Origin of the sequence: Aureimonas flava (assembly GCF_003583935.1) — a bacterium.
Taxonomy (GTDB): domain Bacteria; phylum Pseudomonadota; class Alphaproteobacteria; order Rhizobiales; family Rhizobiaceae; genus Aureimonas; species Aureimonas flava.
Genome location: NZ_QYRN01000001.1, coordinates 54,658 through 110,673 on the forward strand (window position 1 = coordinate 54,658; position 56,016 = coordinate 110,673).

The 56,016-nt window shown below is 69.6% G+C and carries 55 protein-coding genes and 1 tRNA gene (2 of these 56 cut by a window edge); 33 read left to right on the forward strand and 23 right to left on the reverse strand.

The features are described from left to right. Positions 1-243 carry the 5' portion of an ABC transporter ATP-binding protein gene (locus D3218_RS00300; protein WP_119537911.1) on the reverse strand. It extends 801 nt beyond the left edge of the window, so only the first 243 of its 1,044 coding nucleotides appear in the window; it begins with the start codon at positions 241-243; the stop codon falls past the left edge of the window. Between the two features lie 39 nt (positions 244-282). Continuing rightward, positions 283-1,506 (reverse strand): ABC transporter substrate-binding protein, encoded by a 1,224-nt coding sequence (locus D3218_RS00305; protein ID WP_245414857.1) that lies wholly within the window; start codon positions 1,504-1,506, stop codon positions 283-285. Positions 1,507-1,523: 17 nt separating this feature from the next. Here D3218_RS00305 and D3218_RS00310 point away from each other — a divergent pair, with 17 nt between their 5' ends. From D3218_RS00310 to D3218_RS00410, 21 genes are all read left to right on the forward strand, one after another. Beyond that, positions 1,524-2,600 carry a substrate-binding domain-containing protein gene (locus D3218_RS00310; RefSeq protein ID WP_245414858.1) on the forward strand — a complete coding sequence of 359 codons (1,077 nt, stop codon included), beginning with the start codon at positions 1,524-1,526 and terminating at the stop codon, positions 2,598-2,600. 369 nt (positions 2,601-2,969) lie between these two features. Further along, positions 2,970-3,245, forward strand: a complete 276-nt coding sequence (locus D3218_RS19990) for a hypothetical protein (protein WP_245414860.1) — start codon at positions 2,970-2,972, stop codon at positions 3,243-3,245. Next, on the forward strand, positions 3,238-3,636 hold the full coding sequence (locus tag D3218_RS00320; protein WP_136625026.1) for a hypothetical protein: 399 nt from the start codon (positions 3,238-3,240) through the stop codon (positions 3,634-3,636). The genes D3218_RS19990 and D3218_RS00320 overlap by 8 nt, the downstream gene beginning before the upstream one ends. Then, a complete protein-coding gene (locus tag D3218_RS00325) occupies positions 3,636-3,863 on the forward strand; it encodes a hypothetical protein (RefSeq protein WP_119537914.1) in 228 nt (75 codons plus the stop codon). The genes D3218_RS00320 and D3218_RS00325 overlap by 1 nt, the downstream gene beginning before the upstream one ends. A gap of 1 nt (position 3,864) precedes the next feature. Next, positions 3,865-5,430, forward strand: a complete 1,566-nt coding sequence (locus tag D3218_RS00330; RefSeq protein ID WP_119537915.1) for a portal protein — start codon at positions 3,865-3,867, stop codon at positions 5,428-5,430. Further along, complete coding sequence (locus D3218_RS00335) at positions 5,427-5,795, forward strand: hypothetical protein (RefSeq protein ID WP_119537916.1); 369 nt, start codon at positions 5,427-5,429, stop codon at positions 5,793-5,795. Before D3218_RS00330 ends, D3218_RS00335 begins: the two co-directional genes overlap by 4 nt. Then, positions 5,792-6,685, forward strand: coding sequence for a hypothetical protein (locus D3218_RS00340; protein ID WP_119537917.1), 894 nt, complete (start codon positions 5,792-5,794; stop codon positions 6,683-6,685). The genes D3218_RS00335 and D3218_RS00340 overlap by 4 nt, the downstream gene beginning before the upstream one ends. A 139-nt stretch (positions 6,686-6,824) precedes the next feature. Continuing rightward, complete coding sequence (locus D3218_RS00345; RefSeq protein ID WP_119537918.1) at positions 6,825-7,784, forward strand: phage capsid protein; 960 nt, start codon at positions 6,825-6,827, stop codon at positions 7,782-7,784. 63 nt (positions 7,785-7,847) lie between these two features. Beyond that, a complete protein-coding gene (locus tag D3218_RS00350) occupies positions 7,848-8,108 on the forward strand; it encodes a hypothetical protein (protein WP_119537919.1) in 261 nt (86 codons plus the stop codon). Positions 8,109-8,117: 9 nt separating this feature from the next. After that, on the forward strand, positions 8,118-8,741 hold the full coding sequence (locus D3218_RS00355; protein WP_119537920.1) for a phage connector family protein: 624 nt from the start codon (positions 8,118-8,120) through the stop codon (positions 8,739-8,741). Further along, the gene (locus D3218_RS00360; protein WP_136625027.1) at positions 8,741-10,792 is read left to right on the forward strand and encodes a phage tail protein; all 2,052 of its coding nucleotides are present in this window, start codon (positions 8,741-8,743) and stop codon (positions 10,790-10,792) included. The genes D3218_RS00355 and D3218_RS00360 overlap by 1 nt, the downstream gene beginning before the upstream one ends. Continuing rightward, a complete protein-coding gene (locus D3218_RS00365; protein WP_119537922.1) occupies positions 10,792-11,337 on the forward strand; it encodes a hypothetical protein in 546 nt (181 codons plus the stop codon). The genes D3218_RS00360 and D3218_RS00365 overlap by 1 nt, the downstream gene beginning before the upstream one ends. Positions 11,338-11,340: 3 nt before the next feature. Continuing rightward, positions 11,341-14,349 carry a phage tail tip lysozyme gene (locus D3218_RS00370; RefSeq protein ID WP_119537923.1) on the forward strand — a complete coding sequence of 1,003 codons (3,009 nt, stop codon included), beginning with the start codon at positions 11,341-11,343 and terminating at the stop codon, positions 14,347-14,349. Further along, entirely contained in the window at positions 14,346-17,639 is a 3,294-nt protein-coding gene (locus tag D3218_RS20205; protein ID WP_119537924.1) for a putative barnase/colicin E5 family endoribonuclease, read from the forward strand. Before D3218_RS00370 ends, D3218_RS20205 begins: the two co-directional genes overlap by 4 nt. Positions 17,640-17,642: 3 nt before the next feature. After that, positions 17,643-20,228, forward strand: a complete 2,586-nt coding sequence (locus tag D3218_RS00380; protein ID WP_119537925.1) for a hypothetical protein — start codon at positions 17,643-17,645, stop codon at positions 20,226-20,228. Between the two features lie 50 nt (positions 20,229-20,278). After that, positions 20,279-22,042 carry a hypothetical protein gene (locus D3218_RS00385; RefSeq protein ID WP_119537926.1) on the forward strand — a complete coding sequence of 588 codons (1,764 nt, stop codon included), beginning with the start codon at positions 20,279-20,281 and terminating at the stop codon, positions 22,040-22,042. 9 nt (positions 22,043-22,051) lie between these two features. Beyond that, positions 22,052-22,414: a hypothetical protein gene (locus D3218_RS00390; protein ID WP_119537927.1), complete on the forward strand. Its 363-nt coding sequence runs from the start codon at positions 22,052-22,054 to the stop codon at positions 22,412-22,414. 26 nt (positions 22,415-22,440) lie between these two features. Continuing rightward, entirely contained in the window at positions 22,441-23,304 is an 864-nt protein-coding gene (locus D3218_RS00395; RefSeq protein WP_119537928.1) for a glycoside hydrolase family 108 protein, read from the forward strand. Next, positions 23,304-23,573, forward strand: a complete 270-nt coding sequence (locus tag D3218_RS00400; RefSeq protein WP_119537929.1) for a hypothetical protein — start codon at positions 23,304-23,306, stop codon at positions 23,571-23,573. The genes D3218_RS00395 and D3218_RS00400 overlap by 1 nt, the downstream gene beginning before the upstream one ends. Positions 23,574-23,686: 113 nt before the next feature. Further along, complete coding sequence (locus D3218_RS00405; protein WP_119537930.1) at positions 23,687-24,052, forward strand: hypothetical protein; 366 nt, start codon at positions 23,687-23,689, stop codon at positions 24,050-24,052. A gap of 9 nt (positions 24,053-24,061) precedes the next feature. Continuing rightward, the gene (locus D3218_RS00410; protein ID WP_119537931.1) at positions 24,062-26,371 is read left to right on the forward strand and encodes a polysaccharide deacetylase family protein; all 2,310 of its coding nucleotides are present in this window, start codon (positions 24,062-24,064) and stop codon (positions 26,369-26,371) included. A 124-nt stretch (positions 26,372-26,495) separates the two neighbouring features. Here D3218_RS00410 and D3218_RS00415 read toward each other — a convergent pair. Both D3218_RS00415 and D3218_RS00420 read right to left on the reverse strand, forming a co-directional pair. Continuing rightward, positions 26,496-26,571 (reverse strand) — tRNA-Thr (locus tag D3218_RS00415). A gap of 92 nt (positions 26,572-26,663) precedes the next feature. Further along, on the reverse strand, positions 26,664-27,617 hold the full coding sequence (locus tag D3218_RS00420; RefSeq protein WP_119537932.1) for an NAD(P)H-dependent flavin oxidoreductase: 954 nt from the start codon (positions 27,615-27,617) through the stop codon (positions 26,664-26,666). A 188-nt stretch (positions 27,618-27,805) separates the two neighbouring features. On the opposite strand from D3218_RS00420, the gene D3218_RS00425 reads away from it, so the two are divergent. Beyond that, on the forward strand, positions 27,806-28,618 hold the full coding sequence (locus D3218_RS00425) for an exonuclease domain-containing protein (RefSeq protein WP_119537933.1): 813 nt from the start codon (positions 27,806-27,808) through the stop codon (positions 28,616-28,618). Between the two features lie 6 nt (positions 28,619-28,624). On the opposite strand, the gene D3218_RS00430 is transcribed toward D3218_RS00425, so the two are convergent. From D3218_RS00430 to D3218_RS00440, 3 genes are read right to left on the reverse strand one after another with little or no spacing between them, the layout of a single operon-like run. Continuing rightward, on the reverse strand, positions 28,625-29,284 hold the full coding sequence (locus D3218_RS00430) for a TadE/TadG family type IV pilus assembly protein (protein WP_168990368.1): 660 nt from the start codon (positions 29,282-29,284) through the stop codon (positions 28,625-28,627). Beyond that, entirely contained in the window at positions 29,284-29,814 is a 531-nt protein-coding gene (locus tag D3218_RS00435; RefSeq protein WP_119537935.1) for a TadE/TadG family type IV pilus assembly protein, read from the reverse strand. The genes D3218_RS00430 and D3218_RS00435 overlap by 1 nt, the downstream gene beginning before the upstream one ends. Positions 29,815-29,818: 4 nt before the next feature. Continuing rightward, on the reverse strand, positions 29,819-31,135 hold the full coding sequence (locus D3218_RS00440) for a TadE/TadG family type IV pilus assembly protein (RefSeq protein ID WP_119537936.1): 1,317 nt from the start codon (positions 31,133-31,135) through the stop codon (positions 29,819-29,821). Between the two features lie 99 nt (positions 31,136-31,234). Here D3218_RS00440 and D3218_RS00445 point away from each other — a divergent pair, with 99 nt between their 5' ends. Further along, positions 31,235-32,902: a cisplatin damage response ATP-dependent DNA ligase gene (locus D3218_RS00445; protein WP_119537937.1), complete on the forward strand. Its 1,668-nt coding sequence runs from the start codon at positions 31,235-31,237 to the stop codon at positions 32,900-32,902. Between the two features lie 93 nt (positions 32,903-32,995). After that, positions 32,996-33,265: a DUF6460 domain-containing protein gene (locus D3218_RS00450; protein WP_119537938.1), complete on the forward strand. Its 270-nt coding sequence runs from the start codon at positions 32,996-32,998 to the stop codon at positions 33,263-33,265. 3 nt (positions 33,266-33,268) lie between these two features. Here D3218_RS00450 and D3218_RS00455 read toward each other — a convergent pair whose 3' ends face one another. From D3218_RS00455 to D3218_RS00470, 4 genes are read right to left on the reverse strand one after another with little or no spacing between them, the layout of a single operon-like run. Continuing rightward, complete coding sequence (locus D3218_RS00455; protein ID WP_119537939.1) at positions 33,269-34,168, reverse strand: histone deacetylase family protein; 900 nt, start codon at positions 34,166-34,168, stop codon at positions 33,269-33,271. Between the two features lie 13 nt (positions 34,169-34,181). Beyond that, entirely contained in the window at positions 34,182-35,300 is a 1,119-nt protein-coding gene (locus D3218_RS00460; protein ID WP_119537940.1) for a quinone-dependent dihydroorotate dehydrogenase, read from the reverse strand. After that, positions 35,297-35,650: a DUF952 domain-containing protein gene (locus tag D3218_RS00465; RefSeq protein WP_119538441.1), complete on the reverse strand. Its 354-nt coding sequence runs from the start codon at positions 35,648-35,650 to the stop codon at positions 35,297-35,299. The genes D3218_RS00460 and D3218_RS00465 overlap by 4 nt, the downstream gene beginning before the upstream one ends. A 31-nt stretch (positions 35,651-35,681) precedes the next feature. Then, positions 35,682-36,695 carry an alpha/beta hydrolase gene (locus D3218_RS00470; RefSeq protein WP_119537941.1) on the reverse strand — a complete coding sequence of 338 codons (1,014 nt, stop codon included), beginning with the start codon at positions 36,693-36,695 and terminating at the stop codon, positions 35,682-35,684. Between the two features lie 38 nt (positions 36,696-36,733). Between D3218_RS00470 and D3218_RS00475 the strand changes: the two genes are divergently transcribed. The 4 genes from D3218_RS00475 (at position 36,734) to D3218_RS00490 (ending at position 40,119) form a co-directional block, all read left to right on the forward strand. Then, the gene (locus D3218_RS00475) at positions 36,734-37,201 is read left to right on the forward strand and encodes a secondary thiamine-phosphate synthase enzyme YjbQ (RefSeq protein WP_119537942.1); all 468 of its coding nucleotides are present in this window, start codon (positions 36,734-36,736) and stop codon (positions 37,199-37,201) included. Between the two features lie 87 nt (positions 37,202-37,288). After that, positions 37,289-37,747, forward strand: a complete 459-nt coding sequence (gene mscL / locus D3218_RS00480; protein WP_119537943.1) for a large conductance mechanosensitive channel protein MscL — start codon at positions 37,289-37,291, stop codon at positions 37,745-37,747. A gap of 108 nt (positions 37,748-37,855) precedes the next feature. Beyond that, positions 37,856-39,025, forward strand: coding sequence for a pyridoxal phosphate-dependent aminotransferase (locus D3218_RS00485; RefSeq protein WP_119537944.1), 1,170 nt, complete (start codon positions 37,856-37,858; stop codon positions 39,023-39,025). Further along, positions 39,022-40,119 carry an AbrB family transcriptional regulator gene (locus D3218_RS00490; RefSeq protein ID WP_119537945.1) on the forward strand — a complete coding sequence of 366 codons (1,098 nt, stop codon included), beginning with the start codon at positions 39,022-39,024 and terminating at the stop codon, positions 40,117-40,119. Before D3218_RS00485 ends, D3218_RS00490 begins: the two co-directional genes overlap by 4 nt. A 31-nt stretch (positions 40,120-40,150) precedes the next feature. Here D3218_RS00490 and hemA read toward each other — a convergent pair whose 3' ends face one another. The 3 genes from hemA to D3218_RS00500 form a co-directional block, all read right to left on the reverse strand. Next, positions 40,151-41,428 carry a 5-aminolevulinate synthase gene (hemA, locus tag D3218_RS00495; RefSeq protein WP_119538442.1) on the reverse strand — a complete coding sequence of 426 codons (1,278 nt, stop codon included), beginning with the start codon at positions 41,426-41,428 and terminating at the stop codon, positions 40,151-40,153. Between the two features lie 81 nt (positions 41,429-41,509). After that, positions 41,510-41,680 carry a hypothetical protein gene (locus tag D3218_RS19600; RefSeq protein ID WP_168990369.1) on the reverse strand — a complete coding sequence of 57 codons (171 nt, stop codon included), beginning with the start codon at positions 41,678-41,680 and terminating at the stop codon, positions 41,510-41,512. A gap of 9 nt (positions 41,681-41,689) precedes the next feature. Then, complete coding sequence (locus D3218_RS00500; protein WP_168990370.1) at positions 41,690-42,622, reverse strand: NAD-dependent epimerase/dehydratase family protein; 933 nt, start codon at positions 42,620-42,622, stop codon at positions 41,690-41,692. A gap of 51 nt (positions 42,623-42,673) precedes the next feature. Here D3218_RS00500 and D3218_RS00505 point away from each other — a divergent pair, with 51 nt between their 5' ends. Then, complete coding sequence (locus tag D3218_RS00505; protein ID WP_119537947.1) at positions 42,674-43,228, forward strand: sugar transferase; 555 nt, start codon at positions 42,674-42,676, stop codon at positions 43,226-43,228. Continuing rightward, entirely contained in the window at positions 43,215-43,916 is a 702-nt protein-coding gene (locus D3218_RS00510) for an endonuclease/exonuclease/phosphatase family protein (RefSeq protein ID WP_119537948.1), read from the forward strand. The genes D3218_RS00505 and D3218_RS00510 overlap by 14 nt, the downstream gene beginning before the upstream one ends. Here the strand turns inward: D3218_RS00510 and D3218_RS00515 are convergent. The 3 genes from D3218_RS00515 to D3218_RS00525 are packed head-to-tail and all read right to left on the reverse strand — an operon-like array spanning position 43,913 to position 47,195. Continuing rightward, positions 43,913-44,734 (reverse strand): ABC transporter permease, encoded by an 822-nt coding sequence (locus D3218_RS00515; RefSeq protein ID WP_119537949.1) that lies wholly within the window; start codon positions 44,732-44,734, stop codon positions 43,913-43,915. The two genes, D3218_RS00510 and D3218_RS00515, sit on opposite strands and share 4 nt — an antisense overlap. Next, on the reverse strand, positions 44,731-45,678 hold the full coding sequence (locus D3218_RS00520) for an ABC transporter permease (protein WP_119537950.1): 948 nt from the start codon (positions 45,676-45,678) through the stop codon (positions 44,731-44,733). The genes D3218_RS00515 and D3218_RS00520 overlap by 4 nt, the downstream gene beginning before the upstream one ends. 14 nt (positions 45,679-45,692) lie before the next feature. Further along, positions 45,693-47,195, reverse strand: a complete 1,503-nt coding sequence (locus D3218_RS00525; protein WP_119538443.1) for an ABC transporter substrate-binding protein — start codon at positions 47,193-47,195, stop codon at positions 45,693-45,695. A 187-nt stretch (positions 47,196-47,382) separates the two neighbouring features. On the opposite strand from D3218_RS00525, the gene D3218_RS00530 reads away from it, so the two are divergent. Beyond that, positions 47,383-48,519: a siderophore-interacting protein gene (locus tag D3218_RS00530; protein ID WP_119537951.1), complete on the forward strand. Its 1,137-nt coding sequence runs from the start codon at positions 47,383-47,385 to the stop codon at positions 48,517-48,519. 27 nt (positions 48,520-48,546) lie between these two features. On the opposite strand, the gene D3218_RS00535 is transcribed toward D3218_RS00530, so the two are convergent. From D3218_RS00535 to D3218_RS00560, 6 genes are all read right to left on the reverse strand, one after another. Beyond that, positions 48,547-49,581, reverse strand: coding sequence for an L-idonate 5-dehydrogenase (locus D3218_RS00535; RefSeq protein WP_119537952.1), 1,035 nt, complete (start codon positions 49,579-49,581; stop codon positions 48,547-48,549). Next, entirely contained in the window at positions 49,578-50,984 is a 1,407-nt protein-coding gene (locus tag D3218_RS00540; RefSeq protein WP_119537953.1) for a TRAP transporter large permease, read from the reverse strand. The genes D3218_RS00535 and D3218_RS00540 overlap by 4 nt, the downstream gene beginning before the upstream one ends. Positions 50,985-50,988: 4 nt before the next feature. Next, entirely contained in the window at positions 50,989-51,561 is a 573-nt protein-coding gene (locus D3218_RS00545) for a TRAP transporter small permease (protein WP_119537954.1), read from the reverse strand. A 103-nt stretch (positions 51,562-51,664) separates the two neighbouring features. Beyond that, positions 51,665-52,636: a sialic acid TRAP transporter substrate-binding protein SiaP gene (locus tag D3218_RS00550; RefSeq protein WP_119537955.1), complete on the reverse strand. Its 972-nt coding sequence runs from the start codon at positions 52,634-52,636 to the stop codon at positions 51,665-51,667. Then, entirely contained in the window at positions 52,633-53,421 is a 789-nt protein-coding gene (locus D3218_RS00555; RefSeq protein WP_119537956.1) for a FadR/GntR family transcriptional regulator, read from the reverse strand. The genes D3218_RS00550 and D3218_RS00555 overlap by 4 nt, the downstream gene beginning before the upstream one ends. Positions 53,422-53,502: 81 nt before the next feature. After that, positions 53,503-54,555: an Ldh family oxidoreductase gene (locus tag D3218_RS00560; protein WP_119537957.1), complete on the reverse strand. Its 1,053-nt coding sequence runs from the start codon at positions 54,553-54,555 to the stop codon at positions 53,503-53,505. Between the two features lie 171 nt (positions 54,556-54,726). Here D3218_RS00560 and D3218_RS00565 point away from each other — a divergent pair, with 171 nt between their 5' ends. Both D3218_RS00565 and D3218_RS00570 read left to right on the forward strand, forming a co-directional pair. Then, positions 54,727-55,752: a hydroxyacid dehydrogenase gene (locus D3218_RS00565; RefSeq protein ID WP_119537958.1), complete on the forward strand. Its 1,026-nt coding sequence runs from the start codon at positions 54,727-54,729 to the stop codon at positions 55,750-55,752. Between the two features lie 10 nt (positions 55,753-55,762). Next, positions 55,763-56,016, forward strand: partial view of an RbsD/FucU family protein gene (locus D3218_RS00570; protein WP_119537959.1) — the 5' portion only. 193 nt of this gene lie beyond the right edge of the window; the window shows 254 of its 447 coding nt (coding positions 1-254); its start codon is at positions 55,763-55,765; its stop codon lies beyond the right edge, outside the window.

Sequence of the window (56,016 nt, forward strand, 5' to 3'; positions counted from 1 at the left end):
GAAGCCGATGTCGCGCCGGTTCGGCGGCAGATGGGCGATCTCGCGCTCACCCACCCGTATGCTGCCGGCATCGGGGCGCACGAAACCCGCGATCGCCATCAGCAGCGTCGTCTTTCCCGATCCCGACGGACCGAGAAGGGTCAGGAACTCTCCCGCGCGGATCGCGAGCGACACGTCGTCCAGCGCCACGTTGCGGCCGTAGCTCTTGCGAATGCCCTGAATGGCGATCGGCTGAGAGGTCATTCCTGCAATCCTTCCCGCTCCGTCGAGCACACGCAGCCTTCAGCGGCTCATCATCTCATCGAAGGCGACCTGCGCCTCCTGTCCGTTTTCGGCCCACCAGTCGGCTCGGGCGAAAAGAGCGTTCTCGACGTTGCCGGGCGCCGTTGCGAGCTTGGCCAGTGTTTCGGCCGGGATCGCACCGCCTTCGAAGGCCGTCTTGTTCACCGGTCCGTAGGAGATCAAAGTCGCCATGGCCGCTTCACGGGGGCCCGTCGTCATGGCCGCGATCAGCTTCATCGCCTCGGCCGCGTGCGGGGCGCCCTTGGGTACGCCGAAGCAGTCGGTTCCCACGATGTTCTGGTTGAACGTGTAAGCGGCGGCCCCACCATCGGCGGCGGCATTGGCGGCGCGGCCGTTCCAGGTCACGACCATGTCCACCTCTCCGTCCTTCAGGATCTGCGTGGACTGCGCGCCGGAGGTCCACCAGATGGCGACGTTTGGCTTCAGTTCTTCGATGCGTTTGATCGCGCGCTCCAACCCTTCGGGCGTCGAGAGCACCTGGTAGACGTCCGCCGGCGCGACGCCCTCGGACAGGAGAGCGATCTCGATCTGATCCTGCGCGTTCGCGCGCAACGCCCGACGCCCCGGAAAGGCCTCGACGTTCCAGAAGTCGGCCCAAGTCTTCGGCGCCTTGTCGCCGTAGGTCTTGGTATTCCAAGCCAGGACCGTGCCGTAGGAGGAGAACGGCACGCAGTACTCGGAACGAGCGCCCTCCGGGATCTCGTCCTGTTTGACGACGCTTGCATCGAGGGGCTCGAGCAGGCCCAGTGCGGCGGCCTGTGCGCCTTCGTTCGACCCGAGATGGATCACGTCCGCCGTCACGGAACCGGAGGCCACCTGCATGCGAAGCGCGGCAAGACTGTCGCTTTGGCTTTCCGCGCGGACTTCGAACCCGAGTTCCTTGGCGGCCGGCTCCCACATTGCCTGGCGCATCGCATCGCCATATTCCCCGCCGGCCGTCACCACCGTCAGCGTCTCGGCCGTTGCGGGAAAGCTGGCCACCAGAAGAACCGCGACCGCTGGGACAGCCGTATGAAGCCACTTCGACATGAGGAAATCCTTCAGAAAAGGGATCACGATCTGAAATCGTAACGTTACGATTACCCACTTTGGTGGGTTCGTCAATCGGCCTTCATCGTCGTATGCATCCTTTGTCGGTAACCCGCCTTCCACAACGGATCGAAAACTCGCGATGTGTGCAAACGCGAGTCGGTGCTGAATCATGGTATGGAACGATCCGGGTGCAGGCTTCGGGTCGCGCGGCCCACTTCCCCTTCCGCATCCGGTTGAACTCCATGCCCCCATCGAAACGGCCCAACCTGAAGGCGCTCGCCGATAGTGTCGGCCTGTCCGTCACCACGGTTTCTCGCGCGCTCAAGGATGGACCGGAGGTGCAACCGAGCACCATCGCTCGGGTGAAGAAAGCCGCCGAGGCGCTTGGCTACATCCCCAATCTCCAGGGCCGCGCCTTGCGCACCGGCCGAAGCGGGATGATAACGGCGATGCTCCCTCTGGAAGCCCATTCGCCCCTTGCCGACCTCGCCAAGATGCCGCTGATCGAAGGGATGACGCGAGCCGCGCACGGCAGAGGCTACACGCTTTCCATCCAATCGACGGGGCCGGACGAGGATCCGCTGGAAAGCTTGCGTCGCCTGGTCCAGTCCGGCTCAAGCGATGGCGTCGTCATCACCCGAATGCTGCCGCGCGATCCGCGCATTGCATTCCTGAAGAAAGCAAACATGCCTTTCGTGACGTTCGGCCGGTCCGACATGAGCGAACCGCATGCCTTCGTCGATATCGACAATGAAGCCCTCGTTTCTCAGGCCGTCGCCCTCCTTGCCTCGCGTGGACGGCGGCGGCTAGGGCTGCAACTTCTCTCCCGCCAGGACCAAGCTAGCTCCCGACGGCGCAGTGCCTTCATTTCGGCTCTCGAAGAGGCGGGCCTTCCTTACGATCCGGCGCTCGTCAGTGTCGAACATTTCACGGCATCCGACAGCGAGCGATTCGTTTCCGAAAGGCTGGACGCAGACGACCCATTGGACGGGTGGATCAGCGCCCACGAGTTGGGGGCACTCGGTGCGCTGAACGCCATCCGCAAGCGAGGGCTGACGCTGGAGCGGAACCTCGACATCGTATCGCGGGACAGCACAGGCCTGTGCGACTATCTCGACGCCCGTATGCATGTCCAACACATTGATATGGTTCGCGTCGGCGAAGAGCTCGTCTGCGCGCTTCTAGAGAGAATCCTGCAACCGAACGCGACGTTGGCGAGCGTTCTGATTACGGCGCGACTGGCGATGGCGGGACTGAACACCTAAGCCCTGGGACAGCGGTCGCCCGACAGTCCCGAGGCCGGACGAGATGCAAGGAAGCCAGTCAGCTTCCGACGCAAATCCTCGAGCATCAACGGCACGGGGGAAGGTGCCCGATTGGGGTCCCGGATCGTTTCGTGCATTCCTCCGAACCAAAGGGGGAGGAGGGTGCAGGCTCCGAAGTGGAGGCCCGGAAATTTGCGAGCCATTCGTTCGCTAGGGCGCTGGGTCCGGTCGAACGACCGCCATGATCTCGGTGAGGCCCGCCCATACGCCGAGATGTCGGTCGCCACGAGCGAGGAACACCTCCATCCCGGCTTCGCGGCACAGGACTGCGCCCGCGGCGGCATCCCACATCGTCGTCGTCGGTTGCATATGCCCGTCGAGCCGCCCCAGGGCCGCGAGACGACGATCGGCGGCTTCGAGGCGCACTACAAGCTCACGAAACAGGCGAGCGCCGGCGCGACCGACAAGCTGGCGGTGGCGAAGAACAAGTATTCCCACATCCACGACGGCTGGCAGTACCTCGCCCTCGGCCATCGCGGCCGGGCCGGCGCGATCACGGACGCCGCGCAGATGGGCCGGGCGTCCAAGGTGGTGCCGATTTCCTCGCGCCGAGCCCGCGCGGACTTCAACGTGTTCGATGTCTGACGCTCTGCGGGTCGAGACCCCGGCCAATCTCGTGGATGTGATGCGACTGGCGGGGGCGCACCGCCGGCTGCGGCGGCTGGCGACCTATCAGGCGCGACGCTCCGAAACCGTCGCCGTGTATCGCGGCGACCGCCTACTTTCCGTCGCGACGCTGTTTCCGGAAGGGCCGCACGTGCGCGAGCTCTGCCTCCTGTTCGCGCCCGAGGCGGCCGGTGCCATGCTCTCGCTGGTCAGGATCGCGCAGTTAATGATCCGACCCGTCGTGGATCATGGCATCGTCATCGTCGCGCGCATCAAGCCCAGCAATCGGGCCGGCCAGCGAATGGCCCGCCTGGCCGGCTTCCTGGAGACGGACGCGGAAGGCGGTCGGCTTTGGATCTGGAGGGGTTGATGGGTTCCATCTTCAGCGGCAACAAGGATGCGAAACGGGCGGCCGAACAGGCGCGCGCCGACGCGGAGCGTTCGCGCCAGATCCAGCAGGTCGCGAACGACCAGCAACTGGCCCAGCTGACGGCGGCCGACACCGATACGGGGGCCAGCCGCCGGCCTTCGCGTGGCCGGCGGCTCTTCGTCAGCGACGCCAATTCCGGCGGTCTCGCGACCAAGCTCGGCGGCTGACATGGAGTATGCCGACCTGGCGCGACGGCGCGAACAGATCTGGGCGCTGCGGGCGCCCTGGAACGACATCTATCGGCAAGCCTACGAATTCGCGATCCCGCACCGCCGGCCGGGCGGGCAGGGCGCGGCCAAGAACGTCGTGGACCGGATCTTCGACATGACGGCCACGACGTCCGTCATGTACTTCGCCGGTAGCCTCCAGCGCGATCTGTTCCCGGCGGGGCAGCCGCCCTTCACGCTTCAATCCGGCCCGCTCGCCAAGCTCAAGCTCGGGGCCGGAGCGGCCCGCCTCGATCGCGAGCTCGAGCGCATCGCCATGTCGATGCACCCATTCTTCCTGACGGGCGAATGGGACATGGCGGTGCACGAGTGCTGCATCGATCTCGGCGTGGGAACCGGCGCCATCCTGCCGGTCGCCGGCACCGCCGACCAGCCGGTGATCTTCGTGGCGATACCGTTCGACGAGATCGCCGTAGGAACCGATGGCTACGGCCGCGTCAACTTCGTGTCCTGGCGGCAGAGGATGGAGCGGCAGGCGATCCGGGACGCCTTCCCGCGCGGCCGATTCCCCGACGACTTTGGCAATCGCGAGAAGGCCTACCAGCCGGAAACGCTGTTCCAGGACTTCGTGAAGCGGCCGGACGGGCGCGGCTGGGACTTCCTGGTGTCGCTCGGCGAGACGCGATCGGGCGAGTTCGTCACCCGTTCCTGGTCGCGGACGCAGCCGATCGCCGTGCCCCGCTATTACCGCGTGCCCGGCGAGCCCTACGGCCGCGGCCCCGTCCTCCTGGCGCTCCCCTCGATCAAGACGCTCAACAAGGCGCAGGAACTGGCGCTCAAGGCGGCCGCGATCCAGATGCTCGGGATCTGGGCCTACCGGTCCGGCGGGACCTTCAACCCGGATACGGTGCGTGTGGGGCCCGGCGAGTTCTGGCCGATGCAGTCCACCGGCGGCGTGCTGGGGCCGGACGTGTCGCGCATCGACCCGGCGACGGGGCGCCTCGATGTCGCGCGCATGGTGATCGGCAACCTTCAGGCCGACATCAAGCAAACCCTCTTCGACGTCAGGATCCCGGAATACGAGGGCACGCCGCGCTCGGCCTCCGAGATTGCCGGCCGGCTCCGGCAGAAGGCCGAGACGCATATCGGCGCCTTCGGACGCCTGACCAACGAGATCATGCCGGTGATCGCGCCGCGGGTCGCCGAGATCCTCTACGACGCCGGCTTCATGGCGACGCCGATCCTGATCGACCAGTTCCTGATCGCCACGAGCGTGCAGTCTCCCATGGCGGCGGCGCTCAACGGCGAGCGGCTTGGGAACCTCGCCACCTATGTCGAGATGGCGCAGGCGATGGCGGGGCCGGAGATGGTCCCGATGTACGCGCATATCGACAAGGTGATGGCGCGGATCGGGGAGGGGCTGCACGTCGACAAGGACGTGATCCCCGACGAGGACGAACGAAACCAGATCGCGGCGGACATGCAGCAGCAGCGCCTCCAGGCGATGGCCGCTCAGGCCATGCAGGATGCGGCGCCGCGTGTCATCGAAGGGGCAATGACCGCATGACCCAAGCGGCCATCGGGCGGCGCGAGGCGCAGCCGCTCCACCAACTCTCCGGCGCCGACGGATGGGAAGGCCTCGAGGCGATGTTCGCCCCGCAGCCCGGCCGTCCCGTCAAGAACCAACCGGCCGACGAGGTCGCCCTCCTGCTCGCCGGGCTCGCACGCGAGCCGCGCGGTCGCCAGCTGATCGAATGGCTGATGGACATCACGTTCCGCCAGCCCTTCCGCGCGACGGGCAAGACCCTCGAGGAGACGGCGCTCCTCGCCGCGACGCGGCAGGGGATCGAGGGCGTCGGCGAAGTGATCCTCCATGCGCTCGCGCATGGCGAAGACGTGCTCCAGAAGCGAGAACAGGGACAGGACGCATGAGAAATCTACTCTTCCGCATCCTTCGCGCGCCTGACGGCGAGGGCGGTGGCGGCGAGGGCGGTGGCGGCGCGGGCGCCGGCGGCGGCGCGGGTGACGGCGGCGCGGCGACCGTCGCGGGCGGCGAGGGCGGCGCAGCTGCGGGCGGTGCGGACACGATCGCCGGCGGCGCGGGTGATCCGGTCCAGCTCTACCGGCCCGACGGCCTCGCCGAGCAGTATCGCGGAGAGAGCGATACGCAGACGATCGACAAGCTCATGGCAGCCGTCGCCGAGCGTTCGGCCGACGTGCCGGAGGACATCGCCGCGTATCGCGACCACGGCGAGGTCTCGGACGAGCTGAAGCCCTACTACGCCACGCTCGAGCGGGACGGCCTGTTCGATGCCGTGGCGTCCAAGGCCAAGGATCTCGGCGTCGGCAAGGCCCAGTTGCAGGGCATCCTCCAGGCCTACATGACCGGCGCGCAGGAAATGGGCCTCCTGGAGCCGCCGATCGACGTCTCGGCCGAGCGGGGCGCCCTCCTTCCGGACAGCGCCAGGTCCCTGCCGAAGGCCGAGCAGGACCGCGCGATCGACCAGCGCATGAACGACAATCTCGGCTGGGTCGAAAAGATGGTCGAGCGCGGTCTCCCGGCCGATTCCGCCAAGCACATGGCGCTGATGCTGGGCGACACGGCGGACGGGCACAAGGCCATCGAGTTCTTCCGGTCGCAGATGGGGCGTGCGGACGAGGCCCGGCCGGCGGGCAGCGGCGGCGGCGGCGGCGGCAACTCGGCGCGCGGCGATCTCCAGCGCCGTTCGGAACTGCCGGAGAACACGCCGGGCCACCAGAAGTTCAGTCGCGACAGCTACGACCAGTTGCAGCGCGACTATCAGTCCGCCTTTCCCGACTGACCCTCGCAGTTAAGGCCTTCCGGCGGGTGCCATCTTCGATGCGCTACCCGCCGGGATCGGTCCGGGAGGCTCGCGCCCGCGAGGCCTCCATCCGTCGACCCTCGGGCATGGTTCTCACCAACATCCCCCAGGGTCGATCATGACGATTCAAGCTCCCAAGTGGTACCGCGAGAAGATCCGCGATCTCGTGCGTGCCCGTTACCAGTCCCGCGGCTCCTACCTCGACGGCACCATGTCGCGCGGCGACGGCGGCGCCGGGGTGATCAAGTTCCCGGTGGTCGGGCGTGTCGAGTGCTACGAGATCTCCGGCTCCATCCAGGCGATCACGAACACCAATCCCGATCTCGACATCGTCGAGGTCCGGATCCGCGACTTCGAGGTCAATTCCTACATCCGCCCGCAGGATCTCCGCCGGCAGGGGCCGAACGAGCAGGCGGCCGTCGCCAAGCAGCTCGGCAACGCGATCCGCCGCCAGCGGGACGTCCTCAAGCTCGACGCGCTGCACAACTTCTGCAACATCGCGCCCGGCGCCGCCGGCGGGCCGCAGCTCCAGGACCTGACCCGTCCCGACACGATCGGCGACGGCACCGCCCGCATCGACGTCGTCGACGCTCTCCAGGCGGTCGATCAGATCCGCGGCGCCGGCGCCGAGGAGGACGTCTGGTGGCCGATCCCGGAGGCGTGGTTCACGCAGCTGATGATGTACAAGGAGTTCGCCAACGCGGACTACATCGGCCCGTCGGACCTCCCGTTCGCCAAGGCGGCGAACGTTCGCAAGCGCACCTGGCGCGGCATCCATGTGATGACCCTGCCGGACGAGCACTTCAAGTACGGGACGGCCGCCTGGGGCACGGCCACGCTCAACAACAAGCCCACCTACGGCACCGGCTATATCGACACCTTCATGTGGACCACCGAGGCCGTCGGCGCCGAGCACGAGTGGGACAAGGAAGAGCCGGAGATCAACAAGGACATCACGAAGGAGGGCCATCCCTGGCAGCTCCATTCGGAGATGTCCGGCAACGCGGTCGGCATCATGCCGGAGGGCGTCAAGCGTCTTCGCTTCAAGGCGCCCGAGCGCGCCGTCCGCGTCTCCTGACGCATCGCCGACGACGGCGGCGTCACGGCGCCGCCTCTTCCCCATTCCAGCACAGAGGCTTCCATGGCTCTCAATCTCAAGGCGATGTCGCGCTTCGCGACCAGCGATCGCGGCTCCACCAAGCAGGCCAACTGGTACGTCTATTCGACGCCGGACGCGGCGGCGACCGTTTCCGCGGCCGGGTACTGGAACGGCGCGGCCGTGCCCCAGAACCTCAAGAAGGGCGACCGCATCGCCTGTTCCGTCAACGTGGACGCGACGCCCGCGATGCTCAACCTGATCGTGACCGACGTCGCCAACGGCGTCGTCACGGTCGCGAGCTAAGGGGCCGTCATGTCCCAGCCGATCGACAAGGCGACGATCGTCAACCGGGCCCTCGGCCGGCTGGGGCAGGCGCCCGTGTTCTCGCTCGACGGCGAGAACCACGTGACCGGCCATGTCGACGGCGTGTGGGACGACGTCGTGGCGGAATGCTTCGGCCTCCACGACTGGAGCTTCTGCCGGCGCACCACGAAGTTGACGCGCCTCGCCGTCGAGCCGGGGAACGGTTGGTCCTACGGCTTCGCGCTGCCCGGCGACCGGATCGGGGAGCCGCTGCTGGTTCTGGCGGCCGTCGCTCCCGCGGAGCATGTCCTGCGCGACTTCTCGATCGAGGCCGGCGTCCTTTATGCACGCGCCGCGAACGTCTGGGCGCGGTGCAAGGTCGCCGTGGATCCGGAAGCCTGGGACATCGGCTTCCGGGGCGCGTTCGTCACGGCGCTCGCTTCGGCGCTGGCCGTGCCGATGCAATCGGATCAGGGCTTGCAGGACGATCTGCGGGCGCAGGCCTTCGGCACACCGTCGCAGGGCGGCACGGGCGGCCAGTTCGGCCGCCTCGTCGCGCAGAACCGCGCGGGATCGCCCGTCGGCTCCCCCTTCCTGCGGGGCGACCCGCTCACCGATGCGCGGTGGGGCTGATGGCGGGGCAGCCGGGACGCGGCCAGCAGAGCATGAACGCCGGCGAGTTCTCGCCGGAGCTCGCGGGCCGGATCGACATCAAGCAGTACTACTCGGCCGGGCTCCGCTTCCTGAACGTCGAGCCGGTGGCGCAGGCCGGGTTCCGCAATCTGCCCGGCACACGCCGGGTGGTTTCCACGGACACCCCCTGGCGCCCGCGCTTCTGGCGGCTACGCCATTCGCGTGAGCTGCATTTCCTGATCGCGGTCGTGCCCTATCGGATCGACGTGTTCGAGGGGACGGCGCTGGTGGCGCGGATCCCGACCCCCGTCACGCCGGAGATCGCGGCCGAGGTGTCGCTGTACCTGGAGGCGGACACGGTCGGGGTGTTCCACCGCGATCTGCGCCCGCTGCGCCTGGTGCGCCAGAGCAACGGGTCCTGGACGCTGGGTTTCTGGCCGTTCGGCAAGATCCCCGACCAGGACTACGGCGGCGACTATGCGAAGCGGGAAGACATCTGGGAGCTGTTCGTCCGCTTCGACGGCACAGCAGCTTCCTCCAACCCGATCATCGCGATCAGCGTGGACGGAGAGGCGATCGAGGCCCAGCAGCTTTCCGGTACCGACTACAACGCCTGGGCGGCCGCGATCCAGGACCAGCTTCGCGCCCTGCCGTCGCTGAACGGAGACGTCGTCTGTGCCGCCGGCCCGGTGGGCAACGGCGTCAACGCAGTCCGGCTGCGCATCGTCTTCGGTGGAAGCCTTGCGGGCCAGGAATTCCAGATCACCTCGCAGATCGTGAGCACGAGCTCGGTCTCCGTGCTGCCGTCGCATATCCAGATCGGCAAGACGTTCGGCGAGCCGCTGATCTCGGATGCGCGCGGCTGGCCCGGGGTGGTCGCGATCGCGCAGGACCGTCTGGTGTATGCCGCCCTCCGCGAGCGGCCCTCGGCGCTGCTGTTCTCGCAGACGGCGGAGTATTTCACGGTGAACACGTCGGCCCAGCGCGCGGACGGGGCCAAGCTCGAGGCGCTGCGCACGACCAGCAAGGAAGAGATCCTGCATGTGAAGGCGCTGCAATACCTGCTCGTCTTCACGGACGAGGCGGAATATTTCGCGACCAACCGGACGATCGCCCGAACGGAGCCGCTGAACTTCGTGGAGACCAGCCGGAACGGCATGGCGCGGGGGACCTGGCCGGTCGAGATCGAGAACCGGGTCTACTACATCGGCCAGCGCGGCGCGGTCCTGTTCTCGACCGCCTACGACGACATCCAGTCGGCGTTCACCGCTCGGCAGGAAAGCCTTCTCGCATCGCATCTCGTGGACGACGTGATCGAGACGGCGATCCAGCGCGGCACGGACGACAGCGACAGCCCCCGGCTTTGGATGCTGCGGCGGGACGGTCGCCTCGTCGGCGCGAGCATCATTCGCGACCAGGAGATCACCGCGTTCTTCGAATACGACGTGGGCGCGCCGGTCCGCTCGATCGGCATCGACGCCGAGAACCGGCTGTGGCTGGCGGTGGACCGGTCCGACGGCCAGCAATACGAGGTGATGGACGACGGGTCGTTCCTCGCCTCGGGGGTGACGCGGACGGTCGCAGACGACGGCACGGTGTCCGACCTCCCCTTCGCCGAGGGCAGCGAGGTCTGGGCGGAAGCGGGGGGCTACACCTACGGCCCCGCGACGGTGACCGGCGGTGCGGCGCGTATCGGCGCGCCGGGGGAGGCCGCGCGGATCGGCATCTGGCGTCCGCCGCTCTGGGAAAGCATGCCGAGCGTGCTCGTCGGGCGCGACGACAAGATCGTCCGGCGCCCCGGCCGGATCCACGGGTTGGACGTGAACGTGATCGAGACGACGTCGATCGCGATCGGCGCGAACGGCACGACGCCGCGCGATCTGCCCCTGGTGCGCCTGTCGGACCCCGCGGATCTTCCACCGGTTCCCAAGACCGAGCTGGTGACGATGGCCGGCATCCCCGGCGTCGTCACCGATCCCACGGCCGTCGTCACGCAGGTTCGCCCCGGCGTGCTGCGCGTGCGCGACGTCACCTTCCAGGAGAAGCTGTAATGGCCCCGATCGCGGCGGCGCTGACGCCCCTGTTCAGCGGAATTGGCAGCGCCGTGACCGGCATCACCGGTGCGCTCGGCGGCGCCGGCGCGATCGGCTCCACGATCGGCAGCATCCTCGCCGGCACCGCGACGTTGATGTCGGTCTCCGCGTCGAAAGGCGCGGCCGAGATCGAGGCCACCAACCTCGAGCTCCAGGCGAAGGACCAGGAGGCGCAGCGGGCCACGGAGACGCTGGCCGGGATCGAGCGACGGACCTCGATCAAGCGCGAGATGATGACGGCGATCGGAGAGCAGTCCACCGCCTACGCCGCCTCGGGCGTGGACCTGTCGTTCGGCACGCCGTTGCAGGCGCGCGAGGAAGCCTTCCGCCAGGCGGATCTCGGCATGGAGACCGCGACCGGCACCGAACGCAGCCGGATCGCCCGTCTCGAGGAGAGGGCGTCGAACCTCCGGAGCCAGGCCACTTCGACGCGCCGTGCCGCGAAGGCGCAAGGGGCTGCGCAGATCCTCACCGGCGCGTCGCGCTTCCTGTCCCGGGGCTGATCCATGGCGAACAAGCGTATCGGCGAGGTTTCCTATCGTCCGCTCCAGGTCGCGCCCGTGCTTCAGGACGGACTGCTCGCCGTCGATCGACCGGACGGGGGGCCGGAGCGGCGGGTGGCGGAGGCCTTCGCGCGCATGGCGGCGCAGGCCGACGACGTGGCGGACCGGTTCGCGGCGGCAGAGGGGCAACAGGCGGGCCTGCGCGACGCGCTGGCGAACGGGCCGCGTGCGTCGGCCATCTCCGGCGGGGTGACGACGAGCGTGGAGGGCGGCGGCGCGCCGCTGGGCTATACCGGGTCCGGCGGCGGCGTGTCGTCGCGCGTCTCGACCGGCGGCGGCGACCTCGACGCGCGCGGCCGATACATCTACGAGGGCCTGCGCAAGCGCAAGCTCGGCCATTTCGCCGCCGCCGCCGCCGTCGGTCACGCCCGCCAGGAGAGCTCGATCCAGGCGGCCGGGCCGGACGGCGACAAGGGCACGTCGTCGGGCCTTTGGCAGTGGCGCAACGAACGTCGCTCGGCCTTGCAGGCCTTCGCGAAGCGGCCGGGGCAGAACGGCGACTGGCGCGACGTGGACACGCAGATGGACTTCTTCGTGCACGAGCTCGGCGGCCGTGAGCGTCTGGCAGGCCAGCGTCTGGCGGCGGCAACCAACATCGTCGATGCCACCGAGGCGCTGATGCACTTCGAGCGGCCGCAGCACTACACAGTCCGCACGCCGCGTGCCGGGCATGGCTGGGACAACCGCCTGGCCCACGCGCGCTGGGCCGAGGCCTTCGGCGGCGGGGCCGGTGCGCCGGCGGCCGTGACGGCCCTCGCACCCACGCCGGCGCCGACGGGGGCGGCCGCCGCGATCGAGGCGGTGGCGCCGCTCGCGTCGGATGGGAAGCCCGCCGCCGGGACGAGCGCGATCGCGCCCGCCGACGTCGGCCCGCCGCGCGTGACGCGCGTCGTCGAGCCGATCGAGATCCAGCGCGCCGGCGGCGGGTTCCGCCCGACGGGCTCGACCACCATTCGCGGCCGGGCCTACGATACGGCGGGCATGCGGACTTATCTCGAGCAGCTGGACAACACGATCGCGGCCGACACGGATGCGGTCTACCAGCGGTTCAAGGACGATCCGGTCGAGCTGGAGAAGGCGTTCGGTGCGCTCCGCACCGTCCACATGCAGGACCATGTGTTCCCGGAGGTCCAAGGCGATTACGACGGCGCCTTCGGCCGCGTCACGCGCGGCTATCTCAACCAGTCGCGCCGCGACCAGGAAACGCGCGTCCTGCAACAGGACCGGGCGGATTTCCTGACCCGCAGCGGCGAGATGGAAACGGCATCGGCGCGTGCCGTGGAGGCCTTCGACCCCGGCAGCGACGACGCGGCCGCGGCGATCGCCCTGCGGCAGTCGGCGACGGACGCCCACTACGACAGCGCCGTGGCGCGCGGGATCCTGGACGCCGACGACGCGGCGGCCGCCAAGATCGCCAGCCGGCGCAACACGGCCGTCGCCTTCTACGCGCGTCAGGCCACGGTGCTGCCGAGCCCGCAGGACGTGCTGGCGCTGAAGGAAAAGATGCGGACCGACTTCGCGGCGGGCGGCATGGCGGGGCTGGACGCCGGCGGCTGGCAAGCGCTCGAGGCGTCACTCGATCGGACGGCAAGCCAGAAACAGCAGGGGCAACAGGAGGCCTCGCGCACCCTGAAGGCGCGGGGCGACGCCCTGGCGGACAGCGTCGTGAGGGGGTTCGAGGTCGATGCCGGCGAGATGGGCCGGTTCATGCTCGACCGGAACACGACGCCCGAGGGGCCGCAGATCATCGATCGCACGCTCGAGAAGATCAATGCCGCGCGGATCCTGCGCGACAAGCCTTTGCCGGAGGCCGAGCGCTACGTGCTCGGCCTCGAGCGCGACCCGGTGGCCGTCGCCGGCGGCACCGCGGACTATGCCCGCGCCGAGCTCGAGCGCATGCAGCGCGCGGCGGGCACGGACCCGGTGGGCCTCGCCGAGCGCAAGGGGCTGCTCCCGGCGGAGGAGGGCGGCCTCGTCGAAGCGTCCTCCGCGGACGATCTGGCGGGGCGAATGAAGCTGCGCGCGGAACGGGCAGAGATCGCGGCCCAACACTTCGGGGTTCAGCCGAAGTACCTGAAACCCGGTGAGGCGGCCCAGATCAAGGTTCTCGTGGATCAGGATCCCGACCGGGCGGCGCAGATCGCGGCCGGGATCGTCACGGGCGCCGGCGCCCGCGCGGGCCGGGTGCTGGCCGAGCTCGGCGAGGACGCGCCGGCGGTGGAACAGGCCGGGGTCATCCTTGCCGGCGGCGGCTCCGAGCGCGCGGCTCGCGACGTCATCGCCGGCTACGGCCGGGGTGCCGACGGGCAGAAGCTGCCGGAGGTCCTGAAGCAGACGGAACGGGACAGCCTCGCGCGCGAGACGATCGGCGGCGCCTTCGCGGGGTCCCCCGCGGACGGGACGCGCACGTTGGCGGCGGCCGAGCGGATCGCGCGCGTTCGCGTGGCGGAGGCCGGGATCGATCCGAAGAGCGAAGCGGCCCGTGGTATCCTGGAGAAGGCGATCCACGAAGCCGCCGGCGGCCGGTTCGAAAGCGGCGTGCAATTCGGCGGGTTCGTCGCGATGCCCGTTCGGGACGGCTGGTTCGGTTCCTCCTTCGCCGGCAGCCGTCCCACGGTGTTCGTGTTGCCGAGCATCCGCGCCGACCGCTTCGCCGATGTGATCGACGCGATCCGAGACACGGATCTCGCCTCGAGCGAAGAGCCGCGCGCACGGCTCGGCCGGCGGTACTGGTCGGCGCCGCCGGTTCGCGAGAACGGGAAGGCCTACACGGCGGCCGACCTCAAGGCGGCGGTGCCCGTGGCCGTCGGCGGCGGCTATCGCTTCGCCTTCGGCGATCCCGCGTCCGAGGATCCGCAGTGGGTGCGCGGTGCCGATGGGCGGCCCTTCGTATTGGCGATCGACACGATGCGCCCGATCCTCGAGCCTCGCGTGCCGGGGGCTTACCGATGAGCATCTTTCAGCACGCGCCCCCCGACGAGGCCGAAGGCCGCCGCATCACGTTCGGGGATCCGGCGCCGGTCAGCCTCGGCGCCCTCGACTATCTGCCCGGCGTCGCGCTGGTGCGGCAGGAGGCGAACCTCGTCGGCGATCTCATCGACGGCGATCGGCGCGCATCGATGGCGGAGCTCTACGCCGCCAACGACGAGGCGCAGACCTTCATCGACAACACGTTCGCCCGCGAGGACGCCCGGCGCGAGGCCTATCGCCGGCGCATCGAACGGATCCACGCCGCGACGGGCGTGCAGCTCCAGATGCCGCTCGACGGCACCGGCTCGTTCGCGGCGGTGGACCGGCCCGTCGGGTCCGAGTGGGAGGAGCGCTACGGCGGCGACCCGATCGGGCGTCGCAACCTGGAGGCGTTTCGTCGGCAGCTCGCCGAGCTGCGGGGAAAGTTCCCCCAGCATGCCGAGCTCTTCGACAGCGACTTCGACGGCGACACGGGCGGTATCGTATCGGCCGCCGAGGCGCGCCGAAAGGCCGCCGACGCGGGCGCGGCGGACCTGTCGGGTATCTCGCGCCTGGCGTCCGTGTTCGCCGGCGGTGGGCGGGGCATGCTGCGCGATCCGGTGCAGATCGCCGCCCTGTTCCTCGGCGGCGGTGCGGGCACGGCCAAGGGCGTCGTCGGCCGGATCGGGCAGACGATCCTGACCGAAGCGGCGGTGAACGCCGGCGTGGAAGCCGCGGTGCAGACGCGGGCGCAAGCGTGGCGTGCGGAGAACGGTCTGGAAAGCGGCATCGTGCCGGGGTTGAGGCAGGTGGGCCTGGCAGGTCTCTTCGGCGGCACGTTCGGCGGCCTGATCGCCGGCGGGCGCGAGGTGGCCCGGGCGTTCCGCGTGACGGATGCGGCCGAGGTGGCGGCGATCGAGCGCGTCGCGACGGGGAATCCGCGCGAGGGGGATCTCGACCAGGTGGCGAAGCGGCTCGGCGTGAGGGCCGATGCGGCCGAGACGCGCGTGGCGGCGGTGGCGGACGCGCAGGCCGCGCTGGACGACGCCGCGTTCGGCCCGACGCCAGCGGGGCTGACCGACGACGAGGCTGCCGCCATGCGGAACGCGGCGGTGCGCTCGGCCGAGACGGACGGTCCGCCGGCGGCGGGACCGGTCGCCAAGCCGCGCCGCGACCCGGCCGAGCATGCGGTGCTGTCGGAGGCGCTGCCGGGCGGCGCGATCTCCGTGCGCGGACGCCCGGTCGGTTACGAACGGTTCGACCCGGAGACCGTCGGCACCGACGCCGTGGCCTACCAGTACAAGGGCGGCGGCGACGACGCGGGCGTGACGGACCGGCTGCGCGGTGTGAAGCGCTGGGACCCGACGGCGTCGGGCAAGGTGATGATCCACGAGCGCACCGACGGCGCCCGCTTCATCGCGGACGGGCACCAGCGGCTCGGCCTGGCACGCCGGCTAAAGGCGGAAGGCGACGCGTCCGTGCGGCTCGACGGATACCTGTTCCGCGAGGCGGACGGCTGGACCGCCGAGGACGTGCGGGCGCTGGCGGCGAAGAAGAACATGCAGGAGGGCAGCGGCGAGGCGATCGACGCGGCGCGCGTCATGCGCGACCGGCCGGACCTCCTGGACGACGGGTTGCCGATGTCGGGCGCGATGATGCGCCGCGCCAGCGCGCTCGCCCGGCTATCGGACGACGCCTGGGGCATGGCGATCAACGGCGTGGTGGATCAGAACCACGCGGCGTTGATCGGCGAGCTCGTGCCGGACCCGCGCATGCACGCCGCGGCGATCCGCGACCTCGCCGAGTTCTCGCCCGAGACGGACCGGGCGGCGCGCATGCTGCTCGAAGAAATCATGGCGAGCGGCGTCCGGCACGAGACGCAGACCGACATGTTCGGCGCGTTCGACCTGTCGAAGTCGCTGATCGGCGAGCGCGTGAAGGTGATGGAGGCTGCGCAGCGGGTGCTGCGGCAGGACAAGCGCCTGTTCGCGATGCTCGGCGACCGGGCCGACGTGATCGAGGCGGCGGGCAACACGCTCGATGCGGCGGGAAATGCCACGCGCGCCGTCACAGCCGAGACGGTGGAGGCGATCGTCGATCGGATGGCAAGAACCAAGGGTCCGGTTTCCGACGCGCTCACGGAGGCTGCACGGCGATTTGCGGGCGGTTCCAACGCGACGCGCGAGGCACGCCTCTTCATCGGCGACATTCAGTCGGCGATCGAGAGGGAGGGTCTGCCGGCTCTGCTCAACCCTCCGGAGCCGCAGCTGGCGGCGGCTCGCGCGGCGGAACCGGGGACGGCCGAAGCCGAAGCCATGGCCGGCCTCTTTCCCGACGAGCCTGCGCGCCGCGCACCTCCGAGCCGCGTTCTCGACGTCGAGCCGATCGGGCAGGGCCCGGCCGGGCCGATCTATCCCGCGTCCGCCTTCGACGGCAGCTGGACGGCTGCGGTGGACTTCCTGACCACGCGACAGGCCGGCGACATCGCGGGCATGCTGTCCCATCCGGACGTCGGGAGGATCGACGTGGTGTGGGGCGGCTTCGACGCAGCGACGGACAACGGCCTCGGCCTCGCCAAGATCGTCGCCAAGCATCCGGAGGTCCTGGACGAGCTGCCGTCGATCCTCGCCAGCATGGACGTGAAGACGCGATCGGCGAACCGGATCGTTTTGGAAAGCAAGGTCCACAAGGCCGTGGTGCGCCTCGACTACGACGGCGAGGCCAAGACGTGGCTGATGACGGCCTACGAGAAGGATGAAAGGGGCTTGCGCGCCAAGGGTACTACCGGCCGCCCTGACGGTCTCCAGACGGACAGATCCTCCGCCTCGCAAGCCGAGCCCAATATAATCGCGGATGAGGTGGAGGGCCAGCCCTATGGGCAGGGCGCTCTGTCCGGCGAAGGAAATACCGATCCGCTTGAGGCACGGTCGGCGGATGATTCTCCGAAATTCATAGGCAGGAACGCGGACGATGAGGACATCTTCGAAACCGTAAAAGGTGTTCGTCAAGTCCGAGGCTTCGACGGGGTATTCACCATGGAGGATCGGGCGCTCAGCGTCGACGATTTTGGCAAACCTATCACCATAACCTTTGACCGATCCGGCACTCGCTGGGAGGTCGTGACGGCTCCTGTCGAGGAGGCACGGGTGGTCAGCAACCCGGATGTGTGGGACGTCGTGCCGGACGGCACCGACGCGGAGGGGCGAGCGCAGTTCGCGCGTCCCGCCGATCTCCTCGAGCGTGCCGGCCGGGACGACGATCTCGGCTTCCTCGTCGAACACTGCAAGGTCTGAACCATGCCCTTCATCGACTGCCTGAACAATGCGATCGAGGGCGGCGAGATCAGCCGCGACGAGGCGGATGCGCTGCTGCGCGACTTCGAGGGGAAGTTCGCGCAGAAGCGGTTGCAGCTGGGCGACGACGCGGCATCGCAGGCTGCCAAAGACGAACTCGCCCGCGAACTTCGCGCGCAGGCCATCGAGAAGCGTCGCCGAGCCGTGCTGATCGAACAGGCGCGGCTGCGCCTGAAGGACCGGATCCTCGGCTATCGCGACGAGAACGGGAAGCCGGACGTCTACGAGGCGGCGATCCAGACGCTTTCGCACTACGGCTATGCCGGCGCCGAGAGCGTGCGCGGGCGCGCCGATGCGATCATCTCCATGGCGCACGGCAAGCTCACGGACCTGATGAGCGCGACGAGCCGCAGCCTCGTGACGGGGCGGCGAAAGGCGAGCGCCGGCCTCGTGCGCGACCTGGTGCGCGAGCTGCACGGCGAAGCCTCGGGCGACGCGACGGCGAAGGCCTTCGCCGGCGACCTGTCGAAACTGTTCGAGGATCTGCGCAACCGGTTCAACGCCGCCGGCGGCGCGATCGCGAAGCTCGACGGGTTCGGCCTGCCGCATTCGCACGATGGGCTGGCCGTGCGTCAGGCCGGTCGCGACGCCTGGAAGGCTGCGATCAAGCCGCGGCTCGATCCCGACCGCATGCGCCATCCGTTGACCGGGGAGCCTGTCGGCGTCGCCGGGCTGGACAAGGCGCTGGACCACGTCTTCGACAGCATCACGACATCCGGCTGGGCGCACCATGCGCCGCAGATGCGCGGCGTCGGCGCCGGATCGCTGGCGACGCAGCGCCAGGAGCACCGGTTCCTGGCGTTCCGGTCGGCCGACGACTGGATGGCCTACAATGCCGCCTTCGGCGACGGCGACCCGGTGCAGGCGATCTTCCGGCACATCAACGGCATGGCGAAGGACATCGGCGCCATGGAAGTGCTCGGGCCGAACCCGAACGCGATGGTGCAGTGGATGGTGCAGGGGGTCCGCTCGGAGATCGCCAAGGGCGACGTCGGGCGCGCTTCGATGGCGAAGCTCGCCGGCGGCGCGGCGCAGTGGGCGCGCGGAACGGAACCGGGGGCGTTCGCCGAGTGGCGTATCCAGTCGCTCTACGCCGAGCTGCGCGGCGGCGCGAACGCGGCCTCCGGCGTCGCGACGGCCGCGGCGACGGTGAAGAACCTGATGAACTCGGCGCTGCTCGGCGCCGCCGGCGTCACGGCGGCCGCCACGGATCCCTTCATCGCCCAGGCCGCGCGGCGCCTTGCGGGCCTGCCGGTGACGAAGGACTTGGGCGCGATGCTGCGGATGCTGAAGGCGTCGAACCGCGAGGAGATCCAGCGGGCGGGCGTGATCTGGGACGACTATCTGCACGCCATGGAAGGCGAGGCGCGGTTCACCGGGCCGATGCTCGGACACAGCTGGTCGCAATACCTGGTCGACCGCTCGATGATGCTGAACGGCCTCAAGCCGTTGACCACGGGCCGCAAGCTCGTGGAGGCGCGTGCCTGGCAGGCCACCCTGGCCGATCATGCCGGCAGCGCGTTCGACGCCCTGCCGGAGCGGCTGCGCGTGACGATGGAGGGCTTCGGCATCGACGCGGCGGATTGGGAGATCATGCGCGCGAGCGTCGATCCCGGCGGCTTCGTCACGCCGATGTCGATCGCCAACGGCGGCGGCGAGGTCCGGTATCTGAAGGCCACCGCCGACGGCCCCCTGGTGGACGCGGATCTCGCGGCCGAAGCGAAGGCCCTGCGGCATCGCGAGGTGGCGGAGAAGCTGGCCGAGCTCACGGCGGCCTGGTCGGAACGGGCGACGCCCGGGGGCACGCCCAACGCGCGGTCCTTCGTCACCGGGCCGGTGGCGCGCGGCACGCCGATCGGCGAGTTCGCGAACTTCGCGCTCCAGTTCAAGAGCTTCGGCCTGTCCTTCACCACGCTCCAGCTTGAGGCGTTGCAGCGGATCACCGCGATGCAGACGGGCGGCAGGCAGGCGGCCGCCAGCTACATGGGCGCGATGCTGATCTCGCTGACCCTGGGCGGGGCCGTGGCGATGCAGATCAAGAGCCTGCTGGACGGCAAGGATCTCGAGGACATGACCTCGCCCGGCTTCTGGTTTCGCGCGACCATGCAGGGCGGCGGCTTCGGCCTGTTCGGGGATTTCGTCAACGCCTCGTCGAACCGCTTCGGCGGCGGGGTGGCCGATACCGTGCTCGGGCCCGGCTGGAGCTTCCTGTCCGACACGGCCGGGCTGGTGGCGGGCCTGCCGATCCAGGCGGCGACGGGGCAGACGGTCAATCCCGGCCGGGAGGCGATCACCTATGCCGGCCGGTACACGCCCGTCGTCGCCTCGAACTGGGCGACGCGCGGGGCGTTCCGACGGCTGTTCCTGGATCAGCTGCAATGGCTGATCGACCCGGAGGCGGACCGGAGCTTCAAGGCGCGCGCCCGCGGCCTGAAGGGGCGCACCGGGCAGGACTACTGGTGGTCCCCGGGCGACACGGCGCCGAAGCGCGCGCCCGTCATGGCGACGGCGCCGGCGGAGCGCAATTAAGCGGCTCGGCCGCACGGCATTCTGGCGGGGTCGCAAACCCGGATCCCGCCATGACCAATCCCTACCCGCTGCCGCGCGAGACGCGGGAATCGGCCCCCTTCGCCGGCGACGGCCGCGCCACCTACGGGCCCTTCGACTTCCGCATCTGGGACGTGGACGACGTGGTCGCCGAGGTCTCGCGCGGCTACGCGGAATACACGCTCGAGGCGGTGCGGGCGACCAAGGTCGCGAACCAGCCCTTCGACGATTTCTCCGTCACCTTCGACCCGCCGCTGGGGGGCGAGGACGTGGCGATCGTGAGCTCGCGGCGGCTCCAGGAGCGGCTCGGCGACGTGACGCGCGGCCAGTCGATCTCCTCCGCCGCGCTGGAGCGCGAGCTCTCGATCGTCGGGACCGTGCTCCAGGAACTGCGGCGCGACCTCGACAAGGGTGGAACCGGCAATGTCGGGGGCGGCGGCGGCGGGGTCATCACGATCGGCGACGTGGCGGGGCTTGCCGGCGTGCTCGCCACCAAGGCGAGCGTCACGGCGGTGCAGGCCCTTTCCGCCACCATCGCGACGATCGCGGCGCGCACCGTGCTCGGCGGCGGACTGGCGGCGGCCGCCACCGTCGGCGCCGTCACCACGATCTCCGTGGCGGCGGCGACGCAGGCCGAGGCCGAAGCCGGCCTCAACAACACGGCGGTGATGACGCCACTGCGCGTCGCCCAGGCGATCGCCGCGATCGGCGGAGGGTCCGGCGGCACCGACCCGGCGGACGCGGCCATGGTCGCGCGCGTACCGGCGATCTTCGACAAGTCGAACGACATGACGCTCTCGAAGCTCTTCGCCCGCGAGGGTGTCGCCACGCTCGACGTGCGCGCGCAGAAGCTCGTCAGCACGCAGAGCCCGTGGAACTCGGACTATGCCGGGGGGAACATCGCGTCGTTCCACGTCCGGCACGTCGCCGAGGGAACGGAGATGAACGGTCCGCGCGGTGCAGCCCTCGGCATCGGCATCTCGATGTTCAAGGAGGGGTTCGGTACCGGGACGGCGCGACCCGGCGAGATCGACGGCTTGTACATCGTCCTGCGCCAGGACAGCCCGCGCAACGCGAACAGCCAGACGTCGGCCGACAAGGCGGACGGCTGCGGCGTTCTGATCGACGCCGCGGTGTTCGACAAGGTGGGCTTCGTCGGCGGGATCGAGGGCAACACCAGCGTCATCAACGACAACGGCATCGGCACCAAGCGGCGGCTCGTCTACCAGCTCGGCTGCACGGACACGGCGGTCGGCGGGGCGTCCATGGGCGTGTTCACCAGCGCCGCTCAGGGGCAGCACAACGCCGGCGTCATGGTCTACAACGCCGAGGCCGACGGCGGCTATTTCGACAACATGATCTACTGCGCGAACAATGCCGGGCAGATCTTCGGCGTCGACCGGCGCGGCCTCGTCTCCTTCGGCAAGCTGACCAATGCAGGGCAGCACATCAACCCGTCGATGCACATGACGCTGCAGGCGGACTATTCGCTCGGCTGGCTCAACGCCGCCAAGTCGGTCCAGATCCTGTCGCTCGACCAGAACGGCAATCTGAACGCCTACGGCAACCTGAACGGCGTGAGCGTCAACGCCACCGGCAACATGCAGGCGGCGGGAACCGTCATCGCCAATGCCGGTCTGCGGGCGCCCGACCTCGTCATGACGCCCGGTGCCCGCGACAGCACCAACCTGTCGACCTATCGGCGCGGCCAGCTCTTCGTCGGGCAAGGCGGACGCCTGCGCTACTGCGAGGCCGACGGCACGCAGCCGAAGTTCGTCTACACCACAAACTCCTGAGGAGACTTCATGAAACAGGATTTTCTGCGCCCGCTCGTCCAGTTCAACGGCGAGCCGATGTCCTTTCGCAAGGACGAGGCGGGCGTGCCCGTCGCCGCGACGCTGGCGGACCTCGCCGTGGAGGCCCTGCTCTCGCAGCGGATGGACGGCGGCATGCCGCAGACCATGTCGGGCAACGACCACCTGACGGCGTACAAGCTGGCGGAACGGATCCACGACGCCGATGCGCCGATCGACGTGACGGTGGAGGAGGTCGCCCTGGTGAAGCGGCGCATCTCGGAGCACTTCGTCCAGCCGCTCGTGGTCGGGCAGGCGCTGATCATGCTCGAGGACAGCCTGGCAATTGAGAGCTCCGGCCCGCCCGTAATCTGACGGCTCCACCAACCGGAGCCGCCCGCATGGTCGCCGCGAACTACGTTCCTTCCCTGGCTCGCGTCCTGGTGCACGAGGGCGGCTACGCCAACCATCCGAAGGACCCGGGCGGGGCGACCATGCGGGGCGTGACGCAGCGCGTCTACGACGCGTTCCGCGCGCGCGCGAAACTGCCGGCGCGGCCGGTGCGCCAGATCGGCAACGACGAACTCGAGGCGATCTACCGCGACCAGTACGCCGAGGCGGTGCGCTTCGACGCGCTGCCGATCGGCCTCGACTACGTGCAGTTCGACGGGGCGGTCCACAGCGGCCCGTCGCAGGCCACCAAGTGGCTCCAGCGCGCGCTTCGCGAGCTCGGCCTCTATGCCGGCAAGATCGACGGGATCCCGGGCAACGGAACGTTGAACGGCGTGCGCCTGGTGAATGACGTGGACGCGCTGATCGCGCGCATCTGCGATATCCGCAAGGCCTTCCTGCGGGCGCTCAAGACCTATTCGACCTTCGGCAAGGGCTGGATGCGGCGCGTCGACCAGGTGGGCGACGCCGGGCAGGACTGGGCGGACGGCTCGGTGCCGGCGGACCGGAACCTGACCTACGAGCCCGGCATGGAGCGCAAGGCGCTCGTCGCCGACGCCGCGCTTCCGGCCGCGCCGGTCAGCGCGCCGACGGTGGGTGCCGGCGGCGGCGGCATGGCCGTCGTCATCGAGGCGGCCCGCCAGCAGATCCAGCCCTTCGCCGGCGCCTCCAGCTTCATCGACAACGTGCTGGTCGGGCTGACCGTCGGCGGCGCGATCGTCGCGCTCGGCGGCGTCGCCTGGGGCCTCTGGGCGCAGGCGCGGCGGGCGCGCCTGGCGCGCGTGCTCGACCTCGAGACGCCGGTGCCGGCGTGATGGGGCAGGTCCTCGTCGTCATCGCCGCCGCGCTCGGCCTGCTGCTCGGCGGGGCCGGCGGATATCAGCTCGGGTACATCTCCGGCCGCGTTTCCGGCCGGGCCGCCCTTCTCCAGGAACAGGCGCTCGCATCCGCTGCGGCCGAGCGCGAAAGGACGCAGGACGATGCGACGATCCGTGACCTGTCGGACGCTGACCTTTGCCGTCGCGCTCTTCGCGCTCGCGGGCTGCCGGTCGCAGCCTGCGACAAGCTGCACCGGGTTCCGTGAGGTGGCGCTTACGCCCGCCGGCACCGTGGCGCTGATCGGCGCGGACCGCGCGGCGGCCGAGCGGGCGATCGGCAACGACGCCAACGGCCGCCGGCTGGGGTGCTGGTAGGGCCATGGCTGTCGACATCGACTGGTCCTTCCGCATCAGCGACATCATCCTGTTCGGCACCGCGGGCATCACCGTTCTCGTGACGTTCATCCGCGTCCAGACGGCGGTCGGCACGGCGCAGACGACGGCCGACGAGGCCGCCGATGCCGCCGCGGCCGCAAGCCGCCGCGCCGAGGACGTGTCCGCGCTGTGCGCGGCGAAGATCGACCTCCTGTCGCGCGAGATGGCCCAGCTCCGGGTCTACGTCGCCGAGAACTACACCGCCCGCAAGGACATCACCGCGCTCGAGGAACGCCTGCTCGGCGCCGTCGAGCGCCTGACGGACCGCGTCGACCAACTGGTCGACCAACTGCTTGAACGTCGCCAGTAGGAGAACCCAATGGCTTTCCAGACACGGGCCCTGTCCCGCTTCGCCACCAGCGACCGCGTCCGTCAGGGCAAGTCGAACCTCTACGTCTATTCGACCCCCGATAGCGCGACCGATGTCATGGCGCCGGACTACTTCAAGTCCGCGATCCGCCCCTTCGGCTTGGGCATCGGCGACGTCATGTTCTGCACCACGGGAACGGACAACACGCCAGCGTTTCGTCAGCTGGTCATTACGGCCGCTAGCAAGACCGCGATTTCGCTCCTCGACGTCGTCAGCGGCGCGGTAGGCGGTGGCTCCTCCGGTACGGGTGGTGGGGTTCTTGGCCCGCTCACGGCATCCTTCGCCGCTGGCGCGCCGGCGGGAACCCTGGTAGCTGCCATCACCGGCTTGGCGCAGGACGAGACTATCGCCTCGATCACGCCGAACGATGGGAGGCTCGCGCTGGATGGCACCCGCAGGAACCTGCTCGTCGGCCTCAGTGCCTCAGCCGCCGGCACGATCGCTGCCACGCTCACGACCAGCATGGGCCGCGCGCTTGCGATCAATCTGACCGTCAGCGAAGCCATCCCCGTCGTCCTCGGCCTCGTCACCAAGACGGCCGACGGTTCGGTGGGGCAGACCTATACCGGCCCGGCCTGGTCGTCGCCGCAGTGGTATCGCGAGACGCTGGCGAGCCCGAAGACGCGCACCGCGATCGAGGGCGCGACCGCCCGGACCTACGTCGCCACCGCCGACGACGTCGGCTTCCGCCTCGTGATGGCCGGCACGGACGCCGGCATCGTGAAGGTCGCCGCGCCCTACGCCGTGGTGCTCGCGGCCCCGATCGTGCTTGAGAGCTTCGACAGCGTGGCGAGCCTCTCGGTGTCCACGGCGGGCAATCCGGCGCTCGCGGTGGACGCGGCCGACAAGGTGCAGGGCACCGGATCGGTGGTGGCGACCGGCCAGGGCTCCGGCAATCGCCTGATGCGCACCCTCGGCGCCCTGACCGGGATCGCGGGCGTCGGCAACCTCGCCGGGCTCGGCACCCTTGCGTGGCTGCGGGAGGAGCTGAACCCCTACGCGTCCCTGGGCGGCGAGGGGTCGATCCGCGTGGACCAGACCACGGGCACGCCGGCTGTCGGTGGGCAGTTGAGCGGTGCGCAGTTTCTGAACGCCCACAAGGGCAAGGTCTGGAACAGCGTCCGGCCGGATCAGCTCGCCTATCTCCAGGCGAAGGACCCGGCCGCCTCGTGGAAGGTGTCGTTCGACCGGTCGTCTTCCACGAGTGCGCCGCACGTCCAGCGCACGCGCTATGACGCCTTGGTCGCCAAGGCCGGCTGTCGACCGACCCTGATCCTCGGCTTCGACGACGGCCTCAACATCGATGACGCCGTGGCCGAGATGGCGGCCCGCTCCATCGGCGCAACCCTCTACATCCCTTCGGAGGTCATCGACAATCGCTCGTCGTCCAGCATCCTGACCTGGGATGCGGTGAAGGCCTACCAGGCGCAGGGCATGGACATCCAGGCGGACGGCACGCCGGGCGACAGCAGCATGGTGACCGGCAAGGCGAACCCCGCCGAGACCATCGCGCTGCTGAAAGCGGGGCGAACACGGATCATGGAGATGGTGCCGGGTTCCGACCCTCGCCATTTCTGCTACCCCAACGGCCACACGGACGCCTACGTGGCGAACAGCCCGAACCCGATCCCCGACCACCGCATCTACAAGGGCGGCGCGGCGACCGGCACCAGCGGCTCGGCGGTGCTCACCGGGCTCACCGACACGACCGGGCTGGCGGCGGGCATGGCGGCGGCGGGCTTCGGCGTGCCCGCCGGCACCCGGATCGCCTCCGTTGACAGCGCCACCCAGATCACCCTCACCAACGCACTGACGGCGGCCCTCACGACGGTCGCCGTCTGGGACGACAGCGGGCCGTTCTTCCTCGACAAGCTCCAGGACGCGATCCGAGCGGACGGGACGTTCCGCACCGGGCGCACCACCAACTTCGACACGTTCCATTCGCGTTTCGGCATCGCCGGGCGGGACCTCCTGATGCCGGCCTACTCGATGTCGAACGGCTCGCTCGGAACCCTGACGCCGGAGCAGCTCGCCGATCAGGCTGTCGGACGTCTCGATGCAATGGTCTCCCGCAGGGAGAACGCAGAGTTCTACCTCCACGCCGTAAAGGAGAACGGTCGCCAGACCCTCGACACGCCGCTCTCCACGTTCAAGACGTTCCTGGACGCCGTCGTGTCGCGGCGCGACGCGGGCTCGCTCGACGTCCTCACCAAGGCGCAGTGGTGGGCGCGCGACGGCGGGGCAAGCTGCCCGGTCTGACCGCCGCCCCTGCCTCAAATGGTGGGATCTGCGAAGGTGCGAGGGCTAAGACTTCGCACCTTCGCACCTGTTCACGGCCCGTTCTTTTATTCGTTTCGTAAGTCGTTGTAATTGCTAGGAAAAATGGTGCCGCTTAGGTGATTCGAACACCTGACCCCATCATTACGAATGATGTGCTCTACCGACTGAGCTAAAGCGGCCCGGCCGAGGCTTGCTGCCCGGCGGATGGGGGTCTGATAACGCCAAAGCGTTCCGGTTTCAAGCGGCTTTCGAGCCGAATGTGGACCGGGGCTTACGCTGACGCGAGGCGCTCGCGGGCCTGCGCGTATTCCGCGGCGAGGCGGTCGACCAGCGCTTCGACCGGCGTGACGGCTTCCACCGAACCGATGCCCTGACCGGCGCCCCAGATGTCGCGCCACGCCTTGGCGCCACCCTCGGCGCCAAAATCCATCTTGGACGGGTCGCTGTCGGGCAGATGGTCCGGGTCGAGGCCGGCGGCCTCGATGGAGGCGCGCAGGTAGTTTCCGTGGATGCCGGTGAAGAGGTTGGAATAGACGATGTCCTGCGCCCGCCCCGACACGACGGCCGCCTTGTAGCGTTCGTCCGCCCGCGCTTCCTCGGTGGCGATGAAGGCGGAGCCCATGTAGGCGCCGTCCGCGCCGGCGGCCTGCGCGGCGAGGATGCCCGCGCCCGTCGCGATGGCGCCGGACAGGAAGAGGGGGCCGTCGAACCATCGGCGGATCTCGGCCACCAGTGCGAAGGGCGAAAGCGTGCCCGCATGGCCGCCGGCACCTGCCGCCACCGCCACGAGCCCGTCCGCGCCCTTCTCGATCGCCTTGTGCGCGAAGCGGTCGTTGATCACGTCGTGCAGCACGATGCCGCCGTAGGAATGGACGGCCTGGTTCACCTCCTCGACGGCACCGAGCGAGGTGATGACGATGGGCACCTCGTGCCGCACGCAGACGGCAAGGTCGGCCTCCAGGCGCTTGTTGGAGCGATGCACGATCTGGTTCACCGCGAAGGGGGCGGGTGCACGCCCGTCCGGCCCCGGCGCGCGCAGCGCCTCCTCGATCTCGCAGAGCCAGTCCGAAAGCTGTTCTGCCGGGCGAGCGTTGAGGGCGGGAAAAGCGCCGACGATCCCGGCCCGCGCCTGCGCGATCACCAGCGCCGGGTTCGAGAGGATGAACAGCGGCGCGCCGATCAAGGGAAGGCGCAAGCGCCCTTGCAGGATCGGGGGCAGGGCCATCGCGTCGCTCCATCTTTGACGTAAACGTAAGTTCTGGTGTAGCGCGCCCGCCTCGCGACGCCAAGAGGCGGCGGCGGAGGGCTCGCGTCCGCGACGGGCAGGGTGGGCTCGATGGTTTGGGTGGGCGCCGCGCCGCGCGATCCCGCGTCGCACTGGCATCGGCCCGCAGAAACCCCGATATCACGGCGATGCCGGATCTGTTCCCCTCCGTTTCCACGACGCCGACCCTCTTCGCCGCGATGCCCGACCTCGTGGTTCGCGTGATCGACGTCGAGACGGCGGGGCACAGGCTGGAAGAGGACGCGGTGATCGAGATCGGATCGGCGGACATCGACCTCTCCACGGGCCGGATCTTCGATCCGCGCGAAACGCTCGTGGATCCGGCCGGAGTGGAGATTTCGCCCGGAGCGCGGCGCGTGCACCGAATCTCGGACGAGATGCTGGCGGGCGCGCCGGCGTTCGAGACGGCGCGGGCGAAATTTGCGGGCGCGCCCGTCTACGCCGCCCAGCGAGCCTCGTTCGATCGGTCCCGGCTCGGTCTGCCTGGGCGCTGGCTCTGCACCTACAAGCTGGCCTTGCGCGCCTTTCCGCACGTGCGCGCCCACGGGCTCCAGTCGCTGGTCAAGTATCTGCCGCTGGATCTGTCGGACGTCGCCGATTGCTTGCGGGAGTCGCACCCCCACCGCGCGTTGTTCGACGCGCTCTGTACGGCGGTGCTGCTGCGACGGATCGCGGCCGAGCTGATGCCGCGCTGCGCGGACGCCGGCGACTTCCTGGCGCGTGCCGAGCGCGTGTCGGCCGAGCCGGCGCTCCTGGCGAGGCTGCGGTTCGGCCGGCACAAGAACGTGCCGATGGCCGAGGTGCCGCTCGACTATCTGGAATGGCTGGTGCGCGAGCCGGGGATGGACGCGGATGCCGTGTTCACCGCGAAGCACCACATCGGCCTACGCGAACGGGCCGCCCTTGCCGCGATGGGGCGGCCGCTGCCCACGCCCGGCTGAGGGGCGTTATCCGAGCGAGAAGACGGCGCATCCGTCCGTGTCGGACTCGACCTGATCGACGTAGCGCGGCTGGACATAGGTCACGCCCGTGAGCGTGATCGCGTCGCCGAAGACCTGACCGGTGACCGGCTGGAGGTGATAGCGCGCCTCGCCGCGGATGATGTAGACCGCGACGTCCTGGGAGGTCTGCGAAAACTTGTTCTTCAGCCAGGGATGGTTCTTGGTCAGGACGTTGGCGATCTGCTGCTTGGCCACGGCGGAGAATTCGGGCGGGATCGTCACCGTCGTCCCCTTGGCCAGTTTCTCGTACCCCGTCGTCGGACACGACCAGTCGACCGTGCCTTCGCCGTCCTCTCCGACCTTGATCTGGGTCAGCCGCATCTCGAGCGGTTTGATGGAGTAGGGCGCGAGAGTGCCGCGCGCGATGCCCAACAGCTTCCGCAGGTCGGAATCCGTCAGCTCCAGGGACTGCGAGGCGAGATCCACCGCCGCGCCGGCCGCGGCCTTGACCTTTCGGTCGGTGGTCAGCCCCACGCCGAGCTCGGTGCCGCCGAGAAGCAGGAGCAGGAGAACGGGCACGACCATGGCGAACTCGACCGCCCCGGCGCCCGAAATGTCGTGCCGGCAGAAGTGCCCGATGCGGCGGAGCATGGAGCGCGCGCCCATCAGAAGGGCTCCGTGCGGAAGGTCGACATGCTCATCAGCACGGTCGCGCCATCGCCGGTATGGGCGAAGAACTCGCGCATGGGACCGGTGAGGATCGGCCATTTGTAGAAGACACGCAGGGCGACGATAGTGCCGCCGCGTCCGTAGTCGTAGGCGAACCCGCTCGTGTCGATCGCATCGCCGTCCATCGGGATGGTGGTCGGCACGTCGTCGAAGGACGAGTAGGTCCGCAGGTCGAAGACCAGCTTGTCGCAGTCGAGGAGCGCGCTGACGTTGCCGCAGGCCAGCGTCCTGAATTCGCTCTGGGACAGCGAGTTCCGCTGGACCTGGCCGACGCGCACCAGCCGTCCGGTCGCGGCGGTCGCCTTGTCCAGCACCAGTTCGGCGGTGAACATCAGCGCGACCTCAATCAACGCGTAGACGATCAGGAAGAACGGCAGCGCGAGAAGGGAGAATTCCACTGCGGCGGTGCCGCTGCGCGACCGCGCGAAGCCGGGGAGGAGGCGGAGGAGACGGCGTATCCGCTTCATGGCGTCAGCTCGACAGGCGGCGACGGATGGTCAGCAGATCGTCCACCATCTTCAGGAGCTGCGTTTCGGCCTCGTCCGAGTCGGTCGCCTGATAGTACAGGCCGGAGCTGGCGCAGCTCTCCAGCACGGGCGAGATGTTCTGGTAGTAGGACGCAACGCGATCGTTGAAGTATCCGAACCTGTCGACGTACTTCTGATACTTCACGTCGAGCACGGCCACGTCGATGCCCCTGTTCTTCATGTCCGCACAGGCCGCCGTGACGAACGTTCCAAGTGGATTGCCGGTGGACGTGCCGTTTTCGTCGCGCACGCCGTCCGTGACGATGATGGCGAACTTCCGTGCATCCGACTGGGTCTTGCCGGTTCCCTGCGCTCCCACCGTATCGCGAAAATCGGCGAAGGCCGAGGTTGAGTTCGTGTGGGCGCTCGCCACGCCGCTCGTATCGTCGATGGAATTCTGAACGGCGGTCTCGTCGTTGCTGGGCGCGATCTTTTCGAGATATCGTTCACTGAATATGGACGTGCCGACGCGCGTCGTCTTCAACGAGCCGGCCGCGGAATTCAGTGCCAGGACCTTCTCGACCATCGCCTTCGCGGCGTCTCGCAGCACGTCGATCCGCAGGCGCGCCCCGGCCTCCTTGTTCAAGTCGTAGACCGTCTGCGTCGCGCCCCACTCCAGCGTATGGCAGGCGAAGGCGCATTCTCGCACATCGTTGTTGTAGAAGGCGTGATAATACTTGGCCGTGTACGCTTCGAGCTTCTCGCGGTCCGCGTCGCTGGCCGCGATGTTCATCGATTCCGACACGTCGAGCAGGAAGTAGAAGTCGATATAGGACTTGCGCTGGATCAGCGCCTGCGCTTTCCCACCCACCGGCAGGGCGTCGATGTCGAAGAGCTGGAGGAAGTACGGCGAGGTCGCGCCCGATCCGCGGACGTCGACGGTACCGGCGGTCTGGTCGATCGTCGCCTCGAAGCTGATGGCGGGGAAGTTTTCCGGAAGGTTCGCTTGCGCGACGATCTCGATCGCCTCGCGGGCGTCCGCTTCCGTGCCCGCCTCCAGCGCCTTGGCGCCCGCCAGGGCCGCGGCGTCCGTCGCCCGCTGTACGGCCGACTGGTCGATCCACTGCGTGGAGAGGTCCAGGACGCCGCCCATGGCGCCCACGAGTATAGTCGCCAATAGACCGGTGAAGATGGCGAAGTTGCCCCTCTCGTCTCCAACGAACCGCTTCAGCACTCCACCCCCCGACCGATACCGGATGAAGATGATTAGACGGGAAACCAATGAAGATTGGGTTTTCGGACTCGGGCGAATGCCGCGCAACGACGCACGCCGGCATGGGCGATCCTGCCGCGCGCCTTCTGGCCGTGCCGGGGCGGCGGTCTATCTAGCGGGCGATACCCACACCGGGATCACGGCTCCTTGCAGCGTTTCGCCGATCTTCTCGACCGCCTCGTCCTGACCCCGTCCCGCAACGGAAAGCTGCGGCTGATGGTGGATCACTTCCGCACGGTGCCCGACCCCGAGCGCGGCTATGCGCTCGCCGCGATCACCGGCGAGCTCGACATCCGTTCGGTGAAGCCGGCGATGCTGCGCGACCTGATGACCGAGCGGATGGACGAGGTCCTGTTCGGCTACTCCTACGACTATGTCGGCGATCTGGCGGAGACGATCGCGCTGGTCTGGCCTTCGCCGCACGACGGCGAGGTCGTGCGCCGCAACGACACGCCGACTCTGGAGCGGGTCGTCACCGAACTCGACGCGGCGACGCGCGCCGAGGGGCCGCGCCTCGTGGAGGCCTGGCTCGACAGGCTGGACTCCTCGGGCCGCTACGCCCTCCTGAAACTCGTGACGGGAAGCCTTCGCATCGGCGTGTCCTCGCGCCTCGCCAAGCAAGCGCTGGCGGATTTCGGGGAGAAGGACATCGTGGAGATCGAGGAGCTCTGGCACGGGCTCCGGCCGCCCTACCTCGCGCTCTTCGACTGGCTGGAGGGAAGGGCGGACAAGCCGGTGTCGGCCGCCGCCTCGCCGTTCCGGCCGGTGATGCTGTCGCAGCCGCTGGAGGAGCCCGATCACGGCCGCATCAGGCCGGAGGACTACGCCGCGGAGTGGAAATGGGACGGCATCCGCGTCCAGGCGACGGTGGAGCGCGGCGTCAAGCGCCTGTATTCGCGCACGGGCGACGACGTGTCGGACGCCTTCCCGGACCTTCTCGACTACATGACGTTCGACGGCTCGCTCGATGGCGAGCTTCTGGTCGCGCACCCCGCGCCCAAGGGCGGCGGTCGCCCGGCCGTGCATCCGCACCAGGGCTCGGTGCGCGACGACATCGTGGTCGGCACCTTTTCGGACCTTCAGCAGCGCCTCAACCGAAAGAGCGTGTCGGCGGCGGTGATGCGCAAGCATCCGGTGTTCCTGCGCACCTACGATCTTCTGCAGGACGGCGCGGACGATCTGCGCGCGCTGCCCTTCGCCGAAAGGCGGGCGCGGCTCGACCGCTTCGTGGCGGCGCTGGAGCCCAGCCGTTTCGACATCTCCCCCTTCGTGCCCTTCTCCGCCTTCGAGGACCTCGCGCGCCTGCGGGCCGACCCGCCCCATCCGGTGATCGAGGGTCTGATGCTGAAGCGGTGGGACTCGGCCTATGTGCCGGGGCGCCCGAAGGGTCCGTGGTTCAAGTGGAAGCAGGATCCGCACCTGATCGACGCGGTGCTGATGTACGCCCAGCGCGGCCACGGCAAGCGTTCGAGCTTCTATTCCGACTACACGTTCGGGGTCTGGACCGGCCCGGACGAGCGGCCCGAGCTGGTGCCCGTCGGCAAGGCCTATTTCGGCTTCACCGACGAGGAGTTGAAGCAGCTCGACAAATACATCCGCGACAACACGATCGAACGCTTCGGCCCGGTCCGCTCGGTGCGGGCGGAACCCGACCACGGCCTCGTGATAGAGGTCGCCTTCGAGGGATTGGCCCGGTCGGCGCGGCACAAGTCGGGCGTCGCCATGCGGTTTCCGCGCGTGTCGCGCCTGCGGTGGGACAAGCCGGCCTCCGAGGCGGATCGCCTGGAAACCCTCCAGGCGATGATCGGCGGCTGAGCGGCCGGCGTTCACTCCTGTGGCGCGGCGGGCGCTTGCATCGCCACAATCGGCCCTCTAACTCCGGACGGACGCTGGATGGAGAGGTTCGACATGAGCGATCGGGTGACCACATTCCTGGGCGGCTCGCCGCTGGCCGTCCTGGTCCGGCTTCTCGTGATCTCGCTGCTGGTCGGCATCCTCCTGTCGTGGTTCGACGTCCGGCCCTACGAGATCGTCGACTGGGCCTCCGACTTCGTCCGCTGGGCGTGGCGCAGCGTCTTCGGCTCGCTCAACCGCGTCGTCGACTACGTGCTCCTCGGCGCGGCCGTCGTGGTGCCCGTCTTCATCGTCTCGCGCCTCCTGAAGACCGGGCGCGGCTGACGGTCAGGCGAATTCGCCCGCCACACGGTGCAGGATCGTGTGGCGGCGGGACAGGGCCTCGATGTCGCGCGAATAGCCGCCGCCGATGACGCCGGCGACCGGCACGTCCCGCTCGCGGAAGAAGCCGATCACGCGGCGGTCGCGCTCGGCCAGTCCCGCGTCGCTGAGGGACAGGCGGCCGAGCCTGTCCTCGGCATGCGGGTCCACCCCGGCGTTGTAGAACACGATCTCCGGCCGTGCCCGCTCGAACGCCGTCCGCAGAAGGTCCGGCAGGACGGCGAGATAGGCCTCGTCGCCCGTGCCGTCGGGAAGGCCGAGATCGATGTCGGACGCGGCCTTCGGGTGCGGGTAGTTCCGCTCCCCGTGGATCGACAAGGTGAAGACGGCATGGTCGTTGGCGAAGATGCGCGCCGTCCCGTCACCCTGGTGGACGTCGCAGTCGAACACCAGAACCCGGCCGACCTCGCCGTCCGCGACGAGGACGGAAGCCGCGACGGCCACGTCGTTGAAGACGGAGAAGCCGGCGCCGCCCTCGCGCGCGGCATGGTGGCTTCCGCCGGCCGTGTTGCAGGCCAGCCCTCGTTCCAGCGCGAGCCGGGCCGCCAGCACCGTGCCTCCCGTCGCGCAGCGCGAGCGGCGCGCGACGCGCTCGTCCACCGCGAAGCCGATCGCCTTCTCGGTCGCCCTGTCCACCCGCTGGGCGAGCACGGCCTCGACATAGGCGGCGTCGTGGGCGAGCTCCAGCCAGCCTTCCGGCGCAGCGATCGGCTGGAAGAAGCCGTTCGGCGCCAGCCCGTCCTCGACCAGGATCTCGGCCAACCGCGTGAACTTCGACATGGGGAAACGATGCGCCTCGTCGAACAGCGCGTCGAAGGCCGGGTGGTGGACGATCGCCAGAGCCACCGCGATCAGCCGTTCACGGGCGCTGGACCTCCCAGCCGAGCGGCGGTCCGCCGGCCAGGATTTCGTCCACCCGCGTGTCGCGGACGCTCGCGATCGTGTCGATGCCGGCGCGGTCCAGATGGCGCGACAGGTCGTTCAGGATGCGGATCGGCAGGTCGGGCCCGCCGTAGACGAGGGCCGTGTAGAGCTGCACGAGATCGGCACCGGCCTCCATCTTGCGCAGGAAGGTCGAGGCGTTCTCGACGCCGCCGACGCCGATCAGTGGAACGTCGGGCCCCATGGCGCGACGGAACATCGCCAGCACGTAGGTCGAGCGGTCGAACACCGGGCGCCCGGACAGGCCACCGGCCTCGTCGGCGTTCGGGCGCCCTTCGACGCCATGGCGCGACAGCGTGGTGTTGGAGACGATCAGCCCTTCGACCTTGCGATGCTTGGCCGTGTCGGCGAGCGCCCAGATCTCGTCCTCGCTGAGGTCGGGGGCCACCTTCAGGAACACCGGCCGGCGCTTGGTGGCGGCTAGCGCCGCCGCGCCGTCCCGCGCGGCCATCACGAATTCCAGGAGGCGGTCGAGATCCGACCCCTGCTGGAGCTTGCGAAGGCCCGGCGTGTTGGGGGACGAGACGTTGACGGTCAGGTAGCTCGCCAGTGCCTCGAACCGGTGGATGCCGGCCACGTAGTCGGCGATGCGGTCCTCGGAGTCCTTGTTGGCGCCGATGTTGACCCCGACGATGCCCGCCTTGCGCGAGCGCGCTTCCATCCGTTCGGCGACGTCCGCGTGGCCATGGTTGTTGAAGCCGAGCCGGTTGATCACGGCCGCCGCGCCGGGCAGGCGGAAGACGCGCGGCTTGTCGTTGCCCTCCTGCGGCAGCGGCGTCACCGTCCCCACTTCCACGAAGCCGAAGCCGAGACGCAGCGCCGCGTCCGCGACTTCCGCGTTCTTGTCGTAGCCGGCGGCGAGGCCGAGAGGGTTCGGAAAGGTGATGCCCGCCACCTCGGTGCGCAGGCGCGCGTCGACCGGGCGGTTGCGTCGCGGCACCAGCCCGCGCCTCAGCGCCTCCACCGAAAGGCCATGGGCGCGCTCGGCGTCGAGCTTGAACAGGAGCGGGCGGGCGAGCCCGTAGAGGCCGCTCATCGAACGCTTCCGGGAAACACGTGGTGTCCGTCCGGGCCCAGCGGCAGGTCGGCGACGTAGACCACGGCCGCCATCGACAGCTCGCCATAGAGATGCGGGAACAGGTCGCCGCCGCGCGAGGGTTCCCATTTGAGCGCCGCGCCGAGCTTCTCGGGATCCACGGCCGCCACAATCAGCGTCGGCTCGCCGGCGAAGTGCTTGGCGGCCGTCTCGCGAACCTGTGCGGCGGTCGAGAAGTGGATGTAGCCGTCCTTGAGATCGACCGGCGCCCCCGCGAACCGGCCGGCCGCTTCGGCTGCGAGCCACTCGGACCGGGGCGAAAGTTTGAAGATGAGCGCGCGCTGTTCCATGAAAATCGCCTGCCAGACCCGTCCGACCACGTCAATCGGCAGCCGGCGCCCCGACCGTGGCCGGACGCGATGCCGCAACCTCGGCCCTGCGTCGGATCAGGAAGTCGGCCATTGCGCGCTCGGACCGCGTGCCCGCTTCGCTCGCGAAGGCCTCGTACACGTGGCACCCGTCGGGCTGGACGCGCAGCTCGGCCCGGTTGCCGGCCGCCAGCCAGCGCGCGCTCATGAACAGCGTGTCGTCGAGCAGGAGGTCGCGCGTTCCCACGCCGAACAGCGCGGGCGGCAGGCCATCTAGGCGCGCATGGAGCGGCGAGACGTCGGGATCCCGCAGATCGAAGGTCTGCGGCACGAAGCGGCGCACGAACTCGCCGACGTCGTCCGTGTTGAGGATCAGCCGCTCCGCGCCGAAATTGCGCACGCTGGGCGTCAGCGAAAGGTCGTAGCAGCCCGCCACGAGATTGGCCGCTTGGAACGGCATGGCGCCGTGGCGGTCGCGAAGCCGCAGCAGCGTGACGACGGACAGGTGTGCGCCGGCCGATTCGCCGCCGATGGCGAGAAAGGCGGTCGGAAGATCCGGGAGCCGACCCTCCGCCAGCGCCAGCGCGACCGCCTCGCAGTCGTCCGGCCCGGCGGGAAACGGGTGTTCGGGCGCGAGGCGATAGTCCACGGAGGCGACGCACAGGCCCGTCGCGTCGGCGAGGCGGCGCAGGCGGGGGTCGTTCTCCACCGCCTCGCCGAACATCCAGCCGCCGCCGTGGAAGTGCAGATAGGTGCCGAGCGCGCGCCCGTCGGCGGGTCGCAGGATGCGGATAGGGATGGCGTGACCGCCTGCCGCCGGCAGGTCGAGGGTGATGGCTTGCGCGTCGGGCGCAAGACCTGGAAACACGCCGAGCCCCTGCCGCCGGGCGGCCCGCACCACATCGACCGGAAAGGACCAGGGGCTGGGCCGGCTGGCCTGGAACGCCGCGATCTCGGCGTTCAGCCGCCGCAGCTCGTCGTCGCGCGCCGCGAAGACGGTTTCGGAAAGAACCATGCCGCTGCCCATGTCGGAACTCCTCTCGCCGCCCAGGTCCTGGACGCCATATGGCACGAGACCCGGAAGGTAGGTCGATCGTGCAACCCGTCACCCATCAGTTTCTCCACCGCCTCGGTCTCGAGACGCGCGGCAAGGGGCTCACCGAGATCACGCGCGAGATCGCGGCCGCGCTCGCTGCCGAGAGTGCGGGCGACGGGCTGCTGACTGTCTTCGTGCGCCACACATCGGCGTCGCTGACGATCCAGGAGAACGCCGACCCGGACGTGCGGATCGATCTCCTGTCGGCGTTCGAGCGGCTGGCGCCCGAGGGTGCGGCCTATGTCCACACGATCGAGGGGCCGGACGACATGCCCGCCCATATCAAGACCGCGCTCACCGACACCAGCCTCGGCGTTCCGGTCGAGGACGGGCGCATGGTGCTCGGCACCTGGCAGGGCATCTATCTGTTCGAGCACCGCAGCCGGCCGCACCGGCGCGAGATCGTGCTGCAGTTCCTCGGCTCCAAACGCGGCTGATTCTCGCTCGCGCCCAGGTTGCCGTGGCGAAACCCTGCGATACGTTTCCTTCACGAGATCGCGAGTTGGGTGGAAGGGGTCGGTGCCGTGCTCAAGGAGTTTCGTGAGTTCGCCCTCAAGGGCAACATGGTCGATCTGGCCATCGGCATAATCATCGGCGCCGCCTTCTCCGGCCTCGTCAACTCCATCGTCGCCGACATCATCATGCCGGTCGTCGGCCTCGTCACCGGCGGGGTGGACTTCTCCAATCAGTTCATCCCCCTGAGCTCCAGCGTCACCGCCACGAGCCTTGCCCAGGCTCGCGAGCAGGGCGCGGTGATCGCCTACGGCAACTTCCTGACGCTGGCGATCAACTTCGTGATCGTCGCCTTCGTGCTGTTCCTCGTGGTGAAGGGCATGAACCGGATGAAGCGCAAGGAGGAGGCCAAGCCGCCCCAGGTCGCCGAGGTGCCGCGCGAGGAGAAGCTGCTGGAGGAGATCCGCGATCTCCTGGCCGGCGGTCGTTCCACCGTTCGGCCGGGACAGGTGCCCGGCGGCGAATTCTAGAAGGGGCGCCCACCGTTCGGGCTTGACGAACCGGGCGGAAAGATCGAGTCCCGGCGTAGCGGACCCGCGAACCGTCGGTGGTCCGAACGTTGATCCGGAACACCCAGCATGAGCCTTCTCCAGCGTCTGCGTCCGGCCGCGCTCGCCGCGCCCGAGAGCGGCATCGTCGCCGTCATCAACCATGCGCGCGGCCGCGACGGTTTGATTCCCCTCTGGGCCGGCGAGGGCGACCTCGCGACGCCGGCCTTCATCGCGGAAGCGGCAGCCCGCGCCTTGCGCGAAGGGGAGACGTTCTACACCTGGCAGCGCGGCATTCCCGAGCTGCGCGAGGCGATCGCCGGCTATACCGAACGCCTCTACGGGCGCCCGACCGCGCCGGACCGCATCTTCGTCACCGGCTCCGGCATGCATGCGATCCAGCTCGTGCTTGCCGCGCTCGCGGGCGAGGGCGACGAGGTGGTGTTCGTCTCGCCGCTATGGCCGAACTTCGCTGCCGCCGCGGGCCTGTGCGGCGCGCGGGCGGTGGACGTTGCGCTCGACTGGACGGGCGAAGACTGGGCGCTCGACCTCGACCGGCTGCGCGACGCGATCACGCCCTGCACGCGTGCCATCTTCGTCAACACGCCCAACAATCCGACCGGCTGGACGGCCGACGCCGCGACGATCCGGGGCATCCTCGCCATCGCGCGCGAGGCGGGCGTCTTCGTGGTCGCCGACGAGATCTACAGCCGCTTCTTCTACGGCGGCACGCGCGCGCCGTCCTTCCATGACGCGATGGGCGAGGAGGATGCGCTGATCTTCGTCAATTCCTTCTCCAAGAACTGGGCGATGACGGGTTGGCGCGTCGGCTGGATCGAGGCGCCGGCGGCGTTCGGTCAGACGATCGAGAACCTCGTGCAGTATTCCAATTCCGGCGTCGCGGCCTTCATGCAGCGCGGTGCGGTGGCCGCGATCGAGGGGGGCGAGGCGTTCGTGGCCGAGCAGGTCGCCCGCGCGGCCGAAGCGCGGCGTATCTTCACCGGCGCCCTGGCCGCCACCAACCGCGTGTCCGTCGCACCGCCCGCCGGCGCGTTCTACGCCTTCTTCGCCATCGACGGCATCACCGACGGGATGCAGGCGGCTCTGCGGATCGCGGACGAGGCATTGGTGGGCCTTGCGCCCGGCGGCGCCTTCGCGCCCACGACGCGCGGTCACCTGCGCGCCTGCTTCCATCGGCGTCTGGACCAGGTCGAGGAGTCCGCCGCCCGGCTCGCGGAGTGGATCGGGCGGCAGCCTTGAACCGCTACGCGCAGGCGGCGCTGACGATCGCCATCGGGGCCGCCGGCGGGGGCCTCGCCGCCTTCGCGGGGTTGCCGGTCGCCTGGTTGCTCGGCGCGACGGTCGCGGTGGTCGTCGCCACGCTGTCCGGCCTGACGCTCCGGGTGCCCGACCGCCTGCGCGACGCGACCTTCTTCGTGCTCGGCATCCAGGCCGGTTCCGGGGTGACGCCCGATGTGGTGAACCAGTTGACGCTGTGGCCGCTGTCCTTCGCGATCCAGATGGTCGGCGTCCTGCTCATCGTTTTGGCGACCAAGGTGTTCCTGGAGCGCGTCTTCGGGTGGGACCGGGAGACCGCGCTCTTCGCCTCGCTTCCAGGCGCCATGTCCTTCGTGCTGGCCGCCGCTTCCGAGACGCGGGCGGACATGACCCGCATCGTGGTGGTGCAGTCGACGCGCCTCCTGCTCCTGATCGGCGTGCTGACGCCGATGCTCGCCTGGCTGGAAGGCGGGCAGGAGGTGGACGGCGCGCTGCGCGGCGGCGTGATCGGGTCGCCCCTGCAATACGCGATCCTCGCCGGTGTCAGCGCCGCCTGCGCCTGGATCGGGGTTCGCAGCCGGCTGCCCGGCGGTCTCATCCTCGGCGCCCTCTTCGCCAGCGCCTTCCTGCATGGGACGGAGATCGCTCCGGTCGCGATCCCCAACTGGATCGCGATCCCGGCTCTGGTCGTGCTCGGCTGCTCCATCGGAGCGCGGCTTCGGCCGGAACACCGCAACGCCATGGTCGAACTGCTGTCCGCTTCGCTGGGCGCCTTCGCGATCGGTCTGGGGCTTTCGGGGCTCGCCGGCTTGGTGGCGCTGGCCACGCTCGGCATCGCCTTCGGCAAGATAGCGCTGGCCTACGCGCCGGGCGCGCTGGAAGCGCTCACGGTGCTGGCGTTCCAGTTCAACCTGGATCCCGCCTATGTGGCGGCCCACCATGTGGTGCGCTTCGTCGGGCTGGCGCTGATCGTCCCCGTGCTGGCTCGCCGTCTGCCGCGCGTGCGCACGCAAGACAGCGTGGTGCGCAAGGAGGCGGCGCCGGCCGCGGCCTCGCGCGATACCGAAAACGATTGAGTGCGCGGCCGGCTGCCGGGCTCGACGACCCTCAGCCGCCGGCCTTGGCGAGAACCAGCGCGGGCGGGTGGTCGTCGCGCGCCTCAGCGGCGGGCCGCTGCGAGGCGAAGGGAATGCCGAGCGCCGTCCAGGTCTCGACCAGCGCATCGCGAAGGGCCGCCACCAACGCATCGTCGTGCAGCGGGGTCGGCGTGATGCGCAGCCGCTCGGTGCCGCGCGGCACCGTCGGGTAGTTGATCGGCTGGATGTAGATCCCGTGCCGGTCGAGCAGGCGGTCGCTCGCCTGCTTGCACAGTTCGGGATCGCCCACCAGGAGCGGCACGATATGCGTGTCGGACGCCATCACGGGAAGGTCGGCCTCGGTCAGACCGCGCTTGACCTCGCCCACCTGCCGCTGCTGCCCCGCGCGCTCCGTGGCGGAGCCCTTGAGGTGACGGATCGAGGCGGCGGCTGCGGCGGCCAGCGCCGGCGGAAGGGCCGTGGTGAAGATGAAGCCGGTTGCATAGGAGCGCACCGCGTCCACCAGCGCACGGCTGCCGGCGATGTAGCCGCCCAGCACGCCGAAGGCCTTGGCCAGCGTCCCCTCGATCACGTCGAGCCGGTGGGCCACCCCGTCGCGGTCCGTGATGCCCCCGCCGCGCGGCCCGTACATGCCGACGGCGTGGACCTCGTCGATATAGGTCATCGCGTTGTAGCGGTCGGCGAGGTCGCAGATCGCGGCGATCGGCGCGACGTCGCCGTCCATCGAATAGACGCTCTCGAAGACGATGAGCTTCGGGCGCTCCGGATCGGCCGCCTTCAGGAGCTCTTCCAGATGCGCCAGATCGTTGTGGCGGAACACCTGCTTGCGGCAGCCTGAGCGCCGCACGCCCTCGATCATCGAGGCGTGGTTCAGCTCGTCGGAAAGGATCAGGCAGTCGGGCAGGAGCTTCGCGATGGTGGAGATCGACGCGTCGTTGGACACGAAGCCGGAGGTGAAGACCAGCGCCGCTTCCTTGCCGTGGAGATCGGCGAGTTCCGCCTCGAGCTCGACCAGCGGATGGCTGGTGCCGGAGATGTTGCGCGTGCCGCCGGCCCCCGATCCCATGGCCGCCACGGCACTCGACATCGCCTCCACCACGGCCGGGTGCTGGCCCATGCCGAGATAGTCGTTCGAGCACCACACGGTGATCTCGCGCGCTTCGCCCTCGTGGCGCCACAGGGCGGCCGGAAAGCGGCCCGCGATACGCTCAAGGTCGGCGAAGACCCGGTAGCGGCGTTCTGCGTGGAGAGCCTCGATCGCGGATGCGAAGTGCGATTGGTAGTCGATCATCCGGAACTCCTTCGTGAGAAGGGTTCTAAGTTCGAGGCAAGGCGAAGTCCACCCGGACAGAATGTCCAAGCGCGGCTTTCAGGCATCGTCCTCCGAGGCATTTTCGTCCCGGTCGGGCGCGTCGGCACCCTCCGGCGCCTCGGCCCGGCCGCGGGCCTGCTCCTTGCGCCGGCGCAGGTTCTCGCGCAGCACTTCCTCCAGCCGCTTCTGGCGCTTGAGCTTGGCGGGGTCGATCGGAGCGTGGGTCATGTCCGGCCTCTAGCGCCGACGGCCGCCGCGCTTCAAGCGCAGATCGCGCAGCATGCGGCGCAGCCCGTCCTCCGTGGTCTCGGGCGGCTGCCAATCGGCGGCGGCGCGAAAGGCCGAGTCGTCCACGACCAGCGAGCCGAACACGTGCTCGTACTGTTTCCGGCGGCCGGCGAGCGCCGCGATCCGAGCGAGCGTGTGGGTCGGCAGGGAGAAGAGGCGAGGGGAGCGACCCATCTCCTGCCGGGCGAACGCCACCATCTCGCCAAGGCTCCAGGGTTCCCCGTCGCAGACCAGAAAGGTGCCGCCCGCCGCCTCGGGCGCGGCGGCGGCCTGCCGCAGCGCGTCCACGGCGTTGGCGATCGACAGGAGGCTGCGGCTGGCGCTCGGCGCGGCCAGCGGCAGCGGCACCGGCAGGCTGGAGATGCGCAGCAGCGCGGCGACCCCTCCGCGCCCGCCCGGCCCGTAGACCGGCGGCAGCCGGAGGACGACGCCTTGCGTCGCGCCGCCTTCCAGCGCGCCCCAGGCCGCGGCCTCGCCCGCCAGCTTCGACGAGGCATAGGCGTTCTGCGGCTGTTCGGGCGCGTTTTCGTCGAAGGGCTCCGATGTCAGCGGGTGCACCAGGTTGGTCGACGCATAGACGAACCGACGCACGCCCCGCCGGACGGCCGCCTCGGCCACGGCCTTGGTCGCCGAGACGTTGACCTCCATCAACGCCGCGTCGTCGCGGGCGGCGGGGTCGGATCGGGCGGGGTTGAGCGCGGCCAGATGGACCACGGCGTCCAGGCTCTCCGGCCAGCCCGCCCACTCGCCGACCTGCCGAAGATCCGATGGAGCGCCGTCTACGCCGCGCGAAAGGGCGCACACGTCGTCGCCGCGTTCCCTCAGGTGGGCGACGAGGTGCCGGCCGATGAAGCCGGAGGCCCCGGTCACGAGAATGCGCACGTCGGTTCGTCCCCACTTGCTCTGTCCGCGTTTTCGCGGCACTCGCCTTCCATGAAGCGTGTGTTCGACATTCTGGCAAGCGTTGCCGGCCTTATCGTGTTCGGTCCCGTGATCCTGCTCCTCGCCGCGCTGGTTCGGCGAGACAGTTCAGGGCCGGGCATCTTCGCGCAGGCGCGGGTCGGTCGGGCGGAGCGCGTCTTCACCTGCTACAAGCTGCGGACCATGCGCCAGGGCACCGTTTCCGCCGCCTCGCACGAGACGCCGTCGGCGGCCGTGACCCGGCTCGGGGCCTTCCTGCGCAAGTGGAAGCTGGACGAACTGCCCCAGCTCTGGAACGTCCTGCGCGGCGAGATGAGCCTGGTCGGCCCGCGTCCCTCGCTGCCGGTGCAGGACGAGGTGATCGCGGCACGGCGCGCGCGCGGCGTCTTCGCGCTGCGTCCCGGCATCACCGGCCTCGCCCAGGTTCACGGGATCGACATGTCGCGGCCGGAGAGGTTGGCCGAGGTGGATGCGCAATACCTCGCGACGCGCAGCTTCGGCGGCGACCTGGCGCTGATCCTCCAGACGGTGACGGGCAAGGGGCGGGGGGACCGTGTCGGCACCTGACGGGCTTGAGCGCCTTCGCGTCGCGAGCTGGAACCTGCACGGCTTCATCGGTGAGGGGCGGCAGCCCGATCCCGAACGCAGCTTCCGCGTCGTCGCGAGCCTGGAGGCGGACATCCTCGCCCTTCAGGAGGTGGACGGGCGCACGCATCTGCGGCGTCTACCCGACGCGTTCGAGCGGGTGCGGGCGGTGTTGGGCGGCCATCTGGTCGAGGCTCACCTGTTCGGCGCGCCGGGGCGCGAATACGGCCATGTGCTCTGGTCGCGCCATCCGATCGAACAGGCCGAGGTCCACGCCCTGCCGGGGCCGGGCTTGGAGCCGCGCGCGGCGATCGAGGCGGTGGTCGCGACGCCGTTGGGACGGCTTCGCGTGGTCGTGGCGCATTTCGGGCTCGATCCGCGCGCACGGCCTCGGCAGGCGGCGTTCGTGGCGGGTCTCGTCCGGCCGGACATGCCCACGGTGGCGCTCGGCGACTTCAACGAATGGCGCCGGCGCGGCCCGGTCCACGCCGCCCTTTCGGCGGCGTTGCCGGTGCACGAGCCGGTGCCGACCTGGCCTGTGCGACGGCCCTTCGCCGGCCTCGACCGGCTCTATGCCTCGCGCGGCGTCGCGCTCCATGCCGTGGCAGCCCGACGGGACGCCGCGCCCGCGTCCGACCATCTGCCGCTGGTCGCGGACTTACGCTTCTAGCGGCGGCTTCTCGGGTCGAGGCGGTCGCGAAGCCCGTCGCCGATCAGGTTGAAGCCGAGAACGGCCAGCGCGATGGCGCAGCCGGGCGCCAGCGCCAGCCAGGGCGCCGAGCCCATATAGGTCTGCGCGTCCGCCAGCATGCGCCCCCAGGAGGGCGTTGGCGGCCGACGGCCGAGCCCGAGATAGCCGAGCCCGGCTTCGGTCAGGATCGCCAGCCCCATCTGGAGCGACACCTGGATCGCCAGGGTGCCCGCGATGTTCGGCAGGACATGGAACCGCGCGATCGCCGGCCCGGTCCGGCCGAGGGCGCGCGCTGCGGTCACGAAGTCGCGCCCGAGCACCGAGAGCGTGGTCGCCCGCGTCACGCGCGCGAAGACGGGAAGCGTGAACAGCGCGATGGCGGCGGTGGCGCTCCAGAAGCCGGTGCCGAGCGCCGCTGCCAGCATCATCGCCGACAGGATGGGCGGGAAGGCGAACAGGACGTCCGCGCCGCGCATCAGGGCGCCGCCCGCGCGCCCGCCGACCTCGGCCGCCGCGAGCCCGACCAGCCCGCCCAGCGCGGCGCCGATCAGCACGGCGACCAGCGCGGTGGCGAGGCTGGTGCCGGCCCCCAGCATCAGGAGCGAAAGCACGTCGCGGCCGAGCTGATCCGTGCCCAGAAGCCCGCTCGCCAGGGGCGCCTCCAACCGTTCGGCGAGGCGCAGCCGCAGGGGCACGGGCGACGGCGTCCAGAACGGAGCGACCGCCGCGGCCGCCACGAGCGTCGCGACGATCGCGCCGCCGAAGGCAAGACGCGCCCGGCCGCGCCCGGCCCTCACGACGGCGACCTCGCGCGCGGGTCGATCCAGACCTGGACGAGATCGACGGCGGCGTTCACGACGACGACGCCGGCGGCCAGCAGCAGGGCCACCGCCTGCAGCGTCACGAGATCCCGCTGTGCCAGTGCCTGGTAGGCGAGCTGACCCAGTCCCGGCAAGGCGAAGACGTTCTCCACCAGCACCGCACCCGCGATCAGGAAGGCGAACTGGAAGCCGACGACGGTGAGGATCGGCGGCAGCGCGTTGGGCGCGCCGTGGCGCAGCAGGGCCGCCGTGTGCGACAGGCCCTTGGCGCGCGCGGTGCGAAGGAAGTCCTCGCCCGCCGTCTCCAGAAGCGCGCCGCGCGCGACCCGGCAGAGCACGGCCGCCTGCGGCAGCGCCAGCGCCGTGGCCGGGAGCACCAGCGAACCGAGGGCCGCGCCCGTGCCGGCTGCCCAGCCGGGAAAGCCGCCGGCCGGCATCCAGCCGAGCGTGGTGGCGAAGACCAGGATCAGAAGCAGCCCGATCCAGAAGTTCGGCACCGCCATGCCTGCCTGCGCGAAGACCACGGCGAGCCTGTCCGTCAGCCCGCCCGGACGACGCGCGGCCAGAAAGCCGGCGCAAAGACCCAGCGCGAGCGCGAGGGCGAGCGCCATCACGGCCAGCGGCAGCGTCACGGCCATCCGCTGCGCGATCAGTCCCGAGACCGGCATGCCGTAGGTCAGGGAGCGTCCGAAATCGCCCGTGAGCGCTCCGCCGAGCCATGCGAGCCAGCGCAGGAGCACGGGCCGGTCGAGGCCGAGCTCGGCCCGCAGCGCGGCCAGCGTGTCGGGCCTCGCCGAGGTTCCCAGCATCACCGCCGCCGGATCGCCCGGCAGCAGGTCGAACGCGACGAACACCAGCAGCGACACGACGACGAGAAGGGCGCCGAGCCCAAGGATCCGCCGGAGAAGGAGGCCCGCCAACGCGATGGATCAGCTCACGGCGCCCAACGGACGTCGGTCAGGTCGTTGGACGGAATGGGCTCGTCGGCCCAGAGACCGGTGAGGCGCTTGTCCCAGAGGCCGAGCTTGGGCATCACGAAGAGGTATAGGGCCGGCACGTCCTCGGCCAGAATCTCCTGCGCGCGTCCGTAGTGTGCCAGACGCGCCGCCTCGTCGGTGGCGCGTTCGGCTTCCCGGTTCTCGCGGTCGAAGGCCTCGCTGTGATACCCGAAGTAGTAGTCGGGCCGCGCATAGATGCCGATGTCCATCGGTTCGGCATGGGCGACGATGGTCATGTCGAAGTCGTGGCCGTTGAGCACCTGGTCGACCCACACCGCCGGAAATTCCGTCGGCACGATGTCCAGCGTCACGCCGACCTCGGCCAGCAGAGCCTGCAGGATTTCGGACGAGCGCGTGGCGTAGGTCATCTGCGGCGTGCGGATCGTGGCTCGGAAGCCGTCGGGAAAGCCCGCCTCGGTGAGCAGCGCCTTGGCCGCCTCCGGATCGTAGGGCGCGACGCCGGTCAGGTCGCGATAGCCGGGGTCGTTCGGCGTGTAGTGGCTGCCGATCGGGTGGCCGTATCCGCTCATCGCCGCCTCCACGAGGCCGGCCCGGTCCACCGCCATCATCAGGGCGCGGCGCACCCGCGGATCGTCGAAGGGCTTGCGGCGCGCGTTCATGCCGGCGACCACCTTCAGCTCGGTGTTGCCGACCACGCTGGCAAGGCGCGGGTCGGCCTCGAAACTCCGGTAGAGTTCGGGCGCGCCGAACTCGGGAATGGCGTCGACGTCGCCCGCGCGGATCGCCGCCGCCTGCGCCTGTGCGTCCGCGATGAAGCGGAACTCGGCCTGCCGGAGGGCCGGGCGGTGGGCCTCGTCCCAGTAGCTGTCCGCCCGCTCCAGGCGGACGCGGTCGCCCGGACGCCACTCGGCGAAGCGGAAGGGACCGGTTCCGATCGGCTGCGAGCGGTTGGTGTCGGCCGAGCCGGGCTCCACCATCACGGCGGCCGGCCAGGCGAGCCGGTAGAGAAGGTTGCCCGACGGTTCCTTGAGATGGAGGACCAGCGTCGCGGCGTCCGGCGTCTCGATCCGGTCGATGACCTGGAAGAACTGCTTCTGCGGGTTGGTGGAGGTCTCGCCCCGTGCGCGATCGAGCGTGAACAGGGCGCTCGCCGAATCGAACGCGGCGCCGTTGTGGAAGGCGACGTTCGCGCGCAGGCGGAAGGTGATCGTCCTCCCATCCTCCGAAACGGCCCAGCTCTCGGCCAGTTGCGGCAGGACCTTGCCGTCGGCGTCGATGCGCGTCAGCCCCTCGAACACGTTCTGCCAGACCACCTGGCCGATCGCGGCCGGCGCGGCGATCGTCGGATCGAGCCCGGCGGGCTCGATGGACATGGCGAGCGTGATGGTGTCGCGCGGCTCCGCAGTGGCCTGGGCGGCCAACGCCAGAAGCGTCAGCGCGGCGGCGGCGGCCGTTCGCAGGAGGCGGGACGAAAGCATCGGCATGCCTGTGGATCTCCCTTCGCGAAGCCGCGCGCCTCGGTGCTGTTTCGGGGCGGCCATAGGCACCATAGGCGATTGCGAAAGTCGAGAGTGCGCTGCGAAGAAAGGCAGGCGATGCCCCTCCCGTCAAACTTGACGAGGGCGATCCACAAATCGTAGGCCGGGCCATCGAAAAGGAGCGGCGATGGACCAGATCGAACCAAGCGCGCAGCCGACCGACGCCGGAGACGCAACGCCCCGGCTGTGCTCCCGCCTGTCCGTTCCGGTGGCCGACCGCGAGGGGTTCCTGCGCCATTTCCTGGAACATCTCGACGAGGATGTCGAGCCGGCCGTCGGTCCCGACAGCGAGACGCGGCTGGTGATCTACGACTGCGACACGCGCCTCAGCTTCTCCGGGGAGACGCTGCGGGTGGTCGTCGAGGGCACGGAAGCCGGGCGGCACGGCGTCGCCAAAGGCGTCGTGGCCTACTACGTCCAGCATATCCTGGGCGAGGCATGCCCGCCGCTGGTCTGGGCGGGCGACGGTGCCGACACGCGCGAGCTGGCCCATTTTCGCGAGATGCGGGTGGTCTCGTCGCAGCAGCTCAGCCCCCATATGCGCCGCGTGCGGCTGGCGGGGCGGGATCTTGCGCGGTTCGCCACCGGCGGCCTCCACGTGCGCCTCCTGTTTCCGCCGAAGGGGCGGGCGCCGGTCTGGCCCCACGCGGGTCCGGCGGCGCTTCCGGTCTGGCCGGAGGGCGAGGACGAACTCGTCACCCGCGTCTACACGATCCGCCGCATCGACGCGCCGGCGGGCCATGTCGATATCGACGTCGTCCTGCACGATCCGCCGGGCGCCGGGTGCCGCTGGTCGCGCGAGGCGCAGCCGGGCGAGCTCGTCGGCATGCTCGGGCCGGGCGGCGGCGACGCCGGCCAGGCGGACGACTATCTCTTCCTCGGAGACGAGACCGCCTTGCCGGCCATCGCGCGTATCCTGGAAGAGATGCCTGCGAACGCGCGGGGACAGGCGTTCATCGAGGTTGGCGGTCCGGCCGAGGAGCAGGCGCTGCGCCACCCGGAGGGGATCGCGCTGCGCTGGCTGCACCGCGACGGCGCGCCGGCCGGCACGACGACGCTTCTGGAGGACGCGGCTCGCACGGCCGTCTCCCCCGGCAGCCCGCCGCCCTTCGTCTGGGCCGGCTGCGAGTTCGAGGCGTTCAAGGCGATCCGGCGCTTCTGCCGCAAGGATCTCGGCCTGCGCAAGACGCAGCACCTCGTGGTGGCCTACTGGCGGCGCGGCGCACGGCAGGACGACGACGCCAGCGCCGACGACGAGGCGTAGGCCGGGCGGCCCACGCCTCGAAGGCGATCAGGCCGTCAGTACGACCTTGACGCTCTGGCTCCGGTCGAGCGCCAGACGGAAGGCGTCCGGCGCCTCGGCGAGGGGCCGGCGTGCCGTGACGATCGACAGGACGTCGACCTTGCCTTCGGAGATCAGGCCGACCGCCTCGGCGAACTCCGCGTCGAAGCGGAACGAGCCGCGCAGGTCGAGCTCCTTCGACATCACCGAGTTGGCCGGGATCGGCAGCGGGCCGGCGGCCAGGTTGCCGACCTGGACCACGATGCCGCCGCGACGCACGTTCTGGATGGCTGAGGACAGACCGGCCGGCGTGCCGGAGACCTCGAACACGACGTCGGGCGGCGTGATCTTGGAGAAGCCGTCCGCATCCTTCGACAGATCGACCACCTCGTCGGCGCCGAGCTTGCTGGCGAAGGCGAGGGGAGCGGCCGCCATGTCGACCACCGTGATCCGCTCCGCGCCCTTCAGCCGGGCGGACAGGAGCGTGAACAGGCCGATCGGCCCCGCACCCACGATCGCCACCGACGCGCCGGTCAGATCGCCGGCCCGCTTCACCGCGTGCAGGCAGACCGCCAGAGGCTCGGCCAGGGCTGCAGCCTCGATCGCCACGTGGTCGGGCACCGGAACGCATTGGCCCGGCGTGGTGTCGAAATAGGACGAGAAGCCGCCCTGCATGTGCGGGTTCTTCGACGCGGAGCCCATGAAGAACACGTTCTCGCACAGGTTGGGCCGGCCTTCGCTGCAGCGGGCGCAATGCCCGCACGGGCGGAACGGATTGACGGCGACGCGGGTGCCGGGCGCGAGGCCGGTGACGTCCGAGCCCACGGCCTCCACCACGCCCGAGATCTCGTGACCGAGCACCAGGGGCTCGCGCACGACGTAGTCGCCCGTCTTGCCGTGGCGGAAGTAGTGCATGTCGGAGCCGCAGATGCCGCCGGCCCCGAAGCGGATGCGAACGAGGCCCGGCGCCAGCGCGCCCAGTTCGCGGTCCACGACCCGAAGGTCCTCTGCGCTGAAGATCGTCGCTGCGCGCGCGGTGTTCATTGGATCAGTCCCATCTGCGTCGGAAGCCAGAGCGTTACTATGGGGAAGAAGGTGATGACCAGCAGTGCTACGAACAGCGGTATCAGCCAGGGAAGGATCGCCATGGTCGTTCGCTCGACCGATAGCTTGGCGACCCGCGACAGGACGAACAGCACCATGCCGAGCGGCGGGTGAAGCAGTCCGATCATCAGGTTCAGGGTCAGGATCAGGCCGAAATGCACCGGGTCGATGCCCAGGCGCAAGGCGATCGGCAGGAGGATCGGCACGACGATCGTGATGGCCGCGATCGTGTCGAGGAAGCAGCCGATCACGAGCAGCAGGATGTTCACGAGGATCAGGAAGACCCAAGGGTTGTCGGTGATCGAGAGGATCAGGTCCGACATCGCCTGCGCCGCCTGGCTGACGGTGAGGAGCCAGGCGAAGACGGAGGCCGCGGTGACGATGAACAGCACCGAGGCCGTGGTCTCGATCGTGTCGAAGCTCGCCTTGGCCAGCGTGCGGAATGTCATGCTGCGATAGCGCACGAGACCGAGGAAGAGCGACCAGATCACGGCGGCGACCGCCGCCTCCGTGGGCGTGAACCAGCCCATGGTCATGCCGCCGATCAGGATCACCGGCGTCATCAGCGCCATCACGGCCGCGAAATCGTAGTACCAGTCGAGCGCCACGAGGGCGGCCAGCGCGATCAGCACCGCAAGGTTCAGCGAGACGCCGAGATGCACCAGCACGTAGACCGAGACCGGGAAGGCGGCGACGATCAGGATCTCGAACGAGGCGGACAGGAGGCGGCGGATCTCGAAAGGCGTGTCTGAGCCCCATCCCCGGCGATAGGCGAACACGGCGACCGTGATCATCATCAGCACCGTCATCACCAGGCCGGGAATGATGCCGGCCATGAACAGCGCGCCGATCGAGACGTTGGCCATCATGCCGTAGATCACGAAGGGCAGGGACGGCGGGAAGATCGGCCCGAGCGTCGCCGAGGCGGCGGTGACGCCGACCGCCGCGTCCACCGGGTAGCCGTGGTCCCGCATCGCCTTGATCTCGATCGTGCCGATGCCGGCGGCGTCCGCCAGCGCGGTGCCGGACATGCCCGAGAAGATCACCGAGCCGATGATGTTCACCTGGGCGAGACCGCCCTTCATCCAGCCGACCAGGGCGACGGCGAAGGAGTAGATGCGCCCGGTCACACCCGCGATATTCATCAGGTTGCCGGCCAGGATGAAGAAGGGCACGGCGAGCAGGGGAAAGCTCTCGACACCGGCCATCATGCGCTGGGCGATGATGATGTCGGGCGCGACGCCGTAGACCGCGAGATAGAGGCCCGAGGCGACGAACATGGAGATGGCGACGGGAAGGCCCACGACCATCAGGACGAGGAAGGCACCGATCAGAAGCAGCACGGGATCACTCCGCCGAACCGTCGAAGGCGCCGGGGCGCTCGAGAACCGAATAGCCGCGGCGCCAGTTGGCCCAGGCCACCTGGATCGAGCGGACGAGCATTAGCACGAATGCGGCGAACACCGAATAGAAGACGATCGAGCGCGGCAGGTCGACCGTGACCATCCGCTCGCGCGAGACGATGTTGACGTAGCGCCACAGGAGGTAGGACGCGTAGGCGAAGAAGCCGATCCGCACCACGTCGACCAGCACGGAAAGCATCCGCGCGACGCCCGGCGGGATGTAGTGGTAGAGCACGTCCACCTGGATGTGGCGCGAGAGGCGCACGCAGGCGACGGCGCCCAGGAACACCACCACGACCAGGCAGTTGATCGCGATCTCCTCGGTCCAGGCCAAGCTGTTGTTGAGGACGTAGCGGGTGAAGAACTGGAGGAAGACGCACAGCGCCATTCCCCAGAAGACGGCGAGCGTCAACCAGTCCTCGACGGCGTAGGGCGACAGGTCCGCCGTCGGCTCCGCGTCCTCGAAGGCGTGGGCGATCTCTTCCGGCGTCGTCTGCGTGTGGTGCTCTTGGGCCATGGCGGTTCCTCGCGAGACCGGGGGCCTCGCCTGACAATCGGCGCGGTAACGGGTGGCAGGGGCTGCCGCGCCCCCTCCGGCGGAGGGGCGCGGCGGCTGGGCGTTACTGGACGGCGCGGATCGCGTCGTAATCGGCCTGGTTGTAGCCGTAGGTCTCCAGCGGGGACTTCTCCTTCACGTTCTTCTCGAAGTCGGCCTTGTCGACCTCGACGACGTTCAGGCCCTTGTCCTTGAAGGTCTGCACGAGCTTCGCCTCGCGCTCCTGCACGATCTTGGTGGCGCGCTCGGCGGCCTCCAGCATCACGTCGGTGAAGATCTGCTTGTCCTCGTCGGAGAGCGAGGCCCAGCGGCTCTGCGAGATCACCGTGTTGAGGTGGTCCACGATGTGGCCGGTCAGGGCGATGGTCTTCTGGACCTCGTCGAACTTCTTGGCCTCGATGGTGGTGAGCGGATTCTCCTGCGCCTCGACCGTACCGTTCTGGAGGGCGAGATAGACCTCGGCGAAGGCGATCGGCGCGGTGTTGGCGCCGCAGGCGCGCGGCATGGCGAGATAGGCCGGCACGTCCGGCACGCGCATCTTCACGCCCTGGAGGTCGGCGCAGGTCTTGATGTCCTTGTTCGCCGTGGTGTGGCGCGTCCCGTAGTAGGTGACCGCCGCGATGTGATGGCCCGATTCCTCTTCGTAGCCCGCCGCCAGTTTCCGGAAGACGTCGCTCTTGGTGTAGGCGAGGAGATGCTCGGGGTTGCGGAAGATGTAGGGGTAGTAGGTCACGCCGATCGGCGCGTATTCGCGCGAGGCGAAGCTCGAGCCGGAGATGATGATGTCGACGGTGCCTAGCGTCAGGCCCTGGTTCAGATCGGCTTCCTTGCCGAGCTGCGAGGCCGGGAAGACGGCGATCTCGTAGCGGCCGTCGGTCCGCTTCTTGATCTCGTCCGCCGCCCAGACGGATTCGGTGTGGAAGGGCTCCGTCACCTCGTAGACGTGGCCCCACGTCAGCTTGGTCTGAGCCGTGGCCGTGCCGGACATCAGCGTCACGGCGGCGAGGGCGCCGAGCGCCCAGGTTGCCTTCATCATGCGTCATTCCTCCCGTTGGACCGGGCGCCGGTCTTGGCCGCGCGCCGCGCTGCAGACTTGGCCGGCGTCCTCCCGCCGACCCTCCCGATACCGGCGTCCTCGCCGAAACTGTGCTGAAAGCGGATCTGCGACTGCTGCAGATGCCGGCGCATCGCTGCCTCGGCGGCTTCCGGATCGCCCGCCGCGATGGCGTCGCGCACCGTGCGGTGCTCGGCATGGGCGACGCGCCACGTCTGTCCGTTCTCGAAATACTGCGACAGCCGCGCGAAGTAGGGCGTCATCCGCTGATCGAAGAGCTCGCCCACGAAGCGCGTGACCACGGCGTTGCCGAGGATGCGCGCAACCGAGACGTGGAACTCGCGGTCCAGCGCGATCGTCTCCGGCGAGGGGTGCCGTCCGGCGTCCATCCGGGCGAGCACGGTGTCCAGCGCCGCCACGTCCTCCGGCGTCGCCTTTCGCGCCGCCTCGCGTGCCAGCGAGCTCTCGATCAGCTCGCGCGCGTGCAGAAGTTCGAAGGGGCCCTCGATCTCGCCGGGCACCGGGGTCTCCGCCGGCGGCGCGGTCACGTAGATGCCGGAGCCGACGCGGATGCGGATGCGCCCTTCCACCTCGAGCGCGATCAGCGCCTCGCGCACGGTCGGGCGCGAGATGGCGAGCCGTTCGGCGAGATCGCGCTCGGTGGGCAGTCGGTCGCCGACGCCGTATTCCCCCGACTCGATCAGGAGGCGGAGCTGGTCGGCGACCTGGCGGTAGAGGCGACGGGGCTCGATGGCTTCGAGGGGCACGATGCAGCAGCCCTCCCCAGCCGTGCTCTGGCCAATTGATCTGACCAATTAGCCAGACAATGTCGCGCCGCCTCGGCTTCGTCAAGCGGCGTCTTGGGGCGCGCCTCGCAGCCCGAGGAACGCGGCCGTATCGGGGTCCACCGGTATGCCCTCCTGCGCCCGCCGTGCCTCCACGTCCCATTCGCGATCGCCCGGCGCCATCACCCGTCCGCCGTCCACGGGCGGAACCGCGCGCAGGGCGTCGAGGTATCGCCGCATCCCGTCGGCGAAGACCGCCGCCCCGGCGAAACGTTCGGGGTCGATCGCCAGGAAGAAGTGACCCATGTTGCGCGGGGTCGACACATCCACGTCGCCGACCATCGGGATGAAGTCCGGGTCAAGCGTCGTGCCGTTCAGGATGCCGGTAAGGAGGGTGGCGACGCCGGCGAGCGCCGCACCCTTGAACCCGTAGCCCTCGCCGCCGAGCGGCAGCAGCATGTCGGCCTCCTTGGGGTCGCGTGTCGCGAGCCCCTGCGGGTCGGCGGCGACGCCCGCCGGCAGCATCTGGCCGAGCGAGCGGTAGAGGAGCACGCGGTTCATCGGGATCGAGGAGGTCGCCATGTCGAGCAGCCACGGCTTGTCGCCCGCCACCGGCGCGGCGAAGGCGAGGGGGTTCGTGCCGTGGAAGGCCCGCGTGCCGTCGAACAGGCCCACCACCGAATCGGTGTTGGTGGTGGCGAAGCCGATCATGCCGGCCTCGGCGATCGCCATTGCATAGGCGCCGGCCGCGCCGAGATGCGACGAGCGGATCGCGCCCACCGCGCCGATCCCGCTCTCGCGCGCCAGTTCCACGGCGAACTCGGCCGCGCGGTAGCTCGTGAGATGGCCGAGCCCGTGGTCGCCGTCCACCGTGCCGGTCGCCGCCGCCGTGCGCCGGGCGGTGACGTCCGGCCGCGGGTTGACGCGCCCGCCCGCCATGACCTTGCAGTAGTGCGGGACGAGGCGCACCCCGTGGCTGTCGACGCCGACGCGCGAGGCGTGCATCAGCGCCCGCGTCGTCGCGTCGACGGATTGCGCCGAGGCGCCGGCGCCCTCCAGCGCGGCCCTGACGCTCGCCTCGAGTTGTGCCGCCTCGACCAGGATCGCGCTCGTCATGTCCGTTTCCTCCCGATGATGCCGTGCCCCCTGCCGTAGCCCGATTGCGGCGTGCCGCGCAAACGCCATCGGACGGTGGGGACGACGGGAGAAGCCGTTTGAGATCGGCGGCGATCGGCGCTATCGCAGGGCGACGGGCTGATGCCTCGGGCCGGCTCGTGGGGAGGACGAATGAGCGAACGGCCCTTGGTGATCGCCGCGCCGCATCCGCGCACGCTGGAGATGATCTTCACGCCCGACGCGCTGGCGCGCTTCCGGGAACGGTACGACATCCTGGAAACGACGGCCGGCGCCTTGGAGGCTCTGCCGCCCGATACCCTTGCGCGCGCCCGCTACCTCGTCGGCCAGCCCGACCTTTCGGACGCGCTCCTCGCCGCGATGACGGGGCTGCGCGCCATCGTGAACGTTGAAGGCAACTTCACCGACAACATGCCCTACGAGCGCTGCTTCGAGCGCGGCATCCACGTTCTGGTCACGAGTTCGGTCTTTGCCGAGCCGGTGGCGGAGATCGGGCTCGGCATGGCCCTTTCGCTGCATCGGCAGATCGCGCAGGCCGACGCCGATTTTCGGCGCGGCGACGAGGTCTGGGGCCTCGACGGCAACGGGTCGGCCCAGCTTCTCTCTAGCTCGCGCGTCGGCATCGTCGGCTTCGGCGACCTCGGGCGCTGCCTCAACCGTCTCCTGGCGGGCTTTCGCGCAAAAGTGCTCGTCCACGACCCGTGGCTTCCCGATTCCATCCTCGCCGACCACGGCGTCGAAGCGGTGTCTCTGGACGCGCTTCTCTCCGGCGCCGACACCGTCTTCGTCACCGCCTCCGTGACGGCGGACAACCAGCACCTGTTCGACGCCGATGCCTTCGCCGCGATGAAGCCAGGTGCGGCCTTCGTCCTTCTCAGCCGCGCCGGCATCGTCGATTTCGACGCCATGCGCGAGGCGGCGGCGAGCGGGCGGATCAAGGTGGCGACCGACGTGTTCCCCGACGAGCCGCCCGCGGCGGACGATCCGGTGCGCTCCACGCCCAACATGCTGCTTTCGGCGCATCGCGCCGGCGCGCTTACGGTCGCCTTCCAGCGCATGGGCGACATCGTTCTCGACGACCTCGCGCTGATGGACCGAGGCCTGCCGCCCGCGCGAGCCCGGCGCGCCGAGCGCGAGACCGTCCGGCGCATGCGCTCCAAACCCGTTTCCAAGAGCTGAGGGCTGCCCCATGCTGAAGACCGTTCCGCCGATCGTCACCGCCGAACTCCTCACCATCCTGGCGGAGATGGGCCACGGCGATGACCTGGTGCTGGTGGACCGCAACTATCCGGCCGAATCCACCGCGGCCGAGACGGTGACCGGCACCTGCGTCCAGCTTTCTGGCGTAGGCACGACCGAGGCGGCGCGTGCCATCCTCTCGCTGCTCCCGCTCGACACGTACGTGGACGCGCCGGTGCGCCTGATGGCCGTCGTCGGTGACCC

What these genes read in the sequence shown, in the direction of transcription:
- D3218_RS00305 (WP_245414857.1), bottom strand. Translation starts at nt 1,506, where the DNA reads ATGATTCAGCACCGACTCGCGTTTGCACACATCGCGAGTTTTCGATCC.
- D3218_RS19990 (WP_245414860.1), top strand. Translation starts at nt 2,970, where the DNA reads ATGCCCGTCGAGCCGCCCCAGGGCCGCGAGACGACGATCGGCGGCTTC.
- D3218_RS00320 (WP_136625026.1), top strand. Translation starts at nt 3,238, where the DNA reads ATGTCTGACGCTCTGCGGGTCGAGACCCCGGCCAATCTCGTGGATGTG.
- D3218_RS00325 (WP_119537914.1), top strand. Translation starts at nt 3,636, where the DNA reads ATGGGTTCCATCTTCAGCGGCAACAAGGATGCGAAACGGGCGGCCGAA.
- D3218_RS00330 (WP_119537915.1), top strand. Translation starts at nt 3,865, where the DNA reads ATGGAGTATGCCGACCTGGCGCGACGGCGCGAACAGATCTGGGCGCTG.
- D3218_RS00335 (WP_119537916.1), top strand. Translation starts at nt 5,427, where the DNA reads ATGACCCAAGCGGCCATCGGGCGGCGCGAGGCGCAGCCGCTCCACCAA.
- D3218_RS00340 (WP_119537917.1), top strand. Translation starts at nt 5,792, where the DNA reads ATGAGAAATCTACTCTTCCGCATCCTTCGCGCGCCTGACGGCGAGGGC.
- D3218_RS00345 (WP_119537918.1), top strand. Translation starts at nt 6,825, where the DNA reads ATGACGATTCAAGCTCCCAAGTGGTACCGCGAGAAGATCCGCGATCTC.
- D3218_RS00350 (WP_119537919.1), top strand. Translation starts at nt 7,848, where the DNA reads ATGGCTCTCAATCTCAAGGCGATGTCGCGCTTCGCGACCAGCGATCGC.
- D3218_RS00355 (WP_119537920.1), top strand. Translation starts at nt 8,118, where the DNA reads ATGTCCCAGCCGATCGACAAGGCGACGATCGTCAACCGGGCCCTCGGC.
- D3218_RS00360 (WP_136625027.1), top strand. Translation starts at nt 8,741, where the DNA reads ATGGCGGGGCAGCCGGGACGCGGCCAGCAGAGCATGAACGCCGGCGAG.
- D3218_RS00365 (WP_119537922.1), top strand. Translation starts at nt 10,792, where the DNA reads ATGGCCCCGATCGCGGCGGCGCTGACGCCCCTGTTCAGCGGAATTGGC.
- D3218_RS00370 (WP_119537923.1), top strand. Translation starts at nt 11,341, where the DNA reads ATGGCGAACAAGCGTATCGGCGAGGTTTCCTATCGTCCGCTCCAGGTC.
- D3218_RS20205 (WP_119537924.1), top strand. Translation starts at nt 14,346, where the DNA reads ATGAGCATCTTTCAGCACGCGCCCCCCGACGAGGCCGAAGGCCGCCGC.
- D3218_RS00380 (WP_119537925.1), top strand. Translation starts at nt 17,643, where the DNA reads ATGCCCTTCATCGACTGCCTGAACAATGCGATCGAGGGCGGCGAGATC.
- D3218_RS00385 (WP_119537926.1), top strand. Translation starts at nt 20,279, where the DNA reads ATGACCAATCCCTACCCGCTGCCGCGCGAGACGCGGGAATCGGCCCCC.
- D3218_RS00390 (WP_119537927.1), top strand. Translation starts at nt 22,052, where the DNA reads ATGAAACAGGATTTTCTGCGCCCGCTCGTCCAGTTCAACGGCGAGCCG.
- D3218_RS00395 (WP_119537928.1), top strand. Translation starts at nt 22,441, where the DNA reads ATGGTCGCCGCGAACTACGTTCCTTCCCTGGCTCGCGTCCTGGTGCAC.
- D3218_RS00400 (WP_119537929.1), top strand. Translation starts at nt 23,304, where the DNA reads ATGGGGCAGGTCCTCGTCGTCATCGCCGCCGCGCTCGGCCTGCTGCTC.
- D3218_RS00405 (WP_119537930.1), top strand. Translation starts at nt 23,687, where the DNA reads ATGGCTGTCGACATCGACTGGTCCTTCCGCATCAGCGACATCATCCTG.
- D3218_RS00410 (WP_119537931.1), top strand. Translation starts at nt 24,062, where the DNA reads ATGGCTTTCCAGACACGGGCCCTGTCCCGCTTCGCCACCAGCGACCGC.
- D3218_RS00420 (WP_119537932.1), bottom strand. Translation starts at nt 27,617, where the DNA reads ATGGCCCTGCCCCCGATCCTGCAAGGGCGCTTGCGCCTTCCCTTGATC.
- D3218_RS00425 (WP_119537933.1), top strand. Translation starts at nt 27,806, where the DNA reads ATGCCGGATCTGTTCCCCTCCGTTTCCACGACGCCGACCCTCTTCGCC.
- D3218_RS00430 (WP_168990368.1), bottom strand. Translation starts at nt 29,284, where the DNA reads ATGGGCGCGCGCTCCATGCTCCGCCGCATCGGGCACTTCTGCCGGCAC.
- D3218_RS00435 (WP_119537935.1), bottom strand. Translation starts at nt 29,814, where the DNA reads ATGAAGCGGATACGCCGTCTCCTCCGCCTCCTCCCCGGCTTCGCGCGG.
- D3218_RS00450 (WP_119537938.1), top strand. Translation starts at nt 32,996, where the DNA reads ATGAGCGATCGGGTGACCACATTCCTGGGCGGCTCGCCGCTGGCCGTC.
- D3218_RS00460 (WP_119537940.1), bottom strand. Translation starts at nt 35,300, where the DNA reads ATGAGCGGCCTCTACGGGCTCGCCCGCCCGCTCCTGTTCAAGCTCGAC.
- D3218_RS00465 (WP_119538441.1), bottom strand. Translation starts at nt 35,650, where the DNA reads ATGGAACAGCGCGCGCTCATCTTCAAACTTTCGCCCCGGTCCGAGTGG.
- D3218_RS00470 (WP_119537941.1), bottom strand. Translation starts at nt 36,695, where the DNA reads ATGGGCAGCGGCATGGTTCTTTCCGAAACCGTCTTCGCGGCGCGCGAC.
- D3218_RS00475 (WP_119537942.1), top strand. Translation starts at nt 36,734, where the DNA reads ATGGCACGAGACCCGGAAGGTAGGTCGATCGTGCAACCCGTCACCCAT.
- D3218_RS00485 (WP_119537944.1), top strand. Translation starts at nt 37,856, where the DNA reads ATGAGCCTTCTCCAGCGTCTGCGTCCGGCCGCGCTCGCCGCGCCCGAG.
- D3218_RS19600 (WP_168990369.1), bottom strand. Translation starts at nt 41,680, where the DNA reads ATGACCCACGCTCCGATCGACCCCGCCAAGCTCAAGCGCCAGAAGCGG.
- D3218_RS00505 (WP_119537947.1), top strand. Translation starts at nt 42,674, where the DNA reads ATGAAGCGTGTGTTCGACATTCTGGCAAGCGTTGCCGGCCTTATCGTG.
- D3218_RS00525 (WP_119538443.1), bottom strand. Translation starts at nt 47,195, where the DNA reads ATGCTTTCGTCCCGCCTCCTGCGAACGGCCGCCGCCGCCGCGCTGACG.
- D3218_RS00530 (WP_119537951.1), top strand. Translation starts at nt 47,383, where the DNA reads ATGGACCAGATCGAACCAAGCGCGCAGCCGACCGACGCCGGAGACGCA.
- D3218_RS00535 (WP_119537952.1), bottom strand. Translation starts at nt 49,581, where the DNA reads ATGAACACCGCGCGCGCAGCGACGATCTTCAGCGCAGAGGACCTTCGG.
- D3218_RS00545 (WP_119537954.1), bottom strand. Translation starts at nt 51,561, where the DNA reads ATGGCCCAAGAGCACCACACGCAGACGACGCCGGAAGAGATCGCCCAC.
- D3218_RS00550 (WP_119537955.1), bottom strand. Translation starts at nt 52,636, where the DNA reads ATGATGAAGGCAACCTGGGCGCTCGGCGCCCTCGCCGCCGTGACGCTG.
- D3218_RS00560 (WP_119537957.1), bottom strand. Translation starts at nt 54,555, where the DNA reads ATGACGAGCGCGATCCTGGTCGAGGCGGCACAACTCGAGGCGAGCGTC.
- D3218_RS00565 (WP_119537958.1), top strand. Translation starts at nt 54,727, where the DNA reads ATGAGCGAACGGCCCTTGGTGATCGCCGCGCCGCATCCGCGCACGCTG.